The sequence below is a fragment of the Vibrio sp. PNB23_22_6 genome, from assembly GCF_052877535.1.
The window spans coordinates 115,343-170,761 of record NZ_JBNFXP010000008.1; the positions used below are offsets into that span (position 1 = coordinate 115,343).

51 protein-coding genes, 2 tRNA genes, 3 pseudogenes and 1 other annotated feature (1 of these 57 running past the window's edge) are annotated in these 55,419 nt (G+C 45.6%); of the genes and pseudogenes, 33 read left to right on the forward strand and 23 right to left on the reverse strand.

All coding sequences use genetic code 11. From position 1 onward, the window contains the following. The 14 genes from ACVA54_RS08925 to ACVA54_RS08990 form a co-directional block, all read left to right on the forward strand. Positions 1–628 carry the 3' portion of a dihydroxyacetone kinase subunit DhaK gene (locus ACVA54_RS08925; protein ID WP_099079576.1) on the forward strand. Its footprint begins 374 nt before the window's first position, so the window shows 628 of its 1,002 coding nt (coding positions 375–1,002); its start codon lies off the left edge, out of view; its stop codon occupies positions 626–628. A 2-nt stretch (positions 629–630) separates the two neighbouring features. Continuing rightward, complete coding sequence (gene dhaL, locus ACVA54_RS08930; RefSeq protein ID WP_099079577.1) at positions 631–1,263, forward strand: dihydroxyacetone kinase subunit DhaL; 633 nt, start codon at positions 631–633, stop codon at positions 1,261–1,263. Then, positions 1,260–2,033 carry a triose-phosphate isomerase gene (locus ACVA54_RS08935; RefSeq protein ID WP_446644407.1) on the forward strand — a complete coding sequence of 258 codons (774 nt, stop codon included), beginning with the start codon at positions 1,260–1,262 and terminating at the stop codon, positions 2,031–2,033. Before dhaL ends, ACVA54_RS08935 begins: the two co-directional genes overlap by 4 nt. Before the next feature lie 26 nt (positions 2,034–2,059). Next, a complete protein-coding gene (locus ACVA54_RS08940) occupies positions 2,060–2,956 on the forward strand; it encodes an AEC family transporter (protein WP_259343736.1) in 897 nt (298 codons plus the stop codon). Positions 2,957–2,984: 28 nt separating this feature from the next. Continuing rightward, positions 2,985–3,824 (forward strand): sugar phosphate isomerase/epimerase family protein, encoded by an 840-nt coding sequence (locus tag ACVA54_RS08945; protein ID WP_099079580.1) that lies wholly within the window; start codon positions 2,985–2,987, stop codon positions 3,822–3,824. Positions 3,825–3,836: 12 nt separating this feature from the next. Then, a complete protein-coding gene (gene ribB / locus ACVA54_RS08950) occupies positions 3,837–4,946 on the forward strand; it encodes a 3,4-dihydroxy-2-butanone-4-phosphate synthase (protein ID WP_099079581.1) in 1,110 nt (369 codons plus the stop codon). A gap of 190 nt (positions 4,947–5,136) precedes the next feature. Then, on the forward strand, positions 5,137–6,378 hold the full coding sequence (locus ACVA54_RS08955; protein ID WP_119463598.1) for an esterase/lipase family protein: 1,242 nt from the start codon (positions 5,137–5,139) through the stop codon (positions 6,376–6,378). A gap of 543 nt (positions 6,379–6,921) precedes the next feature. Beyond that, entirely contained in the window at positions 6,922–8,328 is a 1,407-nt protein-coding gene (locus tag ACVA54_RS08960; RefSeq protein WP_446642265.1) for a cation:dicarboxylate symporter family transporter, read from the forward strand. 100 nt (positions 8,329–8,428) lie between these two features. After that, on the forward strand, positions 8,429–9,751 hold the full coding sequence (locus ACVA54_RS08965) for a CoA-disulfide reductase (protein WP_446644528.1): 1,323 nt from the start codon (positions 8,429–8,431) through the stop codon (positions 9,749–9,751). Positions 9,752–9,910: 159 nt separating this feature from the next. Beyond that, positions 9,911–10,510: an RNA polymerase sigma factor SigZ gene (sigZ, locus tag ACVA54_RS08970; protein WP_446642267.1), complete on the forward strand. Its 600-nt coding sequence runs from the start codon at positions 9,911–9,913 to the stop codon at positions 10,508–10,510. Between the two features lie 207 nt (positions 10,511–10,717). After that, a complete protein-coding gene (gshA, locus tag ACVA54_RS08975; protein WP_446649533.1) occupies positions 10,718–12,391 on the forward strand; it encodes a glutamate--cysteine ligase in 1,674 nt (557 codons plus the stop codon). Then, positions 12,388–14,130: an ABC transporter ATP-binding protein gene (locus tag ACVA54_RS08980; protein WP_446649534.1), complete on the forward strand. Its 1,743-nt coding sequence runs from the start codon at positions 12,388–12,390 to the stop codon at positions 14,128–14,130. Before gshA ends, ACVA54_RS08980 begins: the two co-directional genes overlap by 4 nt. After that, the gene (locus ACVA54_RS08985; RefSeq protein ID WP_446649535.1) at positions 14,127–15,956 is read left to right on the forward strand and encodes an ABC transporter ATP-binding protein; all 1,830 of its coding nucleotides are present in this window, start codon (positions 14,127–14,129) and stop codon (positions 15,954–15,956) included. The genes ACVA54_RS08980 and ACVA54_RS08985 overlap by 4 nt, the downstream gene beginning before the upstream one ends. A gap of 43 nt (positions 15,957–15,999) precedes the next feature. Next, positions 16,000–17,508, forward strand: coding sequence for a glutathione synthase (locus tag ACVA54_RS08990; RefSeq protein WP_446649545.1), 1,509 nt, complete (start codon positions 16,000–16,002; stop codon positions 17,506–17,508). A gap of 374 nt (positions 17,509–17,882) precedes the next feature. Here the strand turns inward: ACVA54_RS08990 and ACVA54_RS08995 are convergent, their stop codons facing one another. The 3 genes and pseudogenes from ACVA54_RS08995 to ACVA54_RS09005 form a co-directional block, all read right to left on the reverse strand. Continuing rightward, a complete protein-coding gene (locus ACVA54_RS08995; protein WP_446617406.1) occupies positions 17,883–18,638 on the reverse strand; it encodes an alpha/beta hydrolase in 756 nt (251 codons plus the stop codon). 5 nt (positions 18,639–18,643) lie between these two features. Then, on the reverse strand, positions 18,644–19,018 hold the full coding sequence (locus tag ACVA54_RS09000) for a DUF2784 domain-containing protein (protein WP_446649536.1): 375 nt from the start codon (positions 19,016–19,018) through the stop codon (positions 18,644–18,646). 108 nt (positions 19,019–19,126) lie between these two features. Next, positions 19,127–19,333, reverse strand: a pseudogene (locus ACVA54_RS09005) (DUF2955 domain-containing protein); the annotation flags it as partial. Between the two features lie 13 nt (positions 19,334–19,346). Here ACVA54_RS09005 and ACVA54_RS09010 point away from each other — a divergent pair. Both ACVA54_RS09010 and ACVA54_RS09015 read left to right on the forward strand, forming a co-directional pair. After that, positions 19,347–19,472, forward strand: a pseudogene (locus ACVA54_RS09010) (LysR family transcriptional regulator); the annotation flags it as partial. Positions 19,473–19,589: 117 nt separating this feature from the next. Next, the gene (locus ACVA54_RS09015) at positions 19,590–20,132 is read left to right on the forward strand and encodes an isochorismatase family protein (protein WP_446642622.1); all 543 of its coding nucleotides are present in this window, start codon (positions 19,590–19,592) and stop codon (positions 20,130–20,132) included. Between the two features lie 25 nt (positions 20,133–20,157). Here the strand turns inward: ACVA54_RS09015 and ACVA54_RS09020 are convergent, their stop codons facing one another. After that, positions 20,158–21,054 carry a pyridoxal-phosphate dependent enzyme gene (locus ACVA54_RS09020; protein WP_446649537.1) on the reverse strand — a complete coding sequence of 299 codons (897 nt, stop codon included), beginning with the start codon at positions 21,052–21,054 and terminating at the stop codon, positions 20,158–20,160. A gap of 243 nt (positions 21,055–21,297) precedes the next feature. Between ACVA54_RS09020 and ACVA54_RS09025 the strand changes: the two genes are divergently transcribed. Then, positions 21,298–22,536: a leucine-rich repeat-containing protein kinase family protein gene (locus tag ACVA54_RS09025; protein WP_446649538.1), complete on the forward strand. Its 1,239-nt coding sequence runs from the start codon at positions 21,298–21,300 to the stop codon at positions 22,534–22,536. A gap of 26 nt (positions 22,537–22,562) precedes the next feature. On the opposite strand, the pseudogene ACVA54_RS09030 reads toward ACVA54_RS09025, so the two are convergent. Further along, positions 22,563–23,008: pseudogene (locus ACVA54_RS09030) on the reverse strand (sensor histidine kinase); the annotation flags it as partial. A 353-nt stretch (positions 23,009–23,361) separates the two neighbouring features. On the opposite strand from ACVA54_RS09030, the gene ACVA54_RS09035 reads away from it, so the two are divergent. The 4 genes from ACVA54_RS09035 to ACVA54_RS09050 all read left to right on the forward strand — a co-directional run bounded on the left by ACVA54_RS09035 (position 23,362) and on the right by ACVA54_RS09050 (position 27,278). Beyond that, positions 23,362–24,024 carry a helix-turn-helix transcriptional regulator gene (locus ACVA54_RS09035; RefSeq protein ID WP_099080974.1) on the forward strand — a complete coding sequence of 221 codons (663 nt, stop codon included), beginning with the start codon at positions 23,362–23,364 and terminating at the stop codon, positions 24,022–24,024. Positions 24,025–24,047: 23 nt separating this feature from the next. Then, positions 24,048–24,431: a RidA family protein gene (locus ACVA54_RS09040; RefSeq protein ID WP_099080975.1), complete on the forward strand. Its 384-nt coding sequence runs from the start codon at positions 24,048–24,050 to the stop codon at positions 24,429–24,431. A 39-nt stretch (positions 24,432–24,470) separates the two neighbouring features. After that, complete coding sequence (locus ACVA54_RS09045) at positions 24,471–25,877, forward strand: cation:dicarboxylate symporter family transporter (RefSeq protein WP_119463588.1); 1,407 nt, start codon at positions 24,471–24,473, stop codon at positions 25,875–25,877. A gap of 78 nt (positions 25,878–25,955) precedes the next feature. After that, positions 25,956–27,278 (forward strand): CoA-disulfide reductase, encoded by a 1,323-nt coding sequence (locus tag ACVA54_RS09050; RefSeq protein WP_446649539.1) that lies wholly within the window; start codon positions 25,956–25,958, stop codon positions 27,276–27,278. A gap of 96 nt (positions 27,279–27,374) precedes the next feature. Here the strand turns inward: ACVA54_RS09050 and ACVA54_RS09055 are convergent, their stop codons facing one another. After that, complete coding sequence (locus ACVA54_RS09055) at positions 27,375–29,780, reverse strand: YgiQ family radical SAM protein (RefSeq protein ID WP_099080978.1); 2,406 nt, start codon at positions 29,778–29,780, stop codon at positions 27,375–27,377. A 459-nt stretch (positions 29,781–30,239) separates the two neighbouring features. Here ACVA54_RS09055 and ACVA54_RS09060 point away from each other — a divergent pair, with 459 nt between their 5' ends. Together ACVA54_RS09060 and ACVA54_RS09065 are read left to right on the forward strand one after the other, a co-directional pair. Then, complete coding sequence (locus ACVA54_RS09060) at positions 30,240–30,950, forward strand: hypothetical protein (protein WP_172438193.1); 711 nt, start codon at positions 30,240–30,242, stop codon at positions 30,948–30,950. A gap of 159 nt (positions 30,951–31,109) precedes the next feature. Beyond that, entirely contained in the window at positions 31,110–31,310 is a 201-nt protein-coding gene (locus ACVA54_RS09065) for a DUF4250 domain-containing protein (protein ID WP_099080979.1), read from the forward strand. Here ACVA54_RS09065 and ACVA54_RS09070 read toward each other — a convergent pair. The 7 genes from ACVA54_RS09070 to ACVA54_RS09100 all read right to left on the reverse strand — a co-directional run bounded on the left by ACVA54_RS09070 (position 31,233) and on the right by ACVA54_RS09100 (position 35,532). Then, a complete protein-coding gene (locus ACVA54_RS09070; RefSeq protein WP_367379325.1) occupies positions 31,233–31,565 on the reverse strand; it encodes a hypothetical protein in 333 nt (110 codons plus the stop codon). The two genes, ACVA54_RS09065 and ACVA54_RS09070, sit on opposite strands and share 78 nt — an antisense overlap. A 219-nt stretch (positions 31,566–31,784) precedes the next feature. Continuing rightward, positions 31,785–32,186 carry a GspS/AspS pilotin family protein gene (locus tag ACVA54_RS09075; protein WP_446581823.1) on the reverse strand — a complete coding sequence of 134 codons (402 nt, stop codon included), beginning with the start codon at positions 32,184–32,186 and terminating at the stop codon, positions 31,785–31,787. A 3-nt stretch (positions 32,187–32,189) separates the two neighbouring features. Beyond that, a complete protein-coding gene (locus tag ACVA54_RS09080; RefSeq protein WP_099080981.1) occupies positions 32,190–32,486 on the reverse strand; it encodes a YciI family protein in 297 nt (98 codons plus the stop codon). 77 nt (positions 32,487–32,563) lie between these two features. Next, positions 32,564–33,001, reverse strand: coding sequence for an acyl-CoA thioester hydrolase YciA (gene yciA, locus ACVA54_RS09085; protein ID WP_446596547.1), 438 nt, complete (start codon positions 32,999–33,001; stop codon positions 32,564–32,566). A gap of 140 nt (positions 33,002–33,141) precedes the next feature. Continuing rightward, positions 33,142–33,705: a septation protein A gene (locus ACVA54_RS09090; RefSeq protein ID WP_099080983.1), complete on the reverse strand. Its 564-nt coding sequence runs from the start codon at positions 33,703–33,705 to the stop codon at positions 33,142–33,144. Between the two features lie 130 nt (positions 33,706–33,835). After that, positions 33,836–34,078 carry a hypothetical protein gene (locus ACVA54_RS09095; RefSeq protein WP_099080984.1) on the reverse strand — a complete coding sequence of 81 codons (243 nt, stop codon included), beginning with the start codon at positions 34,076–34,078 and terminating at the stop codon, positions 33,836–33,838. A 194-nt stretch (positions 34,079–34,272) separates the two neighbouring features. Beyond that, the gene (locus ACVA54_RS09100; RefSeq protein WP_099080985.1) at positions 34,273–35,532 is read right to left on the reverse strand and encodes a dicarboxylate/amino acid:cation symporter; all 1,260 of its coding nucleotides are present in this window, start codon (positions 35,530–35,532) and stop codon (positions 34,273–34,275) included. A 422-nt stretch (positions 35,533–35,954) separates the two neighbouring features. On the opposite strand from ACVA54_RS09100, the gene ACVA54_RS09105 reads away from it, so the two are divergent. Then, entirely contained in the window at positions 35,955–36,758 is an 804-nt protein-coding gene (locus tag ACVA54_RS09105; protein ID WP_446581820.1) for an SDR family NAD(P)-dependent oxidoreductase, read from the forward strand. A 108-nt stretch (positions 36,759–36,866) separates the two neighbouring features. On the opposite strand, the gene trpA is transcribed toward ACVA54_RS09105, so the two are convergent. The 7 genes from trpA to ACVA54_RS09140 all read right to left on the reverse strand — a co-directional run bounded on the left by trpA (position 36,867) and on the right by ACVA54_RS09140 (position 43,926). Then, positions 36,867–37,673 carry a tryptophan synthase subunit alpha gene (trpA, locus tag ACVA54_RS09110; protein WP_119463586.1) on the reverse strand — a complete coding sequence of 269 codons (807 nt, stop codon included), beginning with the start codon at positions 37,671–37,673 and terminating at the stop codon, positions 36,867–36,869. Beyond that, the gene (gene trpB, locus ACVA54_RS09115; RefSeq protein ID WP_099080988.1) at positions 37,673–38,863 is read right to left on the reverse strand and encodes a tryptophan synthase subunit beta; all 1,191 of its coding nucleotides are present in this window, start codon (positions 38,861–38,863) and stop codon (positions 37,673–37,675) included. The genes trpA and trpB overlap by 1 nt, the downstream gene beginning before the upstream one ends. A 71-nt stretch (positions 38,864–38,934) precedes the next feature. Continuing rightward, the gene (gene trpCF / locus ACVA54_RS09120; protein WP_446649540.1) at positions 38,935–40,374 is read right to left on the reverse strand and encodes a bifunctional indole-3-glycerol-phosphate synthase TrpC/phosphoribosylanthranilate isomerase TrpF; all 1,440 of its coding nucleotides are present in this window, start codon (positions 40,372–40,374) and stop codon (positions 38,935–38,937) included. Between the two features lie 13 nt (positions 40,375–40,387). Continuing rightward, entirely contained in the window at positions 40,388–41,398 is a 1,011-nt protein-coding gene (gene trpD, locus ACVA54_RS09125) for an anthranilate phosphoribosyltransferase (protein ID WP_446649541.1), read from the reverse strand. 38 nt (positions 41,399–41,436) lie between these two features. Beyond that, complete coding sequence (locus ACVA54_RS09130; protein ID WP_446649542.1) at positions 41,437–42,045, reverse strand: aminodeoxychorismate/anthranilate synthase component II; 609 nt, start codon at positions 42,043–42,045, stop codon at positions 41,437–41,439. A 5-nt stretch (positions 42,046–42,050) separates the two neighbouring features. Beyond that, the gene (locus ACVA54_RS09135) at positions 42,051–43,628 is read right to left on the reverse strand and encodes an anthranilate synthase component 1 (RefSeq protein WP_099080992.1); all 1,578 of its coding nucleotides are present in this window, start codon (positions 43,626–43,628) and stop codon (positions 42,051–42,053) included. A 122-nt stretch (positions 43,629–43,750) separates the two neighbouring features. Beyond that, positions 43,751–43,854, reverse strand: a sequence feature (Trp leader region). Next, complete coding sequence (locus tag ACVA54_RS09140; RefSeq protein ID WP_099080993.1) at positions 43,801–43,926, reverse strand: Trp operon leader peptide; 126 nt, start codon at positions 43,924–43,926, stop codon at positions 43,801–43,803. It overlaps the preceding feature by 54 nt. Before the next feature lie 97 nt (positions 43,927–44,023). Here ACVA54_RS09140 and rnm point away from each other — a divergent pair, with 97 nt between their 5' ends. The 3 genes from rnm to rluB all read left to right on the forward strand — a co-directional run bounded on the left by rnm (position 44,024) and on the right by rluB (position 46,840). After that, positions 44,024–44,902, forward strand: a complete 879-nt coding sequence (gene rnm, locus ACVA54_RS09145) for an RNase RNM (RefSeq protein WP_099080994.1) — start codon at positions 44,024–44,026, stop codon at positions 44,900–44,902. A gap of 35 nt (positions 44,903–44,937) precedes the next feature. Further along, on the forward strand, positions 44,938–45,558 hold the full coding sequence (locus ACVA54_RS09150; RefSeq protein WP_099080995.1) for an L-threonylcarbamoyladenylate synthase: 621 nt from the start codon (positions 44,938–44,940) through the stop codon (positions 45,556–45,558). 343 nt (positions 45,559–45,901) lie between these two features. Next, on the forward strand, positions 45,902–46,840 hold the full coding sequence (rluB, locus tag ACVA54_RS09155; protein WP_099080996.1) for a 23S rRNA pseudouridine(2605) synthase RluB: 939 nt from the start codon (positions 45,902–45,904) through the stop codon (positions 46,838–46,840). A 160-nt stretch (positions 46,841–47,000) separates the two neighbouring features. On the opposite strand, the gene ACVA54_RS09160 is transcribed toward rluB, so the two are convergent. Continuing rightward, positions 47,001–47,321, reverse strand: coding sequence for an HI1450 family dsDNA-mimic protein (locus ACVA54_RS09160; protein ID WP_099080997.1), 321 nt, complete (start codon positions 47,319–47,321; stop codon positions 47,001–47,003). 2 nt (positions 47,322–47,323) lie between these two features. Beyond that, positions 47,324–47,890 carry an elongation factor P-like protein EfpL gene (gene efpL / locus ACVA54_RS09165; RefSeq protein WP_099080998.1) on the reverse strand — a complete coding sequence of 189 codons (567 nt, stop codon included), beginning with the start codon at positions 47,888–47,890 and terminating at the stop codon, positions 47,324–47,326. Positions 47,891–48,076: 186 nt separating this feature from the next. Between efpL and ACVA54_RS09170 the strand changes: the two genes are divergently transcribed. Further along, on the forward strand, positions 48,077–48,844 hold the full coding sequence (locus ACVA54_RS09170; RefSeq protein WP_099080999.1) for a nucleotidyltransferase: 768 nt from the start codon (positions 48,077–48,079) through the stop codon (positions 48,842–48,844). A gap of 50 nt (positions 48,845–48,894) precedes the next feature. On the opposite strand, the gene ACVA54_RS09175 is transcribed toward ACVA54_RS09170, so the two are convergent. Beyond that, on the reverse strand, positions 48,895–51,258 hold the full coding sequence (locus ACVA54_RS09175) for a DNA polymerase II (protein WP_119463583.1): 2,364 nt from the start codon (positions 51,256–51,258) through the stop codon (positions 48,895–48,897). 431 nt (positions 51,259–51,689) lie between these two features. On the opposite strand from ACVA54_RS09175, the gene uvrY reads away from it, so the two are divergent. From uvrY to ACVA54_RS09200, 5 genes are all read left to right on the forward strand, one after another. Continuing rightward, the gene (gene uvrY, locus ACVA54_RS09180; RefSeq protein ID WP_099081005.1) at positions 51,690–52,334 is read left to right on the forward strand and encodes a UvrY/SirA/GacA family response regulator transcription factor; all 645 of its coding nucleotides are present in this window, start codon (positions 51,690–51,692) and stop codon (positions 52,332–52,334) included. Between the two features lies 1 nt (position 52,335). Next, positions 52,336–54,168, forward strand: a complete 1,833-nt coding sequence (uvrC, locus tag ACVA54_RS09185; protein ID WP_446649543.1) for an excinuclease ABC subunit UvrC — start codon at positions 52,336–52,338, stop codon at positions 54,166–54,168. Positions 54,169–54,214: 46 nt separating this feature from the next. Next, positions 54,215–54,772: a CDP-diacylglycerol--glycerol-3-phosphate 3-phosphatidyltransferase gene (gene pgsA, locus ACVA54_RS09190; protein WP_099081002.1), complete on the forward strand. Its 558-nt coding sequence runs from the start codon at positions 54,215–54,217 to the stop codon at positions 54,770–54,772. Between the two features lie 494 nt (positions 54,773–55,266). Next, a tRNA-Cys gene (locus tag ACVA54_RS09195) sits at positions 55,267–55,340 on the forward strand. A gap of 4 nt (positions 55,341–55,344) precedes the next feature. After that, a tRNA-Gly gene (locus tag ACVA54_RS09200) sits at positions 55,345–55,417 on the forward strand. Positions 55,418–55,419: the final 2 nt, after the last annotated feature.

Consider the following 55,419-nt stretch of genomic DNA (forward strand, 5'->3'; position numbering starts at 1 on the left):
TGATGACATCAAAACTCACACCATTCGTGTTTGGGATGATGTGGCTTCAGCACCGTTAGACAAAATTCAAGAGCGCCGTGGCACCGCAGGAGATTTGTATGTGCTGAAGATCGCAGGCGCGGCTTCTGAGCAATACAATGACTTCGACAAGATTGTAGCGGTGACAGAGCGTGCTCGTGATAACACTCGCTCCATTGGTGTTGCGCTATCGGCAGGTTCGATTCCACAAACCAATACCTTCAACTTTGAACTGCCACACGACGAGTTAGAAATCGGCATGGGCTTGCATGGTGAACCGGGTGTATCACGCGAAAAAATGACGTCGGCAGATGAAGTGGTGGATCGCTTGATAGACCAACTGTGTGATGATCTGCCTTACCAATCAGGTGACGAGGTCTGTTTGCTAGTAAATAACCTTGGCGCTTCGACTTATATGGAGCTGCTGATTGCTAACCGTCGTGCCCACGTCAAGTTGACCGAGCGCGGCATCAAAGTACATAACACCTTGGTCGGTAACTACTGTACCTCACAAGAGATGTCAGGTTACTCGATCACTCTTATGAAGCTCGATGACGAACTAAAAACATTATTTGACCTACCTTGTGAATCATTTGCGTTGAGGAAATAAAGATGGATGCATTAACAGCGAAAAACATGATGGCTTATGTTGCTCAAAAGATGGTTGCAAGTGAGTCAGTATTAACCAAATACGACCAAGCGATTGGTGATGGTGACCACGGTATTGGTATGGAGCGCGGCTTCAAAGCGGTTGCAGAGCTTTTAGACAGTGATTATCAGCCGGAAGATGTCAGCAAATTACTGTTGAAAATCGGCTCGACGATGATGGCGACCATGGGCGGTGCTTCCGGTGCGATTTTCGGCACTCTATTTCGCAGCGGTGCGAAGTCAATTAAAGGTGCAACAGAACTGGATACGGCTACGTTATCTACGTTCCTAGCAGGCGGCTTACAAGGGGTTTATGATCGCGGTGGTGCTAATCCGGGTGATAAAACCATGATCGATGCATTAGTGGCTGCGGTCGAGAAATCAGAACAACTTTCTGGTCCATTAACCGACACGCTGCCGGCTATTGCTCAAGCAGCGGAGCAAGGTGTGGAAGCAACCAAAGACATGATTGCAACTACAGGTAAAGCAAAAACACTGGGCGAGCGTTCGCTAGGCCATCCAGATCCCGGTGCGATGTCGATGGCGTTTATTCTGCAGTACATGAATGAATATGCGACTGAGCAGGTTACCGCATGAAGAAGATTTGGATCGGCACTAGCTGGAAAATGAACAAAAATACGCAAACAGCCGAAGCTTGGGCTTCTGCTGTCTTGCCTTCATTGAAGCATTGTTCGAGTCGCATTCAACCTTTCGTTATCCCACCTTTCCCTTACCTACAAATGGTGTCCAATTTGTTCAGCGAACAGCCAATTCGAGTCGGTGTGCAGAACATTTGTTGGCAGGATGACGGCGCATACACGGGGGAAGTGTCTCCTCTGATGGCGAAAGACTGCGGTGCCACGATTGTCGAGATTGGTCACTCTGAGCGTCGTGCCATGTTTGGTGAAACCGACGAAACGGTCAATTTGAAAGTGCATGCTGCATTGCGTCATGGCTTAACACCATTGGTGTGCGTTGGTGATACCGCGCAAGAGAAACAGTGGGACGTATCGGCTGAAACTGTCATTCGACAAGTGAAAATTGCATTGTATGACGTTCCCGTTGAGTCGTTAACGCAGGTCGTGATTGCTTATGAACCCGTTTGGGCGATAGGTGAACATGGCGTGCCGGCAACTAAAGAAGAAGCGCAAACCATCCACCAAGCGATTCGCTCAGCGCTGGCAGAGCTATATGGTGAAGACGTCTCTCAAAGCATGCTTCTGCTGTATGGCGGTAGCGTGAATTTGTCCAATGCTAGTGGCTTAATCGAACAGCCGGATATCGATGGTGTGTTTGTTGGCCGAACTGCATGGGAAGCAGACGGTTACTCAGAGTTACTGAGTATCGCTGAACGCAGCTGCGGTTAGGGTCGGGCATGGAGCAAGCTACGTTAATGACCTGGATCATTCTTGGCCTTGGGTGTGCCAAGTTGATTGCTGGGATTTCCAAACCCAGAGTGGATTGGGTTAGAAGCTTTGCCTTTACTTATCTTGCGCCGTGCTTGTTTTTTTCATCGGTATATCGAACGGATCTACAAAATCTTCCATCATTGTCGGTATTTGCCACTTACATTTTGTGTTTTGGCGCTGTTTTCTGGGGAGTGAAAACTTGGCTCATCACGCAGGGCAATCACACGGTGGCTTCGTCCAATATCAAAGCTGTCGCGGCTTTATACCCTAACGCTGTTGGGGTGGGGGGGCCGCTAGTGCTTGCGCTTTATGGCCCTAAAGCCACTTTAGTGTTGATGGGTGTGATCGTGACGAACCTGCTATTGGTTTTGCCACTGGTTAATATCTTAATGATTCGCTCGGGGGAGCAGGGGTTTTATAGCTACCGTAAGGTGGCAACTGATCCGATCCTATTGGCCATCGTGCTTGGGCTATTACTTAACGAGTGGGATGTTGAGCTTCCGGCCCTTTTCATTGATGGTTTATCCAAGATTGGTGCTGCCGCTATACCGATTATTTTATTCATCTTAGGCGCGAGCTTGAGCTTTTATTCTCTTCGCTCGTTGATTAAAGAAAAAATAGGCCTATTGCTGGCAATCAAGATTCTTCTATTTCCACTGTTTATCTTGTTATGCGCACAGTATGTGTTTTATCTCTCGGTTATCGAAATTCAAGTGTTGGTTATTTTGGCCAGTCTGCCGACGGGATTGAATGTCTACTTGCTATCCGAGCGCTACCAAGTCGCCAAAGAAGCCACCGCGGGAGTGATCCTATTTACCACCGGTTTTTCGCTTATCTCTTTGTTGGGTTGGGAAGTCTTGTTGCAGCAGTGGGTGGTTTAAATAATGAATTGCTAAAAGGTTGGACACTATGAATGTATTAGAAAGACTAGCCATCAATACGGCTATTTTTGACGGGCATGACCTTAAAACATCGTTAAAAACGATTGAAAGCTTGGGTGTAAACCAAGTTGAGTTCGCATTCAATCAGGGCTACGTCGGTAGTTTAGACAGCGATATGTTCTCTGAAAACCATGCCCAATATTTGTTGTCTCTGCTAGAGAAAGAACAATTGACCACACAAGCTTTAGGCTGCACGATGAACTTAGCGTCTCCGTCAGCGATTGAAGACTTTATGATGCGTATCGATTTCGCCCATGCGCTGGGTGTTACCTATTTAAATACCTGTACTGGTCCCATTGCCGATCGCCACATCATTGTCGAAAATCTCAAAATATTGGCTGAATATGCCAAGGATAAAGGCTGTGTCATCTGTATCGAAAATGGCGGCGACCATAACTTCAACGCGTTTGCGAGCGCGCATGATGGAGTAAGAATTCTGTCTGAAGTAGACAATTCGGCGCTAGCTCTGAATTTTGATCCCGGTAACTCAGTGTCATTAGTACCGAATTTAAGTCCGAGTGAAGAAGCACAGATCGCACTGCCGTTTTGCCGTCATTTCCATGTTAAAGACGTCCAAGTGCATGACGACAAGTTCACCTTTCCAGTGCTGGGCGAAGGAGTGATTAACTATCAGCCGATTATGCAGTCTTTGGCGTCACGACAAATCCCTTTTAGCATTGAAAAACCTTTACGTATGTATCGTCGCAAGGACTCCTTTCCTATCCGAGGGCGCTCACCAGAAAGTATGGAGACCATTACCTCGGTACTGAGCCAATGCATTAAACACATTAACACTATCACTGACTAAGCGAGCGGTCGTATGCCAATTAGTACAATTGAAGAAATTATTGAAGATTACCGCCAAGGTAAAATGGTCATCCTAATGGATGATGAAGATCGTGAAAACGAAGGCGACATCATGATGGCGGCGCAGCATGTGACCGCACAAGATATCAACTTTATGGCTACTCATGGTCGAGGTTTGATTTGTTTAACTTTGACTAAGCAACGTTGTGAATCGCTCAACCTGTTCCCGATGGTATCTAACCCAACGGAACCCTGGGCCACAGCCTTTACCATTTCTATCGAAGCGGCTCAAGGAGTGACAACGGGCATTTCAGCAGAAGACCGAGCTATTACTGTCCAAGCTGCAGTCGCACAAGGAGCTAAGCATACTGATTTGGTAACCCCTGGTCACATCTTCCCACTAGCGGCGAAAGAGGGCGGAGTACTCGTTCGTGCTGGCCATACTGAAGCAGGCTGTGATTTAGCGAAGCTTGCCGGGGTTGAACCAGCATCGGTGATCGTAGAGATCCTTAATGAAGATGGCACGATGGCAAGGCGCCCTCAACTGGAGGTATTTGCGGAAAATCATGGCATTAAACTCGGCACTATTGCGGATTTGATTGAATACCGCAATGCAACAGAAACCACCATTGAGCGTATTGCTGAGTGCAAACTACCCACTGAGTTTGGTGAGTTCTCTATGACCACGTATCGCGACACAGTAGATAACCAAGTGCATTATGCATTGAGTAAAGGCGATGTAAATGGCGAACCGACCAATGTACGAGTGCATTTGCAAGATACCTTCAATGATGTGCTGTTTTCGACTCGTGACAGTAAGCAAAGTTGGCCATTGAACAAATCAATGCAAAAGATTGGTGCTGATGGCGGTGTATTGGTGATATTAGGCCAACAAGAATCGTGTGAATCGACTATTGCACGTGTAAAGCATTATCAAGCGCTCGACACTGGAGTGAGCGTTAAGCCGAATAAGAAAGATCGAACGTCACGCCAAGTCGGTGTCGGTTCGCAGATATTGGCTGATCTTGGGGTCAGTAAGATGAACTTACTTTCTTCGTGCGATAAGAAGTATCATGCTTTGTCTGGATTTGGCCTAGAAGTGGTAAGTTATATCGAGCCATAAGGTATATGATTCATAGTGTAGTGGCTGACAAAACTTGACCACTCGATTAGTGGTATGTGCCATACGTCAGTTAATTCATGATTGGCTAATTTAGAAATGTATTTAACAAGCTTTTGTCCAGTTGTGATTGAGATGACACTGCAACTAGCGTGTTAAGTGTTAGACTTAAACGATTCTTGGAGGGACGTTTATGTCTAGATATGCTGCAATTAAGGGGATTACGAAACTACGTGGATCTGACTTACGAGGTCTGAGTAAACTTGTCCATCAGCTCACCCTTGATATTACTGAGGTGACAGAAGGTGTTCACCAAGCGGTTTATACTACCTTGGGCATGCCTCATGGCACCTCGTCACGTAAGTGTTGTGGGCTAACGGGCAGCATATACAGACTGATCTATGGTACAACGAATGTAGTCGGTAGCGGGGTTGATAAGCTTTTTGCTTATAACGAAACACGGATTAAATCTATTGATAGTCGTGACGCATACGATCCCCAACGATTGGCAACCTTATCTTTTTTAAATGGGATCATAGGTGATCGCTTTGTCGCTGATGGTAATCCTCTGGCATTGCCGATGACCATTTTTTACGGCAAACAGCCACTAGATGCCACCAACGTTTCTGCTGTGGATCTCCCCACTAATAAAGTGCTACTCATGGTTCACGGTCTGTGCTCTAGTCCACTTCACTGGGAAGGACTGGCTCAACAGCAGAGTCATAGTGAAGCACTTGTATCCGCTCATGGCTATACCCCCCTCCACCTGCACTACAACAGTGGCTTGCATGTCTCACAAAATGGTCAGGCACTGGCCGTGCAGTTAGAACAAGTTGTACATCAATGGCCAGTGACAATAGAAGATTTAACCTTTATCGGGCATAGCATGGGTGGTTTAGTGATACGCAGTGCATTGTATTATGCCGAAAAGCTCGGCTTGAGTTGGCACAAGAGCGTTAAGCACGCATTCTTTTTGGGTACCCCCCATAAGGGGGCGCCACTAGAGCGTGCAGGCAACACACTTGCTGCTATGCTGGAACGTGTTCCTTACACCGTTGCATTCTCAAAGCTCACTCGGTTACGCAGTGCTGGTGTGACCGATCTTCGCTATGGTTATATCCGTGATGATGATTGGCAGTCGAGCTGTCGTTTTACTGCGCCAGTTGAGCGACCGCAAGTTATCGCATTACCGACGTATATACGAACCTATGCGGTGGGGTCAATAATTCAAAAAGCACACAACTATATCGCTGATCATTTAGTCGGTGATGGACTCGTACCTTTGACAAGTGCGTTAGGGGAGAATACCAACTCATCGCGAGCCTTGCGATTTACGCAGACCGAAACTTTTCAAAATATCCACCACATGGAACTGCTTAATCATCCCCTTGTTACCAGGCAATTATTGTCTTGGCTTGATACATCGTTTGCGTGAGTTGGATTGTGTGGATCAAGAAATGAAACGAGTGAAGGTTTTATCAACCGCCCACCGATTTGGTTGACTTACCTTTATTCAATAACGAGTTTCTATGGCTTGGTGATAATTGTGAGCACCAAGGGATTCTGTCTTACTCTAACTACCAAGCGACTTTGTCATTACGCTAACTAACGAGCTGAACGATAATTCACATTTGATCAAACTATAAAAGCGAAGAGCTTACGATAAACATATCCGCTATTAAGTCGATCAAAATTTATTGTTCTCCGATATCTATTGTGGGAGAGTAATAAAGTCTGATACTAAAAAGGCAGCGAAGATTCGATCTCGCTGCCTTTTTGTTGTTTGCTCTTAGCGCATTTATGCCCCTTTCCGTGTTTGCTGGCTATCTTCGTGGAACAATAAATCTAGTGATAAAACTAGATCGAAGATAAAAAGAACGTCCTCTCATTAGCTTCTCGAAACCACTTATCCATAAATTTTGCGTCTTTTCTGCGGTGAAAGCGTCTTATTGATACAACCAATTAATAGGAAACTTCCATGAGCATATCGTTCATTGCGTTGAGCGCACTTTTCTTCGGATTCTATGCGCTTCTAGTGACATTAAAAAAACAGAAAAAAACATTCAACTTCAGAGTGCTAAGCGCACTGGCTGCTGGGTTGCTATTCGGTGGTGCGATTCAAGTGGTATTTGGGGTTGGGAATACTGCAACGGCGGGTTTTGCTGAGCTTATTTCATTGTTCGGTAAAGGGTATATTAAGCTGCTGCAAATGATTGTGATTCCATTGGTATTTGTCGCCATGATTTCATCCATTATGAACGTGGATGGTAACGGTGCCTTATCTAAGATTGCGCCTAAGATTATCGGCGTATTGATAGTGACCGTGACTATCTCAGCCATAGTAGGCATCGCAAGTGTTTACCTATTTGGGATTGATGCTAATGCGCTAGTCAGTGTGGTGGGCACGAACAGTGCTATTGAAGCTCGAGGTGATTCACTGCTTGCCACACAAGATGCAATGGTAAATTCAGGCCTTTCGGGTTTAGCGCTATCGATTATTCCTTCCAACATATTTGAAATGCTTACTGGGTCTGAGCGTACGTCAACGTTATCGACCGTGCTATTTGGTATGTTCCTCGGTTACAGCATTCTACAAGTGAAGAAACGTAAGCCTGAAAAAGTAGAGAACTTTGTTGCTTCCATTAACTCGGCAAAGGAAGTAGTACTGTCCATGGTACGCGAAATTCTTAAGCTGACACCTTACGGGGTGTTCGCGTTGATGACCTCATTTATGATGACCAATGACTTGTTTGCATTGGCTGAAATGGGCCGCTTTTTACTGGCGAATTATGCAGCCATTGGTGCAATGTTCTTGATTCACTTCATCATAGTGTCAGTATTTGGTTTATCTCCAATCACGTTCATGAAGAAAACATGGCCGGTGCTTGTTTTTGGCTTTGGCTCTCGTTCAAGTATGGCGGCGATACCGCTAAACGTTGAAACTCAAACCCAGCGTCTTGGTGTTGATGAAGAAACCGCAAACATGTCAGCGACGTTTGGTACCAGCATTGGCCAAAATGGTTGTGCCGGTATTTACCCAGCAATGCTCGCCATCATGGCTGCACAAGTCATGGGTGTACCTGTTGATGTTAGCTTTATTATGCAATTGATCGTGGTGATTGCGATTGCATCATTTGGTATTGCCGGTGTCGGAGGCGGGGCGACGTTTGCTGCTGTTGCTGTGCTCACTATCATGGGGTTAGACATTACCGTGGTTGCCATTCTAGTTTCAATCGAGGCATTAATTGATATGGCGCGTACTGCCCTGAATATTTCAGGTTCAATGCTCTCCGGTGTGATCACCTCTAAGACAAATGGTTCACTGGATACCGAGCAATACTCTGCTGACAGTGCTACTCCAAAAAGCGGTGAAATCGCAGCATAGAGTCGATTGAAACGTATCAATGCCCAGAACAGCTTAAGAGAAGTACGTCGTTAAAGGTCGTATTTCTCTTACTTATCTTGTTCAAATTTGGAAATATGAAATGAAAGTAGTCGTTATTGGCGGAAACGCTGCGGGAATGAGTTTTGCCGCAAAATACAAAAGAAACCAACCATCAGATGACGTTGTTGTTATAGAGAAAAGGGATTACCTCTCTTTTGGAGCCTGTGGATTGCCTTATTTCGTGGGTGGTATGTTTGATGATACCGAGCGAATGATTTCGCGAACCCCAGAGCAAGCGATAGCCTCAGGGCTAGAGGTTCGAATGAACACCGAAATGTTGTCAGTCAATCGAGTTGAAAAGCAGGTACTAGTGCGTCACCAAGGTGTCGAAAGTGTGCTCGATTACGATCGTTTGATCATCGCCACGGGCGCCCGCCCAGTGGTGCCAAATTTTGGCGAATACAATGATGAATATGTGTATACGTTAACCAGTCAAGAAGATGGGTTAGCAGTCAAAAATGCATTAAAAGACAACCAGAAGCAGCGTGTAGCAGTGATTGGCGCAGGTTTCATCGGGTTAGAAGTGTTCGACGCGGCGCATGAGCTTGGTAAACAGGTCACAATTATTGAGCGTGAATCACAGATCATGAGTCAGCAATTTAGCCCTGAAATGATTGATGTTGTTGAAGAGGCGATTCGTGACTCTGGCGCAGGTTTAAAAACAGGCACCAGTGTATCGGCTATACGAGATTCAGAGCAAGGTGGTTACACCATTCACACAAGTAACGGCGATGTTGAGGCTGATATCGTTGTGCTATCGCTCGGGTTCAAGCCGAACACGGAAATGTTCCCACTACCGAAAGCGGCTAATGGTGCCTTGTTGGTCGATGAGTATGGTGCGACTGAAGATGCTTACATTTATGCGGTGGGTGACTGTGCGGTGGTGCATCATCTAACACTTGGCGAAACTACCTATCTACCGCTAGCAACCACGGCGAATAAACAGGCTCGCATGATGGCCGATAAGTTAGCAGGGAAAGACACGCATATGGTAGGGTTCTTGGGTTCTTCATCGCTCAAAGTTCTTGATTATGAATTGGCGCGTACTGGCATTTCAGAACGGATGGCACTGGCTCACAACATGAATGTCAGTGTGTCGACGATAGCTGACAAAAACCAAACCGATTACTACCCAGGACAACAGGATATTAAGGTTAAATTGATCTATCAGCCAGACACAAAAGTGCTTCTTGGCGGCGAGATAATTGGTAAAAAAGGTGCGGTAAGTCGTATCAATGCTCTAGCCGTTGCAATTACTGCAAAGTTTACAACCGAGCAGTTGGGCTATTTAGATTTTGCCTATGCTCCGCCATTTTCGCGTACATGGGATGCCTTAAATGTGGCAGGGAATGTGGCGAAATAATAGTTGGCGTTTGTGAGAAACCTTGTAGGTGGTTTGGCTGCATGGCAAGAAGCTTCAGAGAATGGTTGATTAAATCGCGTGGTTTTTGCGCTTTACATCTTCGATATTTCGATTATTATCGAAATGTTTTGATTTCGTATCGATAATTGAGGAAAAGCTATGTTAGCGGAGTGGATTACACACAAAGACCAACTAAGAAGTTACATAGTGAAAAAGACGGGTGATCTTGATTTAGCTGATGACATCTTGCAGGACGTTTACATCAAGGCCAGTCAAAAGGTTGAACAGCTAAAAACGAGAGATAATCTTCAGAACTGGCTGTATCGTATAACTCATAACACGATTATGGACTTCTATCGGACCCACCAAACCCATGAAGAGTTGGTCGACAACCAAGCAGAAGAAGAAATTTCTTCTGAGTTAATTAACCTGCAAGAGGTGGCGCAGTGTTTACGTCCAATGTTTGATTGCCTGCCTGAGAAATACCGTCAAGTGATGATTCTTGCAGAACTTGATGGATTGTCGCAGCAGGCTGTTGCTGAACAGTTAGGGCTATCACTCTCAGCAACGAAAAGTCGCATTCAACGAGGCCGGGTGAAGCTAAAAGACATTTTAACGGATTGCTGTAACATCGAAGCAGGAGGCGAGGGAATTGTCGACTTTGACCCTGATCCAAAGTGCGTAGACTTCTGCAAAGCAAGCGCGATGAATGAATTTGATCATGAATCAGCCCGGGCGACTGATCAGATGATTTCTTGAATACGGGGGCGTGCAACTGCGTGATTGTTACTACGTCGCAGTTGTGACAGCCTCACTATCTTCTTCAATGGCACATTCCCTTCTTCACATCGGCTCCTAAATCACACTACCATCAAAATTAATATCAAAAAGTACGACATTTTTTGCGTCTTTTTCTGTTTTGTTGCGTCTTAACTGAGTGAATAACATTTTTATCGAATAAGACGAATGAAAAAAGAAGCCTCCCCCAATGAAATGCACACACTGACGAACGAGTCGTTGTTGGCATTTATTACAAGTGATGATGTAAAAGAGACTCTGCAAGGTGTTCGCCGTGGAATTGAGCGCGAAATGGTTCGAGTGACACAGAGTGGTGCGCTTTCTCAGCGGCCTCATCCTAAATCTCTAGGTTCAGCACTGACTCACCCATATATCACCACCGATTTTTCGGAAGCCCAGTTAGAGCTAGTGACACCTGCAGTGACCGATAGAAAGGAGACATTTAAAACATTGGCTTCGTTACACCACTTTGTTGCGTCACATCTGAATGAAGGTGAGACAATGTGGGCGGCAAGTATGCCACCGGCCTTACCTATCGATAATGATATAGCGATAGCAAATTATGGGACCTCAAATGCGGGTATAGCGAAGACTCGTTATCGTGAAGGGTTAGCGAATCGTTATGGAAAGAGAATGCAGCTTATTTCAGGCATTCATTACAATTTTTCGTTACCAGAGTCTTTCTGGCAGGCACTTCATACTCACACTGAAAGTCAATTGCCGTTAGAAACCTTTATTTCTGAGCGATATTTTCATCTGATCCGCAATGTTCTACGCAACGGTTGGATTATTCCGTATTTGTTTGGCGCTTCACCGGCGGCGGATAAGAGCTACCTGCAAGATCGACCTCACGCATTAAACCAGTGGGATAGCACGACAGATTACTTACCATGGGCTACATCGTTACGTTTGAGTAACTTAGGTTACGGGAGTAGTGAACAATCTCGCTTCCCGATCAGCTTTAATAACAAACAAGACTATCTAACCGGTCTATGCCACGCATTAACTCAGCCAAGTGATCAGTATGCTCACTTAGCTCAGCATCAGCAGTTGAATGGATCGGTTCTTCAACTCGAAAATGAACTGTATGGTCCTGTTCGCCCTAAAATTGTGAGTGCTCAAATGCGCCCGTTGGTTGCCATGTGTCACTACGGGGTGGAATACATAGAGTTACGCACTTTGGACAATAATCCTTTATTACCACTTGGTATAGATGAACTTCAAAGTCAGTTCATCGACCTATTTTTGCTGTATAGCGCACTCACACCAAGCCCTGAAATGAGTGAGCAGGAAAGCAAGCTGATCATGCAAAGACAAGAGCTGGTGGCAATGCAGGGAAGGAAGCCGAATTTGATGCTGCCTACCGTGAATGGCGACATGTTACTGACAGATTTGGCTAAACCACTAATGGGTATGTTAGCTGAAATGGCGAAAAGCCTAGATGACGCGCAGGAAACCAATAGCTATGTAAAGGCAGTAATGCGTGAACAAGCAAAGTTTAATGATAGCCAATTAACGCCCTCTGCACAGATCCTAGCGGTCATGGAACAAGAAAGCCTAAGCTTCACGACGTTAATGAGAAGGTATTCAGGCGAACACAAGCAAGGCTATTTGAACGATACGCTCTCTGCCGAAGAAATGACGCAACTGCAATTGCTTGTGGACAACTCGCTGGTTGAGCAAAAACGGCTAGAGGCCGAAAACGAAACCAATTTTGATGACTATTTAGCTCAAAAAAGTCAAATTGATTGTGGAGTCCCTTCTCCAGGTGATGCCTCACAATCAATGCCGGAACATTTAAACCCATCTCAAGGTAATAAAGAGCACGTAAATCTATTATGAATATCCTTTGGAAGTTAAAAGGCTACTTAACCATGTTTGGCCGACACTACCTGATTGCCCTTGTGGCTCTGCAGTTGGTGGCTTTGGTCAACTTGGTTCCTTCATGGTTGATTGGCCGAATAGTCGATGGCATTAGTGAAGGAACATTAGATACACAAACCCTAGTTATCCACGTTGGTGGGATCATTGTTTCGGGCGCTGCAATGTATGGTCTGCGCTTTGTGTGGCAAAGCAAGTTATATGGGGCGTCTATTGCGATTACTCGTGTGATGCGCAGTGAGCTATTTCAAAAGTTCTCACAGCTCGCTCCAGCCTTCTATGCTCGCCGCAGTACTGGTGATTTAATGGCGCATGCGACCAATGATCTGAATGCTGTCGAAGAAACCATGGGCATGGGTATTATGACATTGGTGGATTCGTTCATCGCAGGTATGACCGTCATTTTAGGGATGATATTTGTTGTCAGCGGTCAGCTCACGGCGATTGCATTGCTTCCCTTCCCATTGTTAGTGCTGATCACTCGTCGTTATGGTGTGCAGCTACATAAAGCCTTTGGCAAGGCGCAGGCTGCATTTTCTGATTTGACAGAAGAGACACGTGAAACGGTATCGGGCATTCGTGCGGTTCGTTCACATGGTATTTCTGGTCGTCAAGAACAACGTTTCGGACAAACCTTAGACCAAACGGTCGATGCCAATCTTACTGTGGCGAAAGTGGATGCAGCGTTCGCTCCAACAATACAATTGGTTTATGGCTTGTCGTTTGTGATCGCTCTTGGGTACGGCGCATGGCTAATCGAACAAGGTGGCATCACCGTCGGACTCTTTACGACTTTTACTTTGTACCTTGGTCAACTACTGGGGCCATTCATGCAGTTTGGTTGGCAGTTTAATGTCTTTCAACGCGGCAAAACATCTTGGCAGCGACTAGAGCAATTGTTTGCTGAAAACCTAGAAGTCGTCGAAGGTGAAAAAACGCTAGCCCCAGATTCAGATTCAAGTATGTCATTTGATATCCGTGAATTTACCTATGAGCAATCAAATCGAAGAGCTCTGGATAACGTCAAGTTTGAACTGCCGTCTGGTGGGTTAGTGGGCATTACTGGGCCAACAGGCAGTGGCAAAAGCACACTTCTGCATCTGGCGTTGCGTCAATTCAAACTGGAAAAGCCATCTAGCATCCACATCTCAGGTATGCCAAGTGATAGCCTCACCTTTGATGCCTTGCGCAGTAAATTGGCATGGGTTCCTCAAAAGCCGTATCTGTTTTCAGGCACTATCGCAGAGAACATTGCGTTGTCGAAACCGAATGCGTCGCTGTCAGAAATAAAGCATGTGGCGGATATGGCAGGCATTCTCGCAGAGATTGAAGCGATGCCAGACGGTTTTGATACCTCACTGAGAGAGGGAGGAACCAATCTATCGGGGGGCCAAAAACAGCGATTGACGCTTGCTAGGGCTCTTCTGTCGGATGCAGATATCCTGTTGCTGGATGACCCTTTCAGTGCGTTAGACATGAAAACAGAGGTGCAGGTTCGCCGAAATTTAAAAGCGCATTATTCTCATAAAACGATGCTGCTAGTCACCCAGCGTCTGACCAACCTTATCGAAGCTGACCATATCTTAGTCTTAAATGATGGTCAGGTAGAAGAGCGTGGTTCTCACTATGAATTAGTGGCAAATCAAGGTTGGTATTCGATGGTTTATCAGCGCCAAAGTCAGTTAGGAGGCAAACAATGAGAAATAGCACACTTTATCGTCGATTGTTGGCGTTTTCATTGCCTCATAAAGCCCGTTTTGGCTTTGCATTCGTCATGTTGGGGTTTGCGGTCACTGCTGAAATGACGATTCCTTGGCTGGCGAAAATTGTACTTGATGAAGTTATTGTGCCTCAGCAGTTTGAGTGGCAACAGCTTGTCACTTTGATTGGGCTGGTTATGGTTTTCTACGTGTTAGCTGCTGTGTTCGGGTATTTGCAAGCCATCGCTTTTAAACACGGTGCATTGCTGGTGGTCAAAGATGTGCGAGAACAGTTATTTCGTCATGTGTTGAACTTTCCTATCGCGACATTCGACAAGTTGCCGACGGGAAAGCTGGTCTCTTACATTACTAACGACACCGAGTCGCTGCGAAATATGTTCGTGTCGACGCTCCCAACTGTAGTTCAAGGTGCGTTACGCATCATGGCGATTTTTATCGCTATGGCGTTATTGGACTGGCGTTTGATGTTATTGAGCTTGGTGTTGATCCCTGTATTACTTATGACCATGCATCTGTATCGCAAGATTTCAACGCCAGTATTTGATGGCATTCGAGTTCAAGTCAGCAACATCAATGGCCAAATCAATGAGTCGTTACAGGGAATGGCGTTGATTCAAGCGTTTCGCCAGCAGAAAAGCTTTCAAACCAAGTTTGAGAAAGAAAATCAAAGCTGGTTTAACTTCAGAACCAAGTCAGTAGCCATTGATAGTTTGATGTTGTTACCACTGACACGTTTGATTGCGACGCTGACTGCAGCAGGTATTGTTGCCTGGTTTGCTGGGGCTTCAATGTCGACCCTTGTTGAGGTTGGTACGTTATATGCCTTTTTGAATTACGTTGAACGCTTCTTTGACCCGTTCCGACAGTTATCGATGGAACTGCATAAATTGCAGGTTGCCACGGTATCGTCAAAACGTATTTTTGAGCTGCTAGACGATGAGTCTGAGGTTCATCATCAAGTGATGCCTGAAGTAAAGCTCAACGATAGTCACGATATTGAGTTTCGCAACGTCACTATGGGGTACGAAGAAGATAAACCCGTACTTAAAGATGTCAGCTTTACAGCAAAAAGTGGTGAGTTCACCGCAATTGTCGGACATACCGGCAGCGGGAAAAGCTCCGTGATCAATCTGTTAATGCGTTTTTATCAACAGCAGCAGGGTGACATTCTCATCGGCGGGCAATCGCTTCAAACTCTGCCAGAAGCACAGTTACGTAAGTTGTTTGGTTTGGTATCGCAAGACCCGATCATCTTTAGTGGTTCAATGGAGGATAACATTAACTTATCTCAGGATATTCTTACCATTGATGAAACGAGTGCAAACGCATTAGTGAAGAGCCGTGATAAAGCGATTAGCGCAGCCGAAATGGTGAAAGCAGACCGCTTCATTCATCGTTTACCTGATGGTTTTGATCACAAACCGGGCAATGGCGGCGCCTCGCTTTCGGTTGGGGAAAGACAGTTATTGGCGTTAGCTCGGGCGATTTCCCACGACCCGAAAATATTTCTACTTGATGAAGCCACGGCGAATATCGACAGTGAATCGGAAGAAGCGGTAAAACAGGCGCTGGATAATATCCAGGACGGTAGGACCGTCATTGCCGTTGCACACCGTTTATCGACGATTCAAAACGCCGATCAAATCTTGGTGATGAACAGTGGCAAGGTAGTACAAAGAGGAACACACCGAGAGCTAATTGCTCAAGATGGCGACTACCGAGATTTGTACCTAAGTCAAAAAGCGCAAGAAGAACACGACACTCAGAACAGCACACTTGGCTTAACTGCCGTCAGTGCAGCATAAGTGATTAATTATGACGAGCAAGAACATGATGAAAAACCAAACAATGAACATCGAATCGAATAATACTGATCAAGCACAATTTGTATCTGAGCAAGTGATTGAGGATATCCTTGAGTGGGAAATCATGCACGGCGTAGCCTTTCGTCAGGCCGACAATACCGCAAGACATGTACCATTTAGTATTGCGCCAATGACAATGGAACGTTCAGCGTATGACCACCTACGTAAGGTCACACCATTGATTGCTAAATTGGTGAGCAAAGTTTCTGAAGACCATCCTTTTCTGCAAACCTCATTGAGCGATATGGCGAAAGCCGATCCGTTCTTCGGTCGCTTAATGGAGCTTCACCAACAAGCTCACGGTGATGCAACAGACCCTAAGCAACCCGCTCGTCAGCCTCTGTTATTAATGAGAACAGACTTTATGGATGACCGCCAACACGGGGCAAAAGTCATTGAGTTTAATGGCATTGCTGCAGGGATGGGGCCCTTTGGTCAACGTGCTTACGAGCTGCATAGCTTTGTGAAAAACCAATGGGGTAATGTTTACCGAGAGTGGCTAGAAGATGATTCAGCAACCCCCGCAGATAATCAAGGGTTAGAACAATTAGCCCTAGGCATCGCAACGGCAGCAAAAAAGGTTCAAGCCCATTTTGCAGATTCTAATGCTAATAATGACAGCAAAAATCCTGATCAAAAACCGACGTTCTTAATGATCGTTCAAAAGGGTGAAGATAATGTGTATGACCAACACCTTTTGGAGGTGGCACTACATAAGATGGGGGTTCGTACTGTTAGGCGAACATTCGAACAATTGAGCACCCAACTTTCAAGTGGTGATAACCAACGTCTTATCCTTGATGGGATTGGCTCAATTGATACCGTGTATTTGCGTGCTGGTTATCAATATTCAGATTACTGGGCGCCAGAGCTAAACGAAGATGTCTGTTGTCATACATTAAGCCAAACTCGTCTGTTTATTGAGCAACATTACGTGGCGATCAATGCCACCATCAGTCAACAATTAGCGACCAGCAAATCAATGCAAATGATACTGACGCAGATGTCTGCCGAAGCTTATGCTCAATGGGGGTTATCGCCTGATGAAGCCAATCTAATCAAAAGCGTTTTGGCGGATATGAAAGCCATCACGACAGAGAGCATTAAATGGTTTAATGAAAGTGCAGACAAAAAAGAGTGGGTATTAAAAAACCAAGGGGAAGGCGGTGGCCACTGCGTATTTGGCGAGGATATTAGTGCTACTTTAGAAACGCTAAAGCCAGAAGAGTACAATGCGTGGGCATTAATGCAGCGCCTGTACCCACACGAACGTGATACCCCAACCATTGCCGTAAGAGATGGCAAGCAAACGCTAGTTAATGATCTTGTTAGTGAAGTGGGTCTCTTCACTGCGCATTATCAAGGAGAGCCCGTAACTGAAAATAATGGTTATGCCGGATACTTAATACGCAGTAAGCCTGCCAGTGAAAATGAAGGTGGAATCCATAGCGGGCAGGGTATTTTGGACTCGTTAGTCCTGATTGACCAATAACTGGCGTTAATTTTGGTGATGTACAGCCTGAGTACAGGTTGTACATCAGCGTTAAGTTCAAATGGGTGAGAGAGTTGTGGGGAATTGGATTGGTAAGTCGATACCAATGCTTGGATTGAGATGCATCTGTTTGATGGCTCTATATCGAGCCATGTTACGAAATTAGCCCCCTACCGCGCGATTTTCCAGTACCTAGAGTTATTCGTATATTGCTAAATTAGCAAAGCCGCTAACTCAGAAATGTCCAAAAACGAGCTAGCCAACGTCAGTTCCGTGTGTGATCACCAAGCGATTCTGTCGTACCTTAATTACCAAGCGACTTTGGGCCTGATGAGCGTGGTACGATATTGTTCTTCACTAGAAGACACCATGAGTTAATCCAATACACGTTTCAGCCCTGATGCATAGGCTGGGAAATTTGAAATTGTATTGTGGCCTGCACCGGTAATGACAAACACCTCCGCTAACTGATTGCCAAATTCAGCGATAAGCTGTTCGGTTCTCGCCCGCGTGATCACTCGATCCTCTTCTGCAATGAAGATATAGGTTTGAGCCGTAATATCTTTTGCCCTATCCGAAGAACGGTATTTGTCTTTGATCATCCAGGAAACGGGGAGCATCCAATAAATATCTTTTGCGACATTTTCAATGCTATCAAATGGTGTTACCAAGATGAGTTTGTCCACTTGATGATTAGCCGCTACGTATGTGGCAACACCTGAGCCAAGGCTCCGGCCCAGCAACGATATCGAATCATGTTGAGTTTTAACTGACTCAAATATCTGTACCGCATCGCTATATAAAGCCTTCTCAGTCGGTGTGCCTAAATTATTACCATAACCGCGGTAAGGGATAAGATAGATAGTATAGCCTGGGGCCAACGCCTTAAAAAATGGGATATTGGCTTCGATACTTTCTGCGTTTCCGCCGTAATAGATTAGCGCCTTAGGTTGCCCTTCATTGAGCATCCAGCCAAAAAGTTGTATGCCATCCACAGCGAAGCTGGTATTCCTTTCGCCGTAAAAATGACTGGCAAGCTGGGGAAAGTAGAGAAACTGACGCTGTAAGGCATAAAAAGCAAGAGCGAAAAGGGCGTAGAACACCACTAGAGTAACCAATATACTTTTCATTCTCGTCACCTGCCTTGGTTGAGTTTATACCTATAATATACGAGAGCATAAATAACGATATTGATTCCCAAGGCGGCAAGACCGAGTAAAACCTGCCCGTCAAAGCGCAACTCAACCGGATAAATAATGGGAATGATATAGTGCTCGACAAAGCCTCCCGGATAGCCTTCATCACCCGCCGCTTGCCTTAATTGGTTTTCCAATGGCGTTAAAGGGCAGATCCAGCCTTTAAAACTGATCACCGTAACCCATAGGGCTGCGGGAATATGGATAAACAGCATATAGCTACGCCATCGTACCAATACGCCACCGATCAACGCGAAGATGATAAATAAAAGGTGAAGGATGACGACAAGATCTGCCAGCATTCGATAAATCATAAGTTATGCCTCCCTCCCAAGTTAAACATAGCCTACTTGAAGCCATAACTTTTATCCGAAGGGGTCTTTGTCCGGCAGACTCATCAGTCGTTGAAACTCACTTATCCGTCACAGCCTGAATCTCAGATGGTTCAACAATATGATGCGAATCCAGTGGTGGACTATCCACATCACCATCGCAGTAAGCAGTACCGCGACAAAGATGGAACTGAAGCGGTACAAGATGGAGAAGAATGCATCTTTTTGTTCTGGTACTAATGACGTCGTCAGTGGCACGGATAGGGCAGACATCGCCGAGAACGCGATGGCCGATTTGGAAGATGGTTAGCTGGTGGAAGTGCTGCCAGAGTTCACGCACCCTAAGCAGCATCTGACGTGGATTTATCCTTCCAATCTGTTTTTGCCTAACAAGGTAAAGGCGCTGATTGATCTATTCAGAGAGCAGCTCCAATAGAGTGAGTGGGTTGTAACTTTGCAGAATTCGCGGATTTGATTGCGCTAGACTTCTGGTACATTCTTGTTATTCAAGAACTTAAATATTCGCGCCTCAAGTCGCTCATAGGAGATGAGAATGTTATCGAAAAATACCACCGGTCTGATTGTTGTCGACGTGCAAGGCAAACTGGCGAGCCTGATGCATGAGAGCGAAGCGCTGATAGAAAGCACCACGAAGCTAGTCAAAGGGGCGAAGGCGCTTAACCTACCGATTGTTTGGTTAGAGCAAAACCCGGAGCGCTTAGGACCGACGGTTGAGCCGGTGCGTGAAGTATTGTCGCAAAATCATCTTGCTATCGCCAAATACACCTTCGATGGCTGTAAAGCACCGACATTCAAACTCGCGATCGAGAATGCCAACGTTGATACTTGGTTGATTTGTGGTATTGAAGCGCACATCTGTGTGTACCAAACCGCCTTATCGCTGCGCCAAATGGGTTACCGAGTGGAGTTGGTGACGGATTGTGTTTCTTCACGCACCGCGGCAAACAAAGCCTTAGCCTTGGCGAAACTGACCGCCAATGGGATCGGCCTGACCAGTGTAGAAATGTGTTTGTATGAAATGCTCGAAGATTGCCGAGCGCCAGAATTTAAAGACATTCTGACGCTGATTAAGTAACCCGAACGTAGATGATATTGTCGCTTTAATCAAACTCTCGCTGATACCTTGGCAACATCGACTCGTTGCCAAGTAATCCACCTTGATGAATATAGATAAGCGTCTTGTCTTGGTTCTCAGTCAGCCATGGCAGTAAACATTGCCACATGTACGGATCGTATAGCAGATCAAATTCAATATCGGTTTGTCTCTGCAGTGCTTTCCAGGTCTCGTAATCACTTTGGTACAAACGCCCAAAGTGATGCTTATCGCGTACTGACAGAATCGTTGGGTGGTTGCCGGTTTCCAGCGTATTGAACTGCTCAGTGAGGTAATCGGCATCACCCACGCAAGCACACGTGACGACTTCTATCCCGTGCGGTTTTAGGTGCTTGCTCAAATACAGGGCGGTGGTGCCAGTTCCTGATGGCAATGCCACGACAAATGGTTTCTTCCCTTCAAAACGTGTCCACTCAAGAATTTCCATTGCCAATTGTTTTACACCGAGTTCAGCTACTGATGCACGACCACCCTCTGGCACAACAAGTGTTGTCTCGTCTAAGCGGCGAACTTGTTCAATGTAATCACGTGGATGAAGCTCAGAGCCGATGGCTTGCATTGAGGTTATGGTCATGCCGAGATCAAGTGCGCCACGGTAATTACCGATGGGCGTGTTTTTTAGCCAAGTCGGGATGTGCTGAACGTAGAATTCGAAGTTCCAACCTTTGATTTGTGCTAGTGCCGCCAGAGAATACATGGCATTCGATTGAGCAGACCCATAGCTAATCAAAGTTTTGATTTTACTGTTCTTCGCTTCCATTAACGCCATCAACTTACGCGCTTTGTTCCCAGAAAAGTGGGAATGCAACATGTCATCACGTTTAAGGAAAAAGGTGTGACCGTTATAGCTGTGCTGCGTTATCGGGCTTTCAGAAAGTTTCATACTGCTATTGGCGGAATCAACCACGCCACCTTGCCATTCAAGAGGGGGCGTAGTTTACCGCCATTAAATCGAGATAAAAAGTCTGTGTTTAGAGCTTGGCTTCGTTCGAGGGTTAAGCACTATCAATTAAGGTCGTTGATGATTCGATGATCTACCGTCAACGACATTCTTCGTGTTACTCGCCTTTCGAGTCTAAGCCACGTACACTACGCGCCTTATTTTATACAAGCAGAAGGCTTAGGTTTGCAGACTCTAGAACAACTAAAATCAGGGCAATTATTAGGAATTAAACAACTCAAGTTGGCCGAGGGGCTAACGGATTTTCCTATGGAGATTATAGAGCTTGCAGACACGCTGGAAGTACTAGACCTATCGGGCAATGCGCTTTCTGAACTTCCTAAAGAAATGGGTAAACTGACGAAGCTAAAAATCATCTTTGCTTCTAACAACCAATTCACACATTTGCCAGACGTGTTGGGCAAACTGCCAAATCTTGAGATGGTTGGGTTTAAAACCAATAAAATAAAAGAAGTAAGTGAAACGTCGCTGCCTGCTCAGTTGCGTTGGCTCATTTTAACTGACAACGAGATTGAAACCCTGCCGAATAGTTTGGGGGAAAGACCTCGATTACAAAAGCTGGCACTTGCGGGCAACCGCATTAAACGTTTGCCGAGTAGTATGGAAAACTTGGTGAACTTGGAGCTGATCCGTCTCTCTGCTAACCAGCTTGAATTTTTTCCTGACGTATTGACTCAGTTACCTAAGCTAGCTTGGTGTGCTTTCGCGGGGAATCCATTTTGTCAGCATCCCTCTTCGTTAGACAGTGTGCCTAAAGTCTCGACGAGCAGTTATTCACTCAATCGCGTGCTAGGGCAAGGGGCGAGTGGGGTGATCTCTCATGCCAATTGGCTAGATTCGGATTACGATTTCCCAAATGAAGTCGCCGTGAAAGTGTTCAAAGGCGAAGTGACCAGTGATGGCTTCCCTCATGATGAACTCGAAGCGTGTTTACAAGCAGGGCATCACAACAACTTGGTGAAGTCGATCGCGCAAGTAGATGATAGGAATGATCTTGCGTTGGTGATGGAGTTGATTCCTGACAGTTATTACAACTTAGGTTTGCCCCCAACGCTTGCAACCTGCACTAGGGATACGTTTCCAGAAGGCTTCTCTCTGACGATCAAGCAAATTGCATGTATCGTTGAACAGATGGTGGATGTGTTTAACCACCTGCACAACAACAAAGTGTGCCATGGCGACTTGTATGCTCACAATACATTGATCAATGAACAAGGGCAGATGATATTTGGCGATTTTGGTGCGGCGAGTATTTACGGCTACCTTTCAGAGGAGCAACAAACGGCAATCAGAACGATCGAAACTCGCGCGTTACGATTTTTCATCGATGATTTACTGTCTGTTTGTGAGAAATCGGAAGTAGGGTGTGATGAATATCAACGCCTAACTGAACTGGATATTTAGAGCGACCTCATGTAGTTATGGCAAGATCACTTCGGCAATTCTTGATGTTCCGAAGCGATTTTGCTCACGGCTTCACAGCCACCTTTTGGGTGCGTCCCGATACTAAATTGCCAGCCGTATCGTTGGCATCAGTCATCGACAATCATTAACCCTAAGCCATGACTATTGGAGTGGGGAATATCGGAAAGCACCTCTCCTTCATCTCGAACTGAAATTTGCTTGTCGTTCATGTGAATGTGAATCACACCGGTTGGTGTTGCCGCGATAACATTACGGACAAGGTTTCCTAAAATAATAGTCAGCACAGCATTGGTAACATGCGTAGTCAGATGGCATCTATTTGTATATCGAAACCAAGATTTTTTTCATCGGCTTGAGCTTGGTTTTGCGCAATGATTTGTTTTATTTCTTGCTCAGTAATACTTCTTGTTGGTGAATCATCGGTGTTGCGCTCATAACGAACTAACCCAAGTGATGATTTATTCAACATTACGTTAGATAAATTGACCGCAGAGGTTGGATTATACGCAAGTATTACCGTATGCAGTTTGTACTGCGTTTTAAAATTTGTTTTAGATCATTGAAATGTGCAAAAATGCAAAATGTGATTTTAAATTATTAAACTTTGACAGGGTTTAAAAAATTAAACCCAGCTCAATGCTTTTTAGTGATCTTGTTCAAAACGCATGCGTGATTTCGATCAAAATTTCGGTTTTCGTTGCTGTTTTAGGCAGTTGTTGATGGTTTACATAAGTTTACTATCTATTGCTGAAACAGCTCGAAAGGAGTAGTTTTTAGCCATTGAGTTAAGAAATGTAAACCGAAATGATGAGCGTAAAACAGGTTCGATTCACCGAAGCAGACAGAGAGTGTTTAAGCCACTATTTTCGTGTGGCTGACACGATTGCCGATCTCATTGGTCCTCACTGTGAGGTGGTGATTCATTCATTTGAAAGCTTAGACAATTCAGTGGTGAAAATCGTTAATGGGCATCATACCGGGCGTGAAATCGGTTCTCCAATCACCGATTTAGGTTTGCGTATGTGGCGAGCATTCGAGAAGACGGGGGAAGTATCACCAAAGAGCTACTTCACCAACGCATCAAATGGTTCATTGTTGAAATCGACCACTTGTATTTTGGCGGGGCCAAAGCAAAAGCCGATCGGTATGCTTTGCATCAATATGAACTTGTCATTTCCTTTTCCAGAAATCGTCAAAACGCTGATGCCGCAATGCAATGTATCGCAGGTCAATGAAACGTTCAGTAATAACGCGAACGATGTGATCCAACAAACGTTGAGCGCAGCAATCACTGAGGTGGACCAAGATGAAACGATTTCAGCCAAGGGGCGCAATAAAGCCATCATTCGCTGTTTATTTGATAATGGTGTATTCGAGCTGAAAGAGACGACCACACAAGTATCCGAGCAACTTGGGATCAGCCGTCAGGCGGTTTATAAGTTCATCCGAGAATTTAAATCAGAATAATATAATCATTTAGGAGTTATATCGTGAAACAGATCATTGCCACGCAGCAAGCACCGGCAGCTATCGGCCCTTACTCTCAAGGTACCGCTTACGGCGATATGGTGTATACCTCAGGCCAATTACCTCTTGTTCCAGAAACCATGCAATTTATTGAAGGCGGCATTAAAGAGCAGGCTCGTCAATCGCTAGAAAACTTGAAAGCGGTACTTGAAGCGAGTGGTGCGGGTCTAGACACCGTACTGAAGACCACGTGCTTCCTATCCGATATGGAGAACTTCGCCGCATTCAATGAAGTGTATACCGACGTATTCGGTACAGAGAATGCACCAGCTCGCTCTTGCGTTGAAGCTGCAAGACTACCAAAAGATGCATTGGTTGAAGTTGAAGCCATCGCCTACAAAAAATAACCGTTCTTCGGACATAATGGGTATCAATAGGAGATTCTCATGAGTATTTCATTTATTGGATTGAGCGTCCTGTTCTTTGGATTTTACGCGTTACTTGCGAACTTCAAAAAACAAAAGAAAAGCTTTAACTTCCGAGTACTAAGTGCGTTGGCTGCGGGTTTGTTGTTCGGTGGCGCTATTCAGCTTGTGTTTGGCGTTGGCAACGTTGCTACCGCAGGTTTTGCTGAACTGATTTCTGTTTTCGGTAAAGGCTACATTAAGCTTCTACAAATGATCGTTATCCCGCTTGTGTTTGTGGCGATGATCTCTTCGATCATGAACGTAGAAGGCGGCGGTGCATTATCTCGAATTGCACCAAAAATCATCGGTATTTTACTTTTCACTTGTGCTATTTCAGCTGGCGTTGGTATCGCAAGTATCTACCTATTCGGTATCGATGCCAACGCATTAGTAAGCACCATCGGATCTAACGGTGCAATAGAAGCTCGTGGTGATGCTCTGGTTGCAACGCAAGATGCAATGACCAACAGCGGTCTGTCTGGCATGGCGCTGTCTATCATCCCAACTAACATCTTCGACATGCTAACAGGCTCAGAGCGTACTTCTACGCTGTCAACAGTACTGTTCGGTATGTTCCTTGGCTACTGTATTCTACAAGTGAAAAACCGTAAGCCGGAGAAAGTACAAAGCTTCGTTGATTTCATTAATGCAGCAAAAGAAGTGGTACTTTCAATGGTACGTGAAATTCTGAAGCTAACGCCTTATGGTGTATTCGCTCTGATGACCACGTTCATGATGACTAACGATTTGTTCGCACTAGCTGAAATGGGCCGCTTCCTACTAGCAAGCTACGTCGCAATCGGTGTTATGTTCGCGATTCACTTTGTGATGGTATCGATGTTCGGTCTATCTCCAGCGAAGTTCATGAAGAAAACCTGGCCAGTGCTTGTGTTCGGTTTTGGTTCTCGCTCAAGTATGGCGGCGATTCCATTAAACGTTGAAACGCAAACTCAACGCCTAGGTGTCGACGAAGAAACGGCAAACATGTCAGCAACCTTCGGTACCAGTATCGGTCAGAACGGCTGTGCGGGTATCTACCCAGCAATGCTAGCCATCATGGCGGCACAAGTAATGGGTATGCCTGTTGACCTAGGTTTCATCCTACAACTGATTGCCGTTATCGCGATTGCTTCATTCGGTATCGCAGGTGTTGGTGGTGGCGCTACGTTCGCAGCAGTCGCGGTTCTGACCATCATGGGTCTAGACATCACCGTTGTGGCGATTCTGGTTTCTATCGAAGCATTGATCGACATGGCTCGTACGGCACTGAACATCTCTGGTTCAATGTTGTCAGGTGTTGTCACCGCTAAGAAAAATGGCTCTTTGAATACAGAGCAATACAACGCAGATGTCGCTGTAACAACAGCGAAAGAAGCGGCAGTATAATTTACAAAACTTAATTAAGAGCACCCAAGGCGGGTGCTCTTCAGTTTTTCCTGAGTTCAGGTTATTTAGGTAATAGATATGAAAGTTGTTGTCGTAGGCGGTAGCGCTGCTGGAATGAGTTTCGCGGCGAAATACAAACGGAATCAGCCATCAGATGAAGTGATTGTGCTAGACAAGCGTGATTACATTTCCTTTGGTGCATGTGGTTTGCCTTACTTTGCTGGTGGCATGTTTGATGACACTGAGCGCATGATCTCTCGTACGCCAGAGCAAGCCATTCAATCAGGTTTAGATGTACGTGTTGAAACTGAAATGGTGGCATTTAACCGCGCTGAAAAGCAGATCACGGTACGTCATCAAGGTGAAGAGGGCGTACTCGATTACGATATGCTGATCATCGCAACCGGTGCACGCCCAATCGTACCGCCGTTTGGTGAGTTCAACCCAGAGCACGTATACACGCTAACCAGCATGGAAGATGGCTTGGCAGTGAAAGCAGTGCTTAAGGACAGCAACAAACAACGTGTTTGCGTTATCGGCGGTGGCTTTATCGGGCTTGAAGTGTTCGATGCAGCGCATTTGCTTGGTAAGCACGTCACCATCATTGAACGTGAGCAGCACGTGATGAGCCGTCAATTCAGCCCTGAAATGATCGAAGTAGTAGAAGGCGCGATTCGTGAATCGGGTGCAGAGCTTAAAACCGGTTGCAGCGTATCCGCCATTCGCGACGCCGATCAGGGTGGTTACATCGTCGAAACCGACAATGGCAATGTGGAAGCAGATGTGGTGATCATGTCACTTGGCTTTAAACCAAACACAGAAGCGTTTGAGCTACCAAAGGCAGCTAATGGCGCACTGCTCGTGGACGAGTTTGGTGCAACAGAAGACGCGAACGTTCATGCCGTGGGCGACTGTGCTGTCGTTCACCACATGGCGTTAGGCAAATCGGTATACGTTCCGCTTGCAACAACGGCAAACAAACAAGCGCGTATGATGGCAGACAAGCTATCAGGCAAAGATACTTACATGACAGGCTTCTTAGGTTCATCATGCCTGAAGGTACTGGACTACGAGCTAGCGTGCACGGGCGTATCGGAACTTCTTGCTAAAGAGCACGGCTTGGAAGTGAAGGTTTCGACCATTTCAGATAAGAACCAAACCGATTACTACCCAGGCCAAGAAGACATCAAAGTGAAGTTGGTTTACCATCCAAAAACCAATGTTCTGCTAGGTGGTGAAGTTGTTGGTAAGAAAGGCGCGGTAGGACGCATCAATGCATTAGCGGTAGCAATTACAGCGAAGATGACCACACAACAGCTCGGCTACATGGACTTTTGCTATGCACCACCATTTTCTCGCACGTGGGATGCGCTAAACGTTGCTGGTAACGTCGCGAAATAAGCCTTATTAGAAAGTTACAGACCAAACAAAAGGGCTCCAGAGGTATCTCGGGAGCCCTTTTTAGTATTCAAATTCTATTGAATTAACGGCGCGTGCTTAACGATGTTTAGGTTTACGTTGTCCGGTTGGTTTGCCTTGTCCTTGTGGACGTCCTTGACCTTGAGAATGACTTTTACCTTGAGAGCTAGCACCATTTGAACGGTTTGGGTTGTTGCCGCCAGTTCGTGAGCCAGTATTAGGACGCTGACTATTGCTTGGACGTTGACCGTTAGTGCCGCCGTTGCCGCGATTTTGGCCCGCTTGACCGCCTTGTGCTTTTCCTGAACCGTTGCGGTTGCCGGATGGTTTACCATCATGTGAGCCACCCTCAGAACGTTTGTTCAAGTGACCACCGAAGCCCGGTTGGTTCTTAGTGTGCTTGGTTGCAAAGCGGTTTGCGCCATGGCGGCCAGATTTACGACGTTGTGCAGGTGTTTGTGCATCAATGTCTTCTGCCGGAACCAGACAGTTTGGCTTGTCACCAATCAGGTGTTTTTTACCCATGTTGTTCAACGCTTCACGGATCATTGGCCAGTTCGCTGGATCGTGGTAACGAAGTAGCGCTTTGTGTAGGCGACGCTGGCGTTCACCTTTCGCAACAGGCACATCTTCACGCTGTTTGTACTTCACACGCTTCAGAGGGTTCGTCTCTGAGTAGTACATCGACGTGGCGTTACACATTGGCGACGGGTAGAAGTTTTGTACTTGGTCACACTCGAAGTTATTTTTCTTCAACCATAGCGCAAGGTTCAGCATGTCTTCATCTTCTGTACCTGGGTGCGCAGAGATGAAGTAAGGGATCAGATATTGTTTCTTACCGGCTTCCGCGCTGTACTTCTCGAACATCTCTTTAAAGCGATCGTAAGTGCCCATGCCCGGTTTCATCATCAGATCCAGCGGGCCTTTTTCAGTGTGCTCAGGAGCAATCTTCAGGTAACCGCCGACGTGATGCGTCACCAACTCTTTGACGTATTCTGGTGACTCAATCGCAAGGTCGTAACGTACGCCAGATGCGATCATGACTTTCTTCACGCCTTTGACTTTACGTGCCGCGCGGTAAAGATCGATGGTGTGTTTATGATCTGTGTTTAGCTTGTTACAGATACCAGGGAACACACACGATGGACGACGGCAGTTTGCTTCTGCTTTCGGATCGCTACAACCCAGTCGATACATGTTGGCTGTAGGGCCACCCAAGTCAGAGATCGTACCGGTAAAGCCAGGAACCTTATCGCGGATCTCTTCCAACTCGTTAATGATCGAATCTTGAGAGCGGTTTTGAATGATGCGACCTTCGTGCTCTGTGATAGAACAGAAAGAACAGCCACCAAAACAACCACGCATGATGTTAACCGAGGTTTTGATCATGTCGTAAGCAGGGATCTTTGCCTTGCCATACATAGGATGAGGGACACGCGCGAACGGCAGACCGAATACGTAGTCCATTTCTTCTGTCGTCAACGGAATTGGCGCTTGGTTTACCCAAAGTTCACGGTCACCGTGACGCTGAATTAAAGCACGGCCAGAGTATGGGTTGGTTTCTAAATGCATCACACGACTTGAATGGGCATAAAGAATGCGGTCGTTGTTGAGCTTTTCGAAAGGCGGTAGGCGCACAGCAGTGGTCGCCGCATCGTGACGGGAAGGACGAATCGTAATTGGCTGAGCAACGGGCTCATCCTTTTTCGTCGCACATTCCGTTTCCACTTCGTAAGGGTTCTTGGGTACGAACGCTTCTTTACGTGGCTTCTCAATACGAGAGGAATCAATAATCGTGTAGCCCTCTGGCTCCGCAGACAAGTTAACCGCAGTACCGCGGATGTTAGTCAGAGCTGAAATATCGTCACCATCAGCTAGGCGGTGTGCTACTTCAACCAGCGCACGTTCTGCGTTACCAAACAATAGGATGTCGGCTTTAGCATCAAGTAGAACAGAGCGACGAACTTTATCTGACCAGTAATCGTAGTGCGCTACGCGACGTAAGCTGGCTTCGATACCACCAAGAACGATAGGTGTGCCTTTGTAGGCTTCACGACAACGTTGTGAGTATACCAAAGTTGCACGATCTGGGCGTTTTCCGCCTTCGTTGTTTGGCGTGTACGCATCATCGTGACGAAGTTTTTTGTCCGCCGTGTAACGGTTGATCATGGAGTCCATGTTACCCGCGGTGATCCCGAAGAACAGATTTGGCTTACCAAGTTGCATGAACGCATCTTTGTTTTGCCATTCTGGTTGAGCAATGATACCCACACGGAAGCCTTGTGCTTCCAAAAGACGACCAATGATTGCCATACCAAAGCTTGGGTGGTCTACATATGCGTCACCCGTGACGATGATAATGTCACAACTATCCCATCCTAGGGCATCCATTTCTTTGCGACTGGTCGGCAAGAAAGGTGCCGTACCAAAACACTCGGCCCAGTATTTTTTGTACTCATGAATAGGAGTAATGTCGTTGGTCATATTTTGCTCTCTGTTCTAGGGAGCGCGAATTATAGCGATTTGGTGATCAGGTATCTATACCTAACCCCCATAATAAAGTGTAGTTGAGCCACTTTTATTCCTAGATGAAAATAACTCGCAATACGTTTTTAGGTTTTGATGCGTAATGCCCTTTAAGCCCTTATTGTAATTGAGGTTAAGGCATTCAATTTTTAGTCGGCCGCTTATTAAACCTCAACTCGGGATAAGAAAGTTTACATAGCTAAATTTATGAGTCACTTGAGTTGATATTGGCGTCAGTACAGCTCTTTTAGATGGATAACGAGGCAGAATTACAAGTCAATAGCGAGTCTATTGCGGTCATTTTAACGACGTTAGGCGCTAAAAGCGCGGTGCTGAATGGCTTAGATTATCCCGAGCTGAGGTTATTTAGTTTAGGTGGTTTGCGGTTAGGCGATTTGTTATTATCGCCACCCTAAAATGACTTTTGAGTTTGTATTCAACATGATTCAACAACTGCTGTTAACTTTTCCTCCAATGTTATTTGGCGCGCAAGCGCTGTTGACATTGCTTTTGATTAAAGGTGATATTTGCCCGGGTCAGCGTGGTCGTCTGCATAAGATGTTGCCATCAATTGCGCTACTTTGGTTGGCAGTAGCCTCACTTCGTATTGAAGCGTTCATGATCGTGTTTGCGATTTTCTATTTCTACTCTCAAGTTCAAACTAAGAAGACGCGCGAAAAAGGCCCGCTATGGGCACTGCATTTAGCGAACGGTCTGGCGTTTGCGTATGTGAGTATTCAAGTATTTGAGCAGCCACATTGGGCAGCGTCTGCTTCAATGGCACTGATGGTTTTCTTCCTAGGTGGCGCATTTGCGCAGCTACTTTTGGTTATTGCGCGTAGTCGTCTTCAAGCGTTTCATCGCATCTTGCCAGTGACAGGTGTGGTATCAGGTATGTTGCTTGTGGTGATGACGCTGTTCTCCGCTTACCAATTGGATGAAGCGACGCTTCACTCAGTGACGTCGCATATTTTAGCGTCACTGGCTTTGCTGATCATCGCAATTGTTGTCTGGTCTTGGCACATTTTTACTCATAAAGCACCAACTAAAGTTCAGCTAGCGGCAGCGCTGATGCTTGCTTTGGCCTCAATGACCAGCTTACAAGGTCTGTTCTTGCTAGGCGCATAATCGTCTTTTTCAATATCACGTTGATGAGCTCGATATTTAGAGCGAGTTCACTTTCAAAACATTAGATTAAGTCTACGCTTACTTAATAACCTCATATCAATGCAATATCGACGTTGAACAGAATAGAGGTTAAACACCTTGTTTTAGAGGAGTGTCGCGATGGACTTAAGCAATGTTACAAACTGGGATAGCATTATTTTGCTAGGTATAGTGAATGAAAAGCTGCGCTTAGAGTGTGACAGCTTTGAAGAACTTGTAACTATGTATGAAATGGATGTGGAATCAGTAGTGGGTAAACTTGATGTGCTCGGCTACCAATATGACCCACTGACCAATCAATTCAAATCGTACGAACGTTAGTTTCGTTTCATTTCCCTGAATGTTAAGCCATCTTGATGCCGTCAAGGTGGCTTTTGCATTGCTGACGCGCTGTTGTGAAGAACGCCTGTAGATAGCGTTTATTTTTCTCTGAGTTTCGTGTCGCTGCAAACAGACAACGCCATAACCCTTCCCCAAAGGCATACTGGTAATCAGACCTTGCCGTGCAAACTCGGAAATCGCCCAGTTTGGTAATGCTGAGACCCCTAATCTTGCCGAGACCATCTGCACCAACATTAGCGTATTATCGGCTTGGAAGGGGTTCTTTGAGAAAGTTCTTGATGCTCAACCCTAACATCGGACAATGAATAAGGAATACGGACATGGCAACGACAACACTCATTCTTGGTTACATTCGTTAAATAAATGAGTCGTTAAAACGAAAAAAGCGAGGATAGTTGTCCTCGCTTTGCTATTTCTGTTTATCGCAGACTGCTAAAGAGACGCTCGACGTAATTACTGTGGTTGTTGAGTCGCAGTACAAGTTTGTTCCGATACTAACTCGTCAGCGATTAACTGACCGCGAGAGTTACGGATCTGAATTCGATACATCAAACCCATGTCGATTTGTTCACGTACTGCAGGAGTATGGCAGTAGGTGTAAATACTGGTATTTAGTACTTGGTTTAACGGTTTCGCGCCAAGTGCGCCGTCGTTATAAATCATCATCATTTCAATCACATTTTTGTTAGAAGAAATGCGCATGATCTTAAGAGGGCCGTATTCAAGTGGTAAGCCCACAGAAAGTACGCCCGCACGGTTCGATGCCATCAGTTCAAGTTGACGTTGCTTATCATCATTGGATGAACAGCCCGATAGTGCACCAAGTACTAGAAAGAGACACAGTAAGTTTTTCATAAGTTAGAATACTTTTTTGAACGGTTTTACGATGACGTTTTCGTAAACACCCGCGGTGATGTATGGGTCAGCATCTGCCCATGCTTGAGCATCTTCTAGCGAATCAAATTCTGCGATCACTGTTGAGCCAGTGAAGCCTGCTTCTCCTGGATTATCAGAGTCAATCGCTGGCATAGGACCTGCTGTCAGTAGGCGGCCTTCATCTTGAAGCAGTTGTAGGCGCTCAAGGTGTTGAGGGCGAACGCTCAAACGTTTTTCTAACGAATTTTCTACATCTTGAGAAAAGATGACGTACCACATAGCATGTTTCCTTAGTTAATGGGCTAAAGCCCTAATTTAACGCCTTTTTTATGTCACTCACAAGTCGACAATGGAAATTATGAGTGTATTCGAGCATTTAATGTATCGAGTTTCGTTCGTTGCTTCTGAATTGGACGTGGTTTGCCTTGGCTATCAATGGCGACATAGTTGAACGTTGCGTCACAGACCATAAAACGATCTTCGACGCCGTCAACTTTTACGGGTTTGACCCAAACCTCAAGATCGACGCTCATGGAGGTACGGCCAATTTTAGTACACACACCGTAACAACATACAACATCCCCAACGCTGACTGGCTTTTTAAACGTGATACTTGAAACAGAGACTGTAACCACGCGTCCTAAAGAAATTTCTTTTGCTAAAATTGCGCCAGCTAAATCAAGCTGAGACATGATCCAACCACCAAAGATATCGCCATTGGCGTTCGTGTCAGCCGGCATAGCGAGAGTTCGCAGCAACAGTTGACCAGTTGGAGAGTTAACTTCTTGACTCATGATGACATCCTACAATCTTTAACGGTGCTCATAGAAAGAGCAAAAACGTGCACCAATATTATTTGGAGCGACGAACAAAACAGCGACCCGTAGGTCGCTGTAAATAATCAAATTGACTGGATTATAGCAAAAATGTTTGTCTAATCATCAATTGACACATCGGAGGTGCTGTCTTTCTGTTCTTTTGGCATGTGTTTGTAGATATAGAAACCAGTTGCGATCATGTAAGCGAATGTAGCAATCAACAAACCGAATACTTTGAAGTTAACCCAAACATCGAGTGGCAATTCGAAAGCGACATAAACGTTCAGACCCGCACAGAAGGAGAAGAACCCCACCCACGCCCAGTTGATCTTGGTCCAGATTGCTTCTGGGAGCGTGATTTCTTTACCTAGCATTCCTTTGATCGCGGATTTTCCCATCGCATGACTCACTGCCAAGCCAATCGCAAATACAGCGTAGACAATGGTGACTTTCCACTTAATAAAGTTGTCATCGTGAAGGAAAATCGTCATGCCACCAAAGATCGCGACCATAGCAAAAGTGATCAACTGCATTTTTTCTACTTTTTTGTATAGCGCAAAAGTCAACACGATTTGAATCGCTGTTGCAATCATCAGCGCAGCTGTCGCTACGTAGATGTCGTACATCTTGTAGAGGACAAAAAAGACAATGAGTGGAATAAAGTCAATGACTTGCTTCATGTTACAATAACTACCTAGTTGCTGAGTTTATAACCAGTCTAACGTAATTTTAGTCAATGTGAATACATCCAGACAGCACGAGATGCGATTTACTTAATGATCACGCTCAGTAAGTCTCATCCCGCTTTTACTAGGCGACGTGTTGGTATTGCTCGATAACGTCAGAAACATCGTCTAAATACCCCGATGATATAAGTGCTTCTACCGTTGACTCCAGTTCTTCAAGTGACAGAGTGAAACAGCTTGATTTGCCAGTCGTCATAAGAAGGTATTGGTGATATCGCTCTTCAGTGAAATGGCCTACGCGGTCTAAAAGTAGCGCTTTAATTCCGTGATGAATCAAGCGGTAGTAAGTGTGGCGATGAAGCAGCATAGGAGCCTCCTTATTCAAACCTTTTACCGTAACTTAGTTCATAGCATTTTGTACGTTCACTTTGCCATTTTGTTCATACTGAAGGGGTATCAATAAAGAAAAGTGAGGTCGGTTTGCAACAGAGCAATCGTGACAAGTATTGAAGATACAAAAAAGCCACTCAGCTGAGCGGCTTATTTCACTGACATGCGTGATTATGCTTGTTGTTTTTGAAGTTCAGCTTGCGCTTCTTCCTCTTCCACAAGCGCATCAACAATCACCGCACACGCCGCATCACCGGTGATGTTTAGCGCGGTACGAATCATGTCGAAGATACGGTCAAGTGCAAACAGCAGTGGTAGACCTTCAATTGGAATACCTGCCGCGATCAAAACAGCAACAACGAGGAAAGAAGGGCCAGGTACACCAGCTTGACCTACGGCACCTAGCGTTGAAGTAACGATAATCGCGATGTAAGCGCCCATACTTAGGTCAATATTGAACAGTTGTGCAAAGAAGATAGCGACTAAACCGTAGTAGATTGCGTTACCAGACATGTTGATGGTCGCACCTAGCGGCAGAACGAAAGAAGCGGTTGAATTTTTAACCCCTAGCTCTTTTTCACACGTGTCCATAGTGACAGGCAGTGTCGCCATTGAAGATGCGGTTGATAGTGCGACTGCTTGTGGCTTCTTCATTGTAGAAATGAATTTCTTCGCTGAAGTCTTAGTAAAGACATGGACCATTGCAGGGTAGACGATAAAACCGAATACTAGGATCGCTGCAACGTAAACAACGAACAGTTTGAATACCACCATTAGGGCACCAAAACCGAAGGTACCAACGGCTTCGGCCATCAGGCCAAATACACCAATAGGTGCGATGATCATCACTTTATTGATCATCCAAACCATTGCGTCAACAATGCAGTTTACGCCGTTGATGATTGGGTCACGACGTTCTTTTGCTTGCTTAGAAATCGCAATACCAAAGAATAGGCAGAAGACCAAAATTTGCAGGATGTTTGCTTCGTTGAGGGATTGGAAAACGTTGGTTGGGATCATACCAGTGATGGTTGCCCAGAAAGTAGGTAGTTCACCTTTCGAAGCGTATTCTGTTGAGAACATGCCTTCTACGCCTGAAACGTCGATGCCCATGCCAGGTTTGAATACTTCACCCATGAATAGCGCAAGCGCCACTGCTAGGGCGGATGTCAGACCAAAGAAACCTAGGGTGACCAAGCCAACTTTGCCTGCAGACTGGCTATTGCCCAAACCAGCAGCACCTGAAATCAAAGCGACAGCAACCAATGGGATTACTAACATTTTGATTAGATTTATAAAAATGGTACCTAGTGGCGCAAACACAGTCGCACTTTGCCCCATGAAGGCACCAACGGCAGTACCAACGATCATCGCAATGACGACTTGCATGCCGATGTTGTTTAGTAAACTCTTTTCTTTTAACACTTCCATAACCTCTGTGCTAGTAACATTTAGAATCCTAAGATTAACCACTAATTTATATTCGTATGGCGGATGATTATCTCGCTTGTTCTTTTACACTTATCATTCACAAATGGCAATACAAGTTCAGTACAAACTTAGCGATTCATCGGAACTTTCTTGATTAATGGTTGTTTTTTTAATCAAAAGCAAACGTTTGCTATGGCTTTTGATCGTTATTTGATTGGCGGAGTCTGTGATTCTGGAGCTGAACCTGACTCGGAAATGTTGCGAGAATGTTTTTTTGATCGATGCTAAAACAATGGTTTTTTTTATGGAAACTCGAATTTTTAGGTATGCGTTATACTAGCAATAGTTTGTGACTTGGTAGGAACGCATTGATCAATCAATGACGCTTCTGACAATAGAACTATCATCCAATAGGAGTCGATATGCCTCTGTTTGAAAACAAAGTCGCCTTAGTTTTGGCTGGCGCACATGGTATTGGCAAAGCGTGCAGTTTACTTTTGGCCTCTCAGGGGGCGATAGTCTATGTTGCTGATTGGGATGTGGAACAAGCAAAAGTGACTGCTGATGAATGCAATACCAACAGCGGGAATGCTAAGGCGAAAGAGATGTTCTTTAACGCCTTTGATAATGAGTCGTATGAGCCTTTGATTGACTCTATTTTGCAAGAGCATGGCAGGGTAGATGTGTTGGTGAACAACTTTGGTGGTGTTGACCTAAAACTCGATCGAGATCTTGCGCATACGGATGTTGAGGATTGGGAGAAGAGCATGTTGGTCAATATCAACAGTGTATTTATTCCAGCCAAAGCCGTTATTCCTGCCATGGTAAAAAATGGCGGTGGTAGTATCGTTAACATTTCATCGCTTTCCTCTTTGAGTGCAGAGATGTCGAGTATTTCCTATGGAACTGCCAAAAATGCCATTAATCATATGACACGACAAATAGCGATCCAATACGCCAGTTATGGGATACGCTGCAACGCCGTTTTACCGGGTATGATCGCAACGGATGCGGTGAAGAAAAACTTGAATCAAGAGTTTATCGACAACTTTTTATCGACCCAGCCTATAAAACGAATGGGAGAGCCTAAAGATATTGCTCATGCGGTTAGTTTTTTAGCGAGTGATCTTGCGAGCTTTATTACTGGGGTGTGTTTACCTGTCACTGGCGGCATGAACATCGCCACGGCACGCTACTATTTTGATGCCGATAAAGTGACGTTTTAAGGTAAAGGCAATAGCGGATCGAAACATGGGCGAGCCTGGTATCCGGTTTGAATGGAAGGAAGAGCAATGTGCCGCTCAATCAGAGAGAGCGGCAACGTAGATTGGGGATTATTGTTGCGTAGCAGTTTTCATTGATGATATGAACTCACCTAATTTATCAAGCATCAGTTGCGGTTGATTGAGGTACGTTTCGATGATCTTAACCACCGCTGAGCCAGATATCACTCCTGCCGCACCAGATTCCAATGCCGCTTTCACCTGAGATGGCTCAGAAATACCAAAGCCAAGTAGCGACGGTGGCGCGTCAAATTGATTGAGCCTATCTAGCATATGGCTAACAGGCATATTTGCTTTGGTCTCAGCTCCTGTTACCCCAGCGCGTGACAGTAGGTAGGTGTAACCACCGCCTAGTTCAGAAACTTGTTTTAGGGTGTCATCACTTGCCGTTGGCGGTGCGATGAAGATTGGGTGAATGCCAAACTTCTCAGCTGCAGAGACAAATTCAGCACTTTCGTTGGTTGGTACGTCTGCAATCAAAACAGAATCAATGCCCGCTTTAGCGCAGCGCTCATAAAAGTTTTCGATACCGCGTGAGTAGACAAGGTTTGCGTACATCAGAAGACCGATAGGTAGCTCTGGATACTTCGCACGGATCTGACTAATTTTCTCAAAACAGATATCGGGTGTCGCTCCTGACTCTAACGCACGAATGTTCGCACCTTGAATGGTTGGACCATCGGCAAGTGGATCAGAAAATGGAATACCAAGCTCAAGGGCATCAGCACCTGACTCAACCAAAGTTTCCATGATTTGGTAAGATTGTTCGGCGTTCGGATCGCAAACCGTCACGAACGGTACAAATGCGCCTTGTTTTTTTTCGTTTAGACGCGCAAACATCTTCTCATAACGGCTCATTAGAACACTCCTTTTTCTTCTAGGATATCGTGTACGGTGAAGATGTCTTTATCACCACGACCTGATAGGTTAACGACCAAAAGCTGCTCTTTTTCTGGGTTTTGACGAGCCATACGCAGTGCATGCGCTAAGGCGTGAGCTGACTCAAGTGCCGGGATGATACCTTCGCTGCGAGCAAGCTCTTGAAAGGCTTCTAACGCTTCATCATCGGTGACGTTGTCGTACTCCGCACGACCAATCGCGTTTAGATGCGCGTGCTGTGGGCCAACCGAAGGGAAATCTAGGCCAGCAGACACAGAGTAAGACTCTTCCACCTGACCATTTGGATCTTGCATCAGTGGTGCTTTCATACCAAAGAAGATGCCCGTTTTGCCGTGTTTAAGCGGTGCGCCGTGTTGATCTGTATCAATGCCTTTACCTGCTGGTTCAACACCAATAAGGCGAACGCTTTCTTCTTCAATGAAATCAGCAAACATACCGATAGCGTTTGAGCCACCACCCACACAGGCGATCACCGCATCTGGAAGGCGACCTTCGCGAGCCAAAATTTGGTTTTTGGTCTCTTCGCCGATCATGCGTTGGAAATCACGAACGATAGTCGGGAATGGATGAGGGCCTGCGGCTGTGCCAAGAAGGTAGTGCGCGTCTTCATACGTTGCAGACCAGTCGCGTAGCGCTTCGTTACACGCGTCTTTTAGCGTTGCAGAACCCGAATGGACAGGGATGACCTCTGCGCCCATGAGTTTCATACGGAACACGTTCGGGCTTTGACGCTCAACGTCTTTTGCACCCATGTAAACACGGCACTTAAGCCCAAGCAGTGCGCACGCGAGAGCGGTTGCTACGCCGTGCTGACCTGCGCCAGTCTCTGCGATGATTTCGTTTTTACCCATGCGTTTTGCAAGCAGCGCTTGACCCAACACTTGGTTAGTCTTGTGCGCGCCACCGTGAAGCAGGTCTTCACGCTTTAGGTATAGTTTGGTTTTCGTACCTTTGGTTAGGTTACGCGTAAGAGTTAGTGCCGTTGGGCGGCCTGCGTATTCTTGAAGAAGCATCATGAATTCACTGCGAAACTCAGGGTCTTCTTGCGCGTCGATAAACGCTTGCTCTAGTTGATCCAGTGCTGGCACTAGAATTTGCGGAACGTACTGGCCGCCGTATTCGCCAAAGTAGGCATTCAGTTTTGCCATCGTGATCTTCCTTCTCGTATTTTTTTGCTGCGAATCGCTTTATTGCTTTCATTATTTAGCTACAAATAGCTTTAATAGTCGCGAATGGCATTAAACGCAGCCAGCAACTTTTGTGAATCTTTTCTGCCCGGTGTGCTTTCGACACCAGAGTTTAAATCTAATCCCAAGCAACCCAATTTTGCTGCTTGTTGTGCATTTTCAGGAGATAGGCCGCCAGCCAACATGATCTGACCTGGGTCGCCAATCAATGACCAATCGAACACTTGCCCCGTTCCACCTGTTTGATTACCAATTTGTGCATCTAATAGGTGACGATCAATGTTTTCACCAAGTAGTATGGGTTGGGCGTCAGCCACACCGTAGGCTTTCCAAACCTCTGTGCTAGAAGGCAACTCAGCTCTCAACTGGTTTACATAGTTTTGGTCTTCTTCGCCATGTAACTGAACCGCCTTTAAACCTAATGACGTCACGATAGATGCAACAAAATCGATATCGTGATTTTGGAATACACCCACATAATGAAGTGGAGCACCACTCATAGTGAGGCGAGCTTTTTCTAGGTCAACGGCACGTTTCGATTTCTCAACAAAAATCAGACCACCAAAGACCGCGCCAGCTTGATAAACTTTGGCTGAGTCATCTGGATGAGTAAGACCACACACCTTGTTTTCACCTAGTGTGATTTTACGCACCGCAAGCTCCAAGTTGTCTTCCGCCATTAGTGAGCTACCAATCAAGAAGCCATCCGCGTATTGTGCTAAATCACGAATTTGTTGGTGTGTGTAAATACCAGACTCTGAAATTATCGTCGCATTTGGCGCAAGTTTGCGAATGGTTGGTGCGAGCGCTTTCGTGCGGTTTAAATCGGTGCTTAAGTCACGTAGGTTCCGGTTATTAATGCCAATAACGCGAGCGCCTAGCTCAACCGCGCGGTGGAGTTCTTCTTCGTTACTAACTTCGGTTAGAATCCCCATATTTAGGCTGTGCGCGGCTTCTTCTAGCGCTTTGTATTCTGCGTCATTTAGAACAGACAGCATCAGTAGTACCGCATCGGCACCGTAATGACGGGCGAGATAAACTTGATACGTGTCCACCATAAAGTCTTTACACAGAACAGGCTGTTTTACTTGATTGCGAACACGCGGAAGAAAGTCGAAGTTACCTTGGAAGTATTTTTCGTCAGTAAGGACTGAAATCGCGTCAGCGTGGTGGTTATAAACCGATGCGATGTAATCCAAATCGAAGTCGTCACGGATCAAGCCTTTTGACGGTGAGGCTTTTTTGCATTCGGTGATGAAAACGGTTTTGTTGCCGCTCAAAGCATTATAAAAACTGCGGTCAGAAGGCATCAAATCTGATTGAAAAGTGCTGAGATGCTGCGATGCTTTGCGTTCCGCTACCCATCGGTATTTATCACGAACGATCTTAGCGAGAACTTCTGCCATTTCTGCTTCTTTCTTAGAAACGTGTTCCGACAAGTTACCAGGTTGCTCCGTGTTAAAGTCAGTCATCTTCATCAATTCCTTAAGCGTGAGCGGCAAGTTGCTGTACCAATTGGTAAGCCTTACCTGAATTCATAGCTTCAATGGCTTGTTGCGTGTTGGCTTCCAAATCTTCGTGACCGAATAGACGCATTAGTAGAGCCACATTGACGGCTACCGCACCTAGTTGAGCGTCCGTACCTTTGCCGGTCAGAATGTTGGTAATGATCGCTTTGTTTTCTTCTGGATCGCCACCTTTAATCGCTTCTAATGGATGAGCGTCTAGGCCAAAATCTTCTGGTGTTAGCGTATATTCGATAATCTCATCGTCTTTGATTTCAGCGACAGTGGTTGAGCCGTGAATCGCCACTTCATCTAAGCCGCTGCCATGGACAACCGCTGCGCGTTTCATGCCCATTTGTAGCATGGTTTCAGCAATAGGGCGAACCAGTTCTTCACGGTAAACGCCCATCAATTCGATGTTTGGACGAGCGGGGTTTATCAGTGGACCAAGAATGTTAAAGATGGTGCGGGTTTTCATGGTTTGACGCACTGGCATCGCGTGACGTACACCACCGTGGTATTGAGGGGCGAATAGGAAAGCCACACCGATATCATCGACCGCTTTGCGTGTATCTTCGGCGGTCATCATGAGATTGATACCAAACGAGTCGAGAAGGTCAGAAGAGCCTGATTTGCTGGAGACGCTGCGGTTGCCGTGTTTGGCAACTTTTAGACCACAAGCTGCTGCGACGAAGGCAGCGGTTGTTGAAATGTTGATGGTGTTGTGACCGTCACCGCCCGTACCCACGATGTCAGCGAAATCGTAATCTGGGCGAGGGAATGCGCTGGCGTTCGCTAAAAGTGCTTTTGCCGCTCCTGCGATTTCATCCGGTGTTTCGCCTTTGATCTTTAGCGCAGTCAGTGCTGATGCCATTAAGATTGGGTCTAGCTCGCCACGAATGATGATGTTAAACAACTGTTGGCTTTCTTCCTGAGTCAGTGACGCTTGTTGGTATAATTTGGTCATAATAGGGTTGATAATTGCTTCCATAAATTTCTCTCCTAAATTTCTTATGCGCCAAGCGCTTTTTAATCAGTGTGGGGCTGAGTTGGAATTTTATCGTTGAGTGCCCATTCAATGGCATTGGCTAGCAGTGTTGCTCCGTAGATCGTCATAATCGATTCCGGGTGGAACTGGAATCCGCAAACTTTATCTTCCTCTTGAACGACAGACATTACCAAATTATTCACTTCTGCTGTGATGGTTAGGCTCTCAGGAACCTGAGTTGCAACCAGCGAGTGGTAACGTGCAATCGCCAGTGGTGATGGTAGGTTTTGGTAAATCGCATGGTTTTGGTGCGCCATCATAGAGACCTTACCGTGAATGATTTCGCCTGCGCCAGCAACGATGCCGCCGTACGCTTCAACAATCGCTTGGTGACCAAGACAAATTCCGATCATCGGAACTTTGCCCTTTATGCGCTGGATAAGCTCTGGCATTGAACCGGCTTCTGACGGTGCACCAGGACCTGGCGATAACAGAACCACAGGGTTTTCAAGCTCGCTCACTGCTTGTTCGATGGTTTCTGCGGGGATGATGTTTCGGTAAATTTTGACTGAGTGACCTAGCGAGCGGAACTGATCTACAAGGTTGTAGGTGAACGAGTCAAAGTTATCGATAAATACGATGTCAGCCATGTCCGCTACTCCTTATATGCTGATGGCTGATGAGCCGATTGAATAGCAGAGATGACCGCTTGTGCTTTGCCACGTGTTTCATCCGCTTCTGCCTGAGGATCAGAATCGAACACCACACCTGCACCCGCTTGAACTTGAGCAATGCCGTTTTCCACGTACGCGGAGCGGATCACGATACAAGTATCTAAGGTGCCTTCACCGGTTAGGTAACCCACCGCACCGCCATAACTGCCGCGACGAGCACCTTCTACATCACGAATCAATTGCATTGCGCGAATTTTCGGTGCACCTGTTAGGGTTCCCATGTTCATACATGCTTGGTACGCGTGCAGTGCGTCTAGGTCTTCACGTAGTTGGCCAACCACGCGTGAGACTAAGTGCATCACATGGCTGTAGCGGTCCACTTTAAGTAGGTCTGCCACGTGGCGAGTGCCTGCTTGTGCGATGCGTGCAACGTCGTTGCGCGCGAGATCAACCAGCATCATGTGTTCTGCGTTTTCTTTCATGTCAGTACGCAGTTCAAGTTCGATGCGGCTATCTAGGTCGAAATCGATTTCACCATTCGCCCGTTTTCCACGCCGACGAGTGCCAGCAATTGGATAGATTTCAACTTGGTTGGTGTAGGTTTCGTACTTAAGTGCACTTTCTGGTGATGCTCCAAACAAAGTGAATAACTCATCTTGCATGTAGAACATGTAAGGGCTTGGGTTGCTTTGCTTAAGCTCTTTGTATGCTGCTAGTGGAGAAGGGCAAGGCAGAGTGAATCGACGCGAAGGTACGACTTGGAAAACATCACCTTTCACCACGTACTCTTTTAGGTCACGTACGATTTGACAGAAGTCTAGATCCGCAATATTAGGCTGAGCTTGAACATTCTCAAGTTGCGTCGCACTTGGTAGCAGTTTCGGAGCAATGCATAGCGTACTGATTTCTTCAATCCTCGCTTCGAGTGCTGATTTTTGAGAATTGTCCACAAACAAGGTTGCTTGTAAGTGACAAGATTCCGTTTGATGGTCAACGACTAACAGAGTTTCAGCAACGTAGAAAACGTAATCTGGGCATTGGTTTGTTGCTTCTGCATGACCAAGTGGTTCGAAGTTGGCGACTAAGTCGTAGGCAAACAAACCGCCAAGGAAAATCGCGTTTTTGTCTTGTTCAGAGATATCGAAGCTGTGTTGCACCAAACGAAGTGCATCGAATGACGACGCTTCACGAAGGCGAGAGTCTTCATCAAGCGTGTCACACGGTTGAGTGAATTTGAGGGTTAGTATCTTGCCATCGAATTCACTGGTCACGTCACCACGCACGTTGTGGCTTAGATGCGTAAGTAGGTTTTTGCCGTTACCTGTCAGGGCTTGCATGTTCACTGTGTGACCGTAGCAAACGATGCGCACTGCTGAGTCGACAATCAAAAGCGATTTAAGATCCTGCTTTGAGTCAATTTCAGCTGATTCCAGCAATAAGCTGTCCGTTTTGTTCTCGCATAAGGTGTGGAACAAGCGAGTCGGATCTTGAGTATAAGGGACGGAAGCCGATAGTACATTAAGCTGTCCAAGCTTTTGAATTTCAATGGTCTTATTCACAAGACCTCCTTATAACTGTTTACATCATCCTTTAACACATACTCACATAAAGCTGACTGACACCCAATCAAATCTTGTGCGGATTGAAAGGATAAAGTGACGAATGTGAGATAGACGACAAAATAAAAAAGCCCGCTGAAGTAGCGGGCTTTGTGACATGCGTTTTTCTACACTAGAAGTACACGTTGGCCCACCAAGAACTTGTCCAAGTGCGCCACCAAGCAAGATCAGTCGGATTCATCTGATTAGGATGTTCCAAAACTTTCGCTTTCTGCTTGTGGTTAAATTCTTGTAACATAGTGAGCCTTACATTAGGTACTTAGTATTTTCGTACTAGTTAACTAGTGCACGGTTGGAAAGTCAACCCCAAAACAGGATTAAAACGACAAAAAAAGATGAGAATTGATTTACATAGCCACACTACTGCATCCGATGGTCGATTTGAACCGCAAGATCTGGTGGATAGGGCCCTGAGTTTTGATATCGAGGTTTTGGCGATCACGGATCATGATACGGTTGATGGCTTAGCTCCGGCCAAGCAATACGTTGAAGATAACCACCTCCCGATCACCATTATTAATGGTATCGAGATTTCGACCGTTTGGCAGAACAAAGATATCCATATCGTTGGTTTGAATATTGATCCTGAAAACGCGGCTTTGAATGCTCTTATCCAGCAGCAGAAACAGCATCGCGTTAGCCGTTCACAATTGATCGCAGATCGTTTACAAAAAGCTACGCGTGAAGGGGTGCTAGAAGAAGTTCAGCAAATTGCAGGAGATGCGCCAATCACACGTGCGCACTTTGCTAAGTGGCTGGTTGAGAATGGTTACGCCAAAAATATGCAAATGGTGTTTAAAAAATTTCTAACGCGTAATAACCCGGGGTATGTTCCACCAAATTGGTGTTCGATGAAAGACGCCGTTGATGCGATTCATGCTGCTGGGGGACAAGCCGTGCTCGCTCATCCTGGGCGTTATCAGCTAACGGCTAAATGGGTGAAACGAGTGTTAACTGCGTTTGTTGAAGCGGGCGGCGATGCGATGGAAGTGGCGCAACCTCAACAAGCGCAACAAGAAAGGCGCAACTTGGCTGATTATGCTATACAATACAAACTATTAGCTTCTCAAGGCAGCGACTTTCACTATCCGTCACCGTGGATGGAATTGGGAAGAAACCTCTGGTTACCCGCGGGCGTAGAACCAGTTTGGAAAGATTGGGGAATTGACCCTTCGTTCGATGTCAACCAAGACGACGAAGTCGAGACTCCATAATATAGAGCCGAGAGGCTCGATAATGAGGAATTACAATGAGCCAGTTTTTTTACGTTCATCCAGAAAACCCACAGGCTCGCTTGATCAATCAAGCAGTAGCAATCATTCGTAGCGGCGGTGTGGTCGTTTACCCAACGGATTCGGGTTACGCGTTAGGCTGTCAATTGGAGAACAAACAGGCGTTAGAACGTATCTGTCAAATCCGTCGATTAGATGACAAGCACAATTTTACTTTACTGTGCCGTGATTTGTCGGAAATTTCTCTGTATGCACGTGTCGACAACTCTGCATTCCGACTACTAAAAAATAATACGCCAGGGCCTTACACCTTTATCTTCAAAGGTACAAAAGAAGTACCGCGTCGTTTGATGAATGCAAAACGTAAGACGATCGGTATTCGTGTTCCAGATAACCGAATTGCATTGGACCTGCTTGAAGCCTTAGGTGAGCCAATGATGTCGACATCGCTAATCCTTCCTGGTAGCGATGTGACAGAGTCGGATCCAGAAGAGATCCGCGATAAACTTGAGCATGCCGTAGACGTTATTCTCAATGGTGGTTACCTTGGCGAGCAGCCGACTACCGTTATCGATTTCAGTGATGATGAACCAGTGGTAGTTCGTGTTGGCTCTGGTGATCCAGCGGCGTTTGAATAAAGTCGAAATGCCCATCAATAGCAAAGGAGGCCACGGAGCCTCCTTTTTGTTTTTTGCTTTTAGGGCGATTGGTTAGCTTAAGATGCATGCTCCGCACTAAATGAGCTTTGCTACGCAACTATTCATGTTATGAGTGATTGGCGAGCATTATAAAGAAAACGATTAACGTATTATGATGCTTTATACGAGGAAAGGAGGGCGAGATTTGAGACGATTTTGTTTACTTTAAATTGGAGAATCTCGTATAATGACCGACCGAAAAAATCCCACTAACGTGGGTATATTGCATAGTGAAGGCCAATTTTGGTCTCGACGTCTGTGAAGACGACACATAGGTAGATAAATGAGCGAAAAGTTACAAAAAGTATTAGCACGTGCAGGCCACGGTTCTCGTCGTGAGATTGAATCGTTGATCAAATCTGGCCGCGTTAGCGTGAACGGCATGGTAGCTAAACTTGGTGAAAGACTAGAGGATGAGAACAGCGTAGTTCGTATCGATGGTCACGTTGTGTCTGCGAAGGCGCAAGAAGAAGTGATCTGTCGCGTATTGGCATACTACAAGCCAGAAGGTGAACTATGTACTCGTCACGACCCTGAAGGTCGTCGCACAGTTTTCGATCGTCTGCCAAAAATTCGTGGCTCTCGTTGGATCTCTGTAGGTCGTCTTGATGCAAACACATCAGGCCTGCTGCTGTTCACGACAGATGGTGAGTTGGCAAACCGCCTAATGCACCCAAGCCGTCAGGTTGAGCGTGAATACCTTGTTCGTGTTTTCGGCGAAGTGACAGAACAGAAAGTAAAAAATCTTGTTCGAGGCGTTGAGCTAGAAGACGGTATGGCTCGATTCGAAGATGTTGTATATGCGGGTGGTGAAGGTATGAACCACACGTTTTATGTCGCTATCAATGAAGGTCGTAACCGTGAAGTTCGTCGTCTATGGGAATCGCAAGATACGACAGTAAGCCGCCTTAAGCGTGTACGTTACGGTGATATTTATCTGGATAAGAAACTGCCTCGCGGTGGTTGGATGGAACTTGATCTTAAAGAAGTTAACTACCTACGTGAATTGGTAGAACTCCGTCCAGAGAAAGAAACGATGATTGATCTTGACAAAGACAACACATCACGCAAGCGCGAACGTGCGCGTAGCCAGAAAATTCGTCGTGCGGTTAAGCGTCACGAAGAGCGCGTTAATACACCTAAAGGTCGCAGCAACAACCCTTCTCGTCGTAAGCCGAAGAAGAACGCAGGTGACCAAGGCGCACGTAATAAACATCGTTAATCGATAGCAAAAAATCAGAAAGGCTTGCCCCATTGGCAAGCCTTTTTCTTAGCTGTCGTTCAGAGCTCTCGGGTTATCGTGTTTTCCATCACGCGTAACTTACAGACATAAAAAAAACACCAGCGCGAGGCTGGTATTTTTAATTATGATGAGGAAAACGTTAGTCACGTTTCCAAAGCATATGGCAGAACTTATGTTCTGGGTCTCGACTGATTAGCATACGAGCAAAAACGTCATCAAGTACGTCATTTTCCTCGTTTACTAGGCCGATTCGAACTTCTGCATACACTTCTTTGTCGACTTCGAAGCCAACATGTTCAACCCAGTCATCACCAGTTTCAACAAGTTCTGCGGCACCGCGATCATCAAATTGAGCAGTAAACAGAATGACATCAGCAGGCTCAAGATTGTCTGGAGCCATCTCAAGGAAGATGTCGTACGCAGCGTCGATAACGTCGTCGTAAGAAATCAATTCTGACATGCTTATGCTCGGCTCATGTATTTACGTTCAGCCGTGTTGATAATCACACGGTCACCTGTCGCGATGTATTCTGGAACTTGGATAACAAGGCCAGATGCAAAACGAGCTGGTTTACTACGCGCAGATGCAGAGGCACCTTTGATTGACGGGTCAGTTTCTTCAATCACTAGCTCAACAGAAGATGGCAGTTCGATACCAACAGCAGAGCCGTTGATTAAGATAAGGTGAATACCTTGAGTATCTTCATTGATGAACAGAAGCTCATCTTCAATTTCGTTGTGCTTGAATGTGTATTGTGAGTAGTCTTCGTTATCCATGAAGATGTGCTCATCGCCGTCTGCGTATGAGTACACAACTGCACGTTTGTTCATTTCTACCGTTTCAACCACATCATCAGACTTGTAACGCTCTTCTACGCGAGCACCAGTGTTTAGATCTGTACAACGCATTTTGTAGATTTTAGCGCCGCCACGACCACCAGGAGTCGTTACTTCGATGTCTTTAACTAGAAGAGTTTTACCATTAGACTCGATTGCGAAGCCTTTTTTGATTTCACTTGCCTTTGGCATTGTATTTTCCTATTTACACTTATTAAGCAAAACTTTGTGATTATAGCGCCAAGTTGCTTTTCTGGCATCAAAATTCATCGTTGTTGTTTTGTCATGATAAAACACCTTAATAGGCTTGAATCGAAACCATGGCTGATGGATTATATTGACCATTGTCCGCTTAAATTTAGAGCTGCGTTTCTATCAATGTCTCTCCTTGTAATCGACCCAACACAACCTTTTCAACCTGAATTTGAACCGTTGATCCGAGATGTCCTGATGTGCCTTAAAGGTGGCTTAGGGGCTAACCTTCATAGCGTTTACATCTATGGCAGTGTGGCGCGAAAAAGCGCCATCGTAGGAAAGTCGAACCTTGATATGGTGCTGGTCACGAAGTCGACATTTGAAAGCAATCGCGCCACGTTATTAAATACCATCAAATGGCGTGCACAACAGGGACACCCTCAAGTGAAAGGGGTGTCGATTCGTACTGCTTTGGTGAATGAAGTTGCTAACCTTGACAGTATCTTTACTTGGGGCTTTATGCTGAAACATTGTTGCGTGTGTGTGTACGGTGATGACTTGGCGGACTGCTTTGGTGACTATGTCCCTAGTTGGGAGATCGCTAAGCACTGGAATATGGATGTAGAAGATTGGTTATCGGTATACCGAATCAAGATCGTTCAAGCACCAAGCATAGAAGAGCTAGTCAGTACCCAAATCGTGATTGCGAAGAAGCTGCTCAGAGCTTCTTATTCTCTGGTGATGTACCGTGACAAACGTTGGTTTGATGACCCAATGGAGTGCGGTGAAGTGTTTTTGAAATACCACCCAGAAAAACAACTCGAGATAGATCGTCTCGGCATTTTGCTTTCCGGACGCGCAATCCCAAAGCGCTCGGTGATTGGTTTGCTAGATAGCTTCGGTAACTGGTTAGTGCAGCAGTATCAGAAAACGGAATTTCGCATTGGTTAGCCGACAAGTTATTTGAGCCGCTTCTCTACTTTTATCAGCAAGAAGGTAAACTAGAACAATCCCATCTGAGGCGCTGATAACTGTTCAAAATCAGTACCAATGAACGGCAAAATCGCATCCGCCACAGGTTTCAACTGTTTATCTATGTAGTGTTGGTAATCGAGTGGGCTTCGGCAGTATTCATACGGCTCTGGTCCATTGACCGTAATGACATATTCGACTCTCCCCCGGTTTTGATACTGCAAAGGTCGACCTAGCTTGGCATTGATCTCATCTGCCAAGCGTGCGGCTCGGACTTGAGGGGGGATATTCTTTTGGTACTCATGCAGTTTGCGACGAAGCCGCTTTTGATACACCAACTGCGCGTTGAATTCGCCATTACTGGTTTTCTCGACCATTGTACGTACATAGTCACTGGGATCTTCGCCATGGAAGATCATTTTATATAAGGTGTTTTGGAAATTCTGTGCTAGTGGTGTCCAGTCGGTACGTGCACTTTCAAGACCCTTAAAGACGATACGCTCTTGTTCACCTTCACCAATTAATCCAGCATAGCGTTTTTTCGAACCGGTTTCGGCCCCTCGAATAGTAGGCATCAAGAATTTTCGATAATGGGTTTCGTATTCGATTTCGAGAATCGAGTTGAGATTGTATTCGCGGCGCAGGTATTCGTTCCACCAATGGTTGATGTGCTCGACCAGCTCATTGCCGATTTTGTCGGCTTCGGCCTGGCTGTAGGTGCCATTAAGAGAGACAAAAGTCGAGTCTGTATCACCATAGATAACTTGGTAACCTTGTGCTTCAATTAGCACTTTGGTTTGCTTCATGATCTCATGTCCGCGCATGGTGATACTGGAAGCCAATCGAGTATCAAAAAAGCGACAACCAGAAGACCCTAACACGCCATAGAACGAGTTCATGATGATTTTTATGGCTTGTGAGAAGGCTTTTTCATTGTTCTTTTTTGCTACATCACGTGCCGCCCAGAGATTTTCGATCATCTTGGGTAAGAAGTGTTTAGTTCGATGAAACTGACCGCCTCGAAAGCCGGGAACAGATTGATTATCGAGCTTGCCAATTTCTTGTTGTAAGCCTTCAATTAACCCCAGAGGGTCGATTAAAAAAGAGCGGATAATCGAAGGGTATAGGCTCTTAAAGTCCAACACTAATACTGAGTCGTACAGATTTGGGATGGAGTCCATCACGTAACCACCAGGGCTGGCAATCCAGTTTTCTGGATGCAAGTTTGGTGCGACGTAACCTGCACGATGGATCTGTGGTAGATACAGGTTGGTAAATGCTGCCACAGAGCCCCCGACGCGATCCATTTCCACCCCCGTCAGTCGTGAGCGTTCAATCGCAAAGTCAAGTAGGTGAGTGTGGGCGAAGATTTTGTTAACCAATACACAATCTTGTAGGTTGTACTTGGCAAGAGAAGGCTTATCGCAGCGGTACATGCGATTGATTTCGTCCATGCGGTCATGGACGTTGTGGATTTCTTTTCCTTCTCCTAATAGCTCTTGAGAAACCGACTCTAATGACCAAGACCGAAAGTGATAGGTTGCTGTCTTTAAAGTATCGATGCCGTCGAGAACGACACGCCCGGGAATAGAAATGAAACCTTGTTGGTTTTGCGCTGAGCTACGGAAAAAGCTTGCTTGATCGGCTCGGCCTAATACCAATTTCATACTGTGCCATTCGGCGCGCCTATGCAGTAAGCGAAAGTCAAAGTCGATCACGTTCCAACCTACAATCACATCTGGGTCGAACTGTTTGAACCAAGAAATTAATGTTTCGAGTAACGCTTTTTCATCTTTTACCCACTGAATTGGTGTGTCAGCGGGTTCCGGTTCGCCAATCATGATCACGCGCGAGTCAATTGGACTGTCTAAACCAATCGAGTACAGAATGCCTTTTTCTGAGCATTCTAGATCGAGAGAGACCACATGCAGGTTCGGTTCGTACTCGCCACTGCGGCATTTGGCATTTTGAATGCGTTGAAAGCCATTGAGCGATCGTTGGTTACCTGTAAATTCGATACTTCCTTTGATGAAGCGCTCCATCAAGTATCGGTCTGCTAAGCGCACATCACCTTCAAAATGCACAATATCATTTTGGTTAAGTAAGTCTTGCAGCGCAAAGGCGTCTTTACTGGTCGGGGTATAACAAGCGGCAAGCGGTGTGAGTTCAAAGTTTTTGAGCGCTAGCGGGCGAACTTCAGCCATGATTGAGTTTGCCAGTGCGAGTCTTTTGGTGTGCTCGATGTGTTCTTGTGCGACAAAGAAAACCGGTTTTTCTCCTTGAATCAGTAGTTGAGTCGGCCCACTCTCCGTTGAAAGCCACAGTTCAATCTGAGTTTGGCCTTTGATGTCTCGAGCTTGTCGAGTGAGGAGGAACCCTTGTTGGATGTTCAAAGAGAGAAACCTTATAAATCGCAGCGGGCGTCTATTTTACCACTATGTACAGTAAAGGGCATCGGTAATGCGCGTGTACCTCGGCTTAAGCTAAACTTTAGTACCATTAGGATTTTGTTGTTTTTATTGTGCTCATGAAGTAGCCATTTAAACCGAGGATTGTGTTTTGCTGGGCAATCTGAAGCTTAGTTTCTTGATTTATAGCCGTTTATGTTGTTAATTAAGGCGATAATTAAAGTTGGTTCTGCATACCGCTCCTTCAGGTAATTGAGTGGTCTATGAATAAGTTCTTGCTAAAGTTTGCGTTTCAGCACATATTCAGAGAAAGCAATTTTTTGTCTAATACGTTAGTATATAGATACTCATACTGATATCCACATTTAACCATTGTTATGTGGGTGCAGAGCCAATACAAGTGTGGAGATACAAGTTTGATTAATGTTTTCCTTGTAGATGATCACGAGCTGGTTCGCACAGGGATACGACGTATTATTGAAGACGTCCGTGGAATGAACGTAGCAGGAGAAGCTGACAGCGGTGAAGAAGCAGTAAAATGGTGTCGAAGCAATCATGCCGATGTCGTTTTGATGGATATGAACATGCCAGGCATTGGCGGTTTAGAAGCCACAAAGAAAGTTCTTCGCGTGAATCCTGATGTAAAAATCATCGTTTTAACTGTTCATACGGAAAATCCGTTTCCAACGAAAGTGATGCAGGCAGGGGCTTCTGGTTATCTTACCAAAGGTGCAGGTCCTGACGAAATGGTGAATGCAATTCGTGTGGTTAATAGTGGGCAGCGTTACATCTCCCCAGAGATTGCGCAGCAGATGGCGCTGAGTCAATTCTCACCAGCCTCAGAAAACCCATTTAAAGACCTTTCTGAACGTGAACTGCAGATCATGATGATGATCACCAAAGGCCAGAAAGTAACGGATATTTCTGAACAACTGAATTTAAGTCCAAAAACAGTTAACAGTTACCGCTACCGCCTGTTTAGTAAGTTGGACATTAATGGCGATGTTGAGTTAACACACTTAGCGATTCGCCACGGAATGTTGGACGCCGAGACTCTTTAGTGTGAATCTTTCTTTCGATTCGGCTTCCTTTCTCAAAACAGTAACTCATCAGCCCGGCGTTTATCGAATGTATAACGCCGAGGCGGTGGTTATTTATGTTGGCAAAGCCAAAGATCTTCAAAAGCGCCTCTCGAGCTACTTCCGCAAAAAAGTGGACAGTGAGAAAACGCGCGCCCTCGTCAGTAATATTGCTAAAATTGATGTCACGGTGACCCACACCGAAACGGAAGCGCTCATTTTAGAGCACAACTACATTAAGCAATATCTCCCCAAATACAACGTACTTTTACGTGACGACAAATCCTATCCATATATTTTTATTAGTGGTCATAAACATCCGCGATTGTCTATGCATCGTGGGGCAAAAAAGCGTAAAGGGGAATATTTTGGACCGTATCCAGACTCGGGCGCAGTGCGTGAAACGTTACACCTTTTGCAAAAGATTTTTCCGGTCCGTCAGTGTGAGGATACGGTGTATTCAAATCGAACTCGACCATGTTTGATGTATCAAATTGGCCGTTGTTCCGGACCGTGTGTCAGCACCATTATTTCGGATCAAGAGTATGCCGAGGTGGTGGGTTTTGTTCGTTTGTTTCTGCAAGGAAAAGATAAGCAAGTTCTCGAACAACTGATTAAAAAGATGGAAAACGCAAGCCAGCAACTTCGATTTGAGGATGCTGCTAAGTTTCGAGATCAGATTCAAGCGATCCGACGCGTGCAAGAGCAGCAGTACGTATCGGAAGACAGTATGGATGATATGGATGTCTTAGGCTTTGCCCAAGAGAAGGGCGTGGCTTGTATTCATATTTTGATGATTCGCCAGGGCAAAGTGCTTGGTAGCCGTAGCCATTTTCCTAAGATTCCACACAATACCAGCCAGCAAGAAGTGTTCGATAGTTTCCTAACTCAATACTATTTGAGCCACAATGAAATGCGTACCATTCCTACTCGTATCATTTTGAATCAAGACTTAGGTGAAAATATCGCGCCAATACAACAGGCGCTGAGCGATGTAGCAGGGCGCAAGGTGCATTTCCATACATCACCTTCAGGTTCTCGTGGTCGTTACCTTAAACTCTCTAATACTAACGCTCTGACAGCAATCACGACTAAGATTAATCACAAGATGACGATTAACCAGCGCTTTAAAGCGTTACGGGAAGTGCTGGGTGTGGAATCTATCAGTCGTATGGAATGTTTCGATATCTCGCACACCATGGGTGAAAGTACCATCGCCTCTTGTGTGGTTTTCAACAGCGAAGGCCCGGTTAAACAGGAGTACCGTCGTTATAATATCACCGGCATTACCGGCGGTGACGATTATGCGGCTATGGGACAAGCACTGGAGCGTCGATACTCCAAGCAACTGGATGTGGAAAAAATTCCAGACATTATTTTCATTGATGGTGGTAAAGGGCAGTTGAACCGAGCACATGAGATCATCGCTAGACATTGGGGTGATTGGCCTAAGCGCCCAATTATGATTGGTATCGCCAAAGGTGTGACACGAAAGCCCGGTCTTGAAACCTTAATAACCGTAGATGGTGATGAGTTTAACTTGCCAAGCGATGCACCAGCACTACACCTCATTCAACACATCCGAGATGAGAGCCATAACCACGCCATTGCAGGCCACAGAGCCAAGCGAGGAAAAACGCGAAGAACCAGTGCGTTAGAAGAAATTGAAGGCGTAGGACCCAAACGTCGCCAAGCTTTGCTTAAATATATGGGGGGATTACAGGAGTTGAAGCGTGCAAGTGTCGAAGAAATCGCCAAAGTACCGGGAATTAGCCATTCTTTGGCAGAAATTATTTTTCAAGCATTGAAACAATAAGAAAAATCCCGCAACATTAACACGCAATGTGTAAGAGAATAATAAAATGCCTTTGAATATCCCGAACATTCTGTCTCTACTTAGACTGCTCTTAATCCCAGTTTTCGTGGTTGTCTTCTATCTACCTTACTCTTGGGCCCCGTTTACGGCAGCAATGGTCTTTTGGGTTGCGGGCTTTACCGATTGGTTAGATGGTATGTTAGCGCGCAAGTTAGGCCAAACCTCTCGCTTTGGTGCGTTTATTGATCCAGTTGCGGATAAGGTGCTTGTTGCGACGGCATTGATTCTAATCACCGAACATTATCATTCTATTTGGGTAACGATCCCCGCTGTGACCATGATTGCGCGTGAAATCATTATCTCCGCATTGCGTGAATGGATGGCTGAAATCGGTAAGCGTGCTAGTGTCGCGGTTTCTTGGGTCGGAAAAGTCAAAACCGTTTCACAAATGTTTGCACTTTGGGTTCTGATTTGGCGATACGATGATTGGATGGTTTGGCTAGGCTTTGGTGCACTGTACATCGCTACCTTCCTGACTTATTGGTCAATGGTACAATACTTAGCGGCGGCAAAAGACGATCTACTCAATGAAGAAAATCATTAATCAGAATTTTCAATAAACACTTATAGAAAGCAGGCTCATCACCTGCTTTTTTATTTTTTGACTTATTATCTGAGCTAGGGGTAAGCAAAGCCTATCAGGGTGACAACAGAGTAAACATCAGCGCATAACAGCTAGAGGATTGTAGGGGTACTTATCTCGAGTGGAGGTTAAGTAACAAATGTGAACTAAATCTAGTTTTAGGCAATTACAACGTTTATGCATGACCAAACTAGGGGTTGTGTATCGTTGGGCTGGCGGTGAATGCTATAGTTCAGGATGTTCGGTAGTTCAAAATTCATGATAAACAAGTGTATTTTGGTTTTTAACAGTATTAAAACTAAGCAATTTACCGTCTTTCGCATAATTTATAGTCAAACGATTCAAAAAATTAAAAATAGTGTTGACTCGTTCGTGTGAATCCGTAGAATGCACTCCGTACCCCAGAGAGCTTGGCTTGAAAGGGTGGTGAGTTAAGTTAACTTACTCACTACGAAGGCGCCTTGGCAGAGTGGCCATGCAGCGGATTGCAAATCCGTGGACCTCGGTTCGACTCCGGGAGGCGCCTCCATTTTGCGACACTAGCTCAGTTGGTAGAGCGCAACCTTGCCAAGGTTGAGGTCACGAGTTCGAACCTCGTGTGTCGCTCC

Coding starts and splice junctions, on each gene's coding strand:
- dhaL (WP_099079577.1), top strand. CDS start 631: ATGGATGCATTAACAGCGAAAAACATGATGGCTTATGTTGCTCAAAAG.
- ACVA54_RS08935 (WP_446644407.1), top strand. CDS start 1,260: ATGAAGAAGATTTGGATCGGCACTAGCTGGAAAATGAACAAAAATACG.
- ACVA54_RS08940 (WP_259343736.1), top strand. CDS start 2,060: ATGACCTGGATCATTCTTGGCCTTGGGTGTGCCAAGTTGATTGCTGGG.
- ACVA54_RS08945 (WP_099079580.1), top strand. CDS start 2,985: ATGAATGTATTAGAAAGACTAGCCATCAATACGGCTATTTTTGACGGG.
- ribB (WP_099079581.1), top strand. CDS start 3,837: ATGCCAATTAGTACAATTGAAGAAATTATTGAAGATTACCGCCAAGGT.
- ACVA54_RS08955 (WP_119463598.1), top strand. CDS start 5,137: ATGTCTAGATATGCTGCAATTAAGGGGATTACGAAACTACGTGGATCT.
- ACVA54_RS08960 (WP_446642265.1), top strand. CDS start 6,922: ATGAGCATATCGTTCATTGCGTTGAGCGCACTTTTCTTCGGATTCTAT.
- ACVA54_RS08965 (WP_446644528.1), top strand. CDS start 8,429: ATGAAAGTAGTCGTTATTGGCGGAAACGCTGCGGGAATGAGTTTTGCC.
- sigZ (WP_446642267.1), top strand. CDS start 9,911: ATGTTAGCGGAGTGGATTACACACAAAGACCAACTAAGAAGTTACATA.
- gshA (WP_446649533.1), top strand. CDS start 10,718: ATGAAAAAAGAAGCCTCCCCCAATGAAATGCACACACTGACGAACGAG.
- ACVA54_RS08980 (WP_446649534.1), top strand. CDS start 12,388: ATGAATATCCTTTGGAAGTTAAAAGGCTACTTAACCATGTTTGGCCGA.
- ACVA54_RS08985 (WP_446649535.1), top strand. CDS start 14,127: ATGAGAAATAGCACACTTTATCGTCGATTGTTGGCGTTTTCATTGCCT.
- ACVA54_RS08990 (WP_446649545.1), top strand. CDS start 16,000: ATGAACATCGAATCGAATAATACTGATCAAGCACAATTTGTATCTGAG.
- ACVA54_RS08995 (WP_446617406.1), bottom strand. CDS start 18,638: ATGAAAAGTATATTGGTTACTCTAGTGGTGTTCTACGCCCTTTTCGCT.
- ACVA54_RS09000 (WP_446649536.1), bottom strand. CDS start 19,018: ATGATTTATCGAATGCTGGCAGATCTTGTCGTCATCCTTCACCTTTTA.
- ACVA54_RS09015 (WP_446642622.1), top strand. CDS start 19,590: ATGTTATCGAAAAATACCACCGGTCTGATTGTTGTCGACGTGCAAGGC.
- ACVA54_RS09020 (WP_446649537.1), bottom strand. CDS start 21,054: ATGAAACTTTCTGAAAGCCCGATAACGCAGCACAGCTATAACGGTCAC.
- ACVA54_RS09035 (WP_099080974.1), top strand. CDS start 23,362: ATGATGAGCGTAAAACAGGTTCGATTCACCGAAGCAGACAGAGAGTGT.
- ACVA54_RS09045 (WP_119463588.1), top strand. CDS start 24,471: ATGAGTATTTCATTTATTGGATTGAGCGTCCTGTTCTTTGGATTTTAC.
- ACVA54_RS09050 (WP_446649539.1), top strand. CDS start 25,956: ATGAAAGTTGTTGTCGTAGGCGGTAGCGCTGCTGGAATGAGTTTCGCG.
- ACVA54_RS09055 (WP_099080978.1), bottom strand. CDS start 29,780: ATGACCAACGACATTACTCCTATTCATGAGTACAAAAAATACTGGGCC.
- ACVA54_RS09060 (WP_172438193.1), top strand. CDS start 30,240: ATGACTTTTGAGTTTGTATTCAACATGATTCAACAACTGCTGTTAACT.
- ACVA54_RS09065 (WP_099080979.1), top strand. CDS start 31,110: ATGGACTTAAGCAATGTTACAAACTGGGATAGCATTATTTTGCTAGGT.
- ACVA54_RS09070 (WP_367379325.1), bottom strand. CDS start 31,565: ATGTTGGTGCAGATGGTCTCGGCAAGATTAGGGGTCTCAGCATTACCA.
- ACVA54_RS09075 (WP_446581823.1), bottom strand. CDS start 32,186: ATGAAAAACTTACTGTGTCTCTTTCTAGTACTTGGTGCACTATCGGGC.
- ACVA54_RS09080 (WP_099080981.1), bottom strand. CDS start 32,486: ATGTGGTACGTCATCTTTTCTCAAGATGTAGAAAATTCGTTAGAAAAA.
- yciA (WP_446596547.1), bottom strand. CDS start 33,001: ATGAGTCAAGAAGTTAACTCTCCAACTGGTCAACTGTTGCTGCGAACT.
- ACVA54_RS09090 (WP_099080983.1), bottom strand. CDS start 33,705: ATGAAGCAAGTCATTGACTTTATTCCACTCATTGTCTTTTTTGTCCTC.
- ACVA54_RS09095 (WP_099080984.1), bottom strand. CDS start 34,078: ATGCTGCTTCATCGCCACACTTACTACCGCTTGATTCATCACGGAATT.
- ACVA54_RS09100 (WP_099080985.1), bottom strand. CDS start 35,532: ATGGAAGTGTTAAAAGAAAAGAGTTTACTAAACAACATCGGCATGCAA.
- ACVA54_RS09105 (WP_446581820.1), top strand. CDS start 35,955: ATGCCTCTGTTTGAAAACAAAGTCGCCTTAGTTTTGGCTGGCGCACAT.
- trpA (WP_119463586.1), bottom strand. CDS start 37,673: ATGAGCCGTTATGAGAAGATGTTTGCGCGTCTAAACGAAAAAAAACAA.
- trpB (WP_099080988.1), bottom strand. CDS start 38,863: ATGGCAAAACTGAATGCCTACTTTGGCGAATACGGCGGCCAGTACGTT.
- trpCF (WP_446649540.1), bottom strand. CDS start 40,374: ATGACTGACTTTAACACGGAGCAACCTGGTAACTTGTCGGAACACGTT.
- trpD (WP_446649541.1), bottom strand. CDS start 41,398: ATGGAAGCAATTATCAACCCTATTATGACCAAATTATACCAACAAGCG.
- ACVA54_RS09130 (WP_446649542.1), bottom strand. CDS start 42,045: ATGGCTGACATCGTATTTATCGATAACTTTGACTCGTTCACCTACAAC.
- ACVA54_RS09140 (WP_099080993.1), bottom strand. CDS start 43,926: ATGTTACAAGAATTTAACCACAAGCAGAAAGCGAAAGTTTTGGAACAT.
- rnm (WP_099080994.1), top strand. CDS start 44,024: ATGAGAATTGATTTACATAGCCACACTACTGCATCCGATGGTCGATTT.
- ACVA54_RS09150 (WP_099080995.1), top strand. CDS start 44,938: ATGAGCCAGTTTTTTTACGTTCATCCAGAAAACCCACAGGCTCGCTTG.
- rluB (WP_099080996.1), top strand. CDS start 45,902: ATGAGCGAAAAGTTACAAAAAGTATTAGCACGTGCAGGCCACGGTTCT.
- ACVA54_RS09160 (WP_099080997.1), bottom strand. CDS start 47,321: ATGTCAGAATTGATTTCTTACGACGACGTTATCGACGCTGCGTACGAC.
- efpL (WP_099080998.1), bottom strand. CDS start 47,890: ATGCCAAAGGCAAGTGAAATCAAAAAAGGCTTCGCAATCGAGTCTAAT.
- ACVA54_RS09170 (WP_099080999.1), top strand. CDS start 48,077: ATGTCTCTCCTTGTAATCGACCCAACACAACCTTTTCAACCTGAATTT.
- pgsA (WP_099081002.1), top strand. CDS start 54,215: ATGCCTTTGAATATCCCGAACATTCTGTCTCTACTTAGACTGCTCTTA.